This window comes from Cribrihabitans neustonicus (assembly GCF_048820895.1).
GTDB classification, from domain to species: Bacteria; Pseudomonadota; Alphaproteobacteria; order Rhodobacterales; family Rhodobacteraceae; genus Cribrihabitans_A; species Cribrihabitans_A neustonicus.
This window is the reverse complement of sequence record NZ_JBMERQ010000002.1, coordinates 56,055-110,891: the sequence shown is the minus strand read 5'-3', so window position 1 is coordinate 110,891 and position 54,837 is coordinate 56,055. Positions and strand designations below refer to the sequence as shown.

At 66.9% G+C, this 54,837-nt stretch carries 53 protein-coding genes (2 of these 53 running past the window's edge); 30 read left to right on the top strand and 23 right to left on the bottom strand.

Annotated features, from left to right (window positions below):
- Nucleotides 1-243 carry the 5' portion of an alkane 1-monooxygenase gene (locus tag ACOHWE_RS05665; RefSeq protein WP_420664840.1) on the bottom strand. Its footprint begins 891 nt before the window's first position, so only the first 243 of its 1,134 coding nucleotides appear in the window; it begins with the start codon at nucleotides 241-243; the stop codon falls past the left edge of the window.
- A 72-nt stretch (nucleotides 244-315) separates the two neighbouring features.
- Complete coding sequence (gene mutY, locus ACOHWE_RS05660; protein ID WP_420664839.1) at nucleotides 316-1,380, bottom strand: A/G-specific adenine glycosylase; 1,065 nt, start codon at nucleotides 1,378-1,380, stop codon at nucleotides 316-318.
- Between the two features lie 85 nt (nucleotides 1,381-1,465).
- On the opposite strand from mutY, the gene ACOHWE_RS05655 reads away from it, so the two are divergent.
- Nucleotides 1,466-1,993, top strand: a complete 528-nt coding sequence (locus tag ACOHWE_RS05655) for a DUF721 domain-containing protein (RefSeq protein ID WP_420664837.1) — start codon at nucleotides 1,466-1,468, stop codon at nucleotides 1,991-1,993.
- The gene (locus ACOHWE_RS05650; protein WP_420664836.1) at nucleotides 1,990-2,661 is read left to right on the top strand and encodes a DsbA family protein; all 672 of its coding nucleotides are present in this window, start codon (nucleotides 1,990-1,992) and stop codon (nucleotides 2,659-2,661) included. The genes ACOHWE_RS05655 and ACOHWE_RS05650 overlap by 4 nt, the downstream gene beginning before the upstream one ends.
- Before the next feature lie 201 nt (nucleotides 2,662-2,862).
- On the opposite strand, the gene lpxK is transcribed toward ACOHWE_RS05650, so the two are convergent.
- The 5 genes from lpxK to ACOHWE_RS05625 all read right to left on the bottom strand — a co-directional run bounded on the left by lpxK (nucleotide 2,863) and on the right by ACOHWE_RS05625 (nucleotide 9,171).
- Nucleotides 2,863-3,864 (bottom strand): tetraacyldisaccharide 4'-kinase, encoded by a 1,002-nt coding sequence (gene lpxK, locus ACOHWE_RS05645; protein WP_420664834.1) that lies wholly within the window; start codon nucleotides 3,862-3,864, stop codon nucleotides 2,863-2,865.
- Nucleotides 3,851-5,044 carry a 3-deoxy-D-manno-octulosonic acid transferase gene (locus tag ACOHWE_RS05640; protein ID WP_420664833.1) on the bottom strand — a complete coding sequence of 398 codons (1,194 nt, stop codon included), beginning with the start codon at nucleotides 5,042-5,044 and terminating at the stop codon, nucleotides 3,851-3,853. Before ACOHWE_RS05640 ends, lpxK begins: the two co-directional genes overlap by 14 nt.
- Nucleotides 5,045-5,156: 112 nt before the next feature.
- Nucleotides 5,157-5,960 (bottom strand): inositol monophosphatase family protein, encoded by an 804-nt coding sequence (locus ACOHWE_RS05635; protein ID WP_420664831.1) that lies wholly within the window; start codon nucleotides 5,958-5,960, stop codon nucleotides 5,157-5,159.
- Entirely contained in the window at nucleotides 5,947-7,293 is a 1,347-nt protein-coding gene (locus tag ACOHWE_RS05630; protein ID WP_420664829.1) for a TldD/PmbA family protein, read from the bottom strand. The genes ACOHWE_RS05635 and ACOHWE_RS05630 overlap by 14 nt, the downstream gene beginning before the upstream one ends.
- A 354-nt stretch (nucleotides 7,294-7,647) precedes the next feature.
- Nucleotides 7,648-9,171: a DUF2125 domain-containing protein gene (locus tag ACOHWE_RS05625; RefSeq protein WP_420664828.1), complete on the bottom strand. Its 1,524-nt coding sequence runs from the start codon at nucleotides 9,169-9,171 to the stop codon at nucleotides 7,648-7,650.
- A gap of 134 nt (nucleotides 9,172-9,305) precedes the next feature.
- Between ACOHWE_RS05625 and ACOHWE_RS05620 the strand changes: the two genes are divergently transcribed.
- Both ACOHWE_RS05620 and ACOHWE_RS05615 read left to right on the top strand, forming a co-directional pair.
- Nucleotides 9,306-10,055 carry an SDR family oxidoreductase gene (locus ACOHWE_RS05620; RefSeq protein WP_420664826.1) on the top strand — a complete coding sequence of 250 codons (750 nt, stop codon included), beginning with the start codon at nucleotides 9,306-9,308 and terminating at the stop codon, nucleotides 10,053-10,055.
- Complete coding sequence (locus ACOHWE_RS05615; protein ID WP_420664824.1) at nucleotides 10,052-10,663, top strand: enoyl-CoA hydratase/isomerase family protein; 612 nt, start codon at nucleotides 10,052-10,054, stop codon at nucleotides 10,661-10,663. The genes ACOHWE_RS05620 and ACOHWE_RS05615 overlap by 4 nt, the downstream gene beginning before the upstream one ends.
- Nucleotides 10,664-10,768: 105 nt before the next feature.
- On the opposite strand, the gene ACOHWE_RS05610 is transcribed toward ACOHWE_RS05615, so the two are convergent.
- Nucleotides 10,769-11,095: an HNH endonuclease family protein gene (locus ACOHWE_RS05610; protein WP_420664822.1), complete on the bottom strand. Its 327-nt coding sequence runs from the start codon at nucleotides 11,093-11,095 to the stop codon at nucleotides 10,769-10,771.
- A gap of 68 nt (nucleotides 11,096-11,163) precedes the next feature.
- On the opposite strand from ACOHWE_RS05610, the gene ACOHWE_RS05605 reads away from it, so the two are divergent.
- Nucleotides 11,164-12,378 (top strand): TIGR03862 family flavoprotein, encoded by a 1,215-nt coding sequence (locus ACOHWE_RS05605; protein WP_420664821.1) that lies wholly within the window; start codon nucleotides 11,164-11,166, stop codon nucleotides 12,376-12,378.
- On the opposite strand, the gene ACOHWE_RS05600 is transcribed toward ACOHWE_RS05605, so the two are convergent.
- The 5 genes from ACOHWE_RS05600 to ACOHWE_RS05580 form a co-directional block, all read right to left on the bottom strand.
- Complete coding sequence (locus ACOHWE_RS05600; protein WP_420664820.1) at nucleotides 12,348-12,938, bottom strand: glutathione S-transferase family protein; 591 nt, start codon at nucleotides 12,936-12,938, stop codon at nucleotides 12,348-12,350. The genes ACOHWE_RS05605 and ACOHWE_RS05600 overlap by 31 nt on opposite strands.
- 58 nt (nucleotides 12,939-12,996) lie before the next feature.
- Nucleotides 12,997-14,025 carry a DNA polymerase III subunit delta gene (holA, locus tag ACOHWE_RS05595; RefSeq protein ID WP_420664818.1) on the bottom strand — a complete coding sequence of 343 codons (1,029 nt, stop codon included), beginning with the start codon at nucleotides 14,023-14,025 and terminating at the stop codon, nucleotides 12,997-12,999.
- Nucleotides 14,022-14,549, bottom strand: a complete 528-nt coding sequence (gene lptE, locus ACOHWE_RS05590; protein ID WP_420664816.1) for an LPS assembly lipoprotein LptE — start codon at nucleotides 14,547-14,549, stop codon at nucleotides 14,022-14,024. Before lptE ends, holA begins: the two co-directional genes overlap by 4 nt.
- Nucleotides 14,536-17,100 (bottom strand): leucine--tRNA ligase, encoded by a 2,565-nt coding sequence (gene leuS / locus ACOHWE_RS05585; protein WP_420664814.1) that lies wholly within the window; start codon nucleotides 17,098-17,100, stop codon nucleotides 14,536-14,538. Before leuS ends, lptE begins: the two co-directional genes overlap by 14 nt.
- Before the next feature lie 91 nt (nucleotides 17,101-17,191).
- Nucleotides 17,192-17,650 (bottom strand): DUF3576 domain-containing protein, encoded by a 459-nt coding sequence (locus ACOHWE_RS05580; RefSeq protein WP_420664812.1) that lies wholly within the window; start codon nucleotides 17,648-17,650, stop codon nucleotides 17,192-17,194.
- 384 nt (nucleotides 17,651-18,034) lie between these two features.
- Between ACOHWE_RS05580 and ACOHWE_RS05575 the strand changes: the two genes are divergently transcribed.
- Together ACOHWE_RS05575 and ACOHWE_RS05570 are read left to right on the top strand one after the other, a co-directional pair.
- Nucleotides 18,035-19,105, top strand: coding sequence for a porin (locus tag ACOHWE_RS05575; RefSeq protein WP_420664810.1), 1,071 nt, complete (start codon nucleotides 18,035-18,037; stop codon nucleotides 19,103-19,105).
- Nucleotides 19,106-19,211: 106 nt separating this feature from the next.
- Nucleotides 19,212-19,862: a YggS family pyridoxal phosphate-dependent enzyme gene (locus ACOHWE_RS05570; protein WP_420664808.1), complete on the top strand. Its 651-nt coding sequence runs from the start codon at nucleotides 19,212-19,214 to the stop codon at nucleotides 19,860-19,862.
- A 251-nt stretch (nucleotides 19,863-20,113) separates the two neighbouring features.
- Here ACOHWE_RS05570 and ACOHWE_RS05565 read toward each other — a convergent pair whose 3' ends face one another.
- Complete coding sequence (locus tag ACOHWE_RS05565) at nucleotides 20,114-20,632, bottom strand: L,D-transpeptidase family protein (protein ID WP_420664807.1); 519 nt, start codon at nucleotides 20,630-20,632, stop codon at nucleotides 20,114-20,116.
- Nucleotides 20,629-21,720: a GTP cyclohydrolase II gene (ribA, locus tag ACOHWE_RS05560; protein WP_420664805.1), complete on the bottom strand. Its 1,092-nt coding sequence runs from the start codon at nucleotides 21,718-21,720 to the stop codon at nucleotides 20,629-20,631. Before ribA ends, ACOHWE_RS05565 begins: the two co-directional genes overlap by 4 nt.
- A gap of 170 nt (nucleotides 21,721-21,890) precedes the next feature.
- On the opposite strand from ribA, the gene ACOHWE_RS05555 reads away from it, so the two are divergent.
- From ACOHWE_RS05555 to ACOHWE_RS05535, 5 genes are all read left to right on the top strand, one after another.
- A complete protein-coding gene (locus ACOHWE_RS05555) occupies nucleotides 21,891-22,577 on the top strand; it encodes a response regulator transcription factor (RefSeq protein WP_420664803.1) in 687 nt (228 codons plus the stop codon).
- Between the two features lie 244 nt (nucleotides 22,578-22,821).
- On the top strand, nucleotides 22,822-23,610 hold the full coding sequence (locus ACOHWE_RS05550) for an exodeoxyribonuclease III (protein WP_420664801.1): 789 nt from the start codon (nucleotides 22,822-22,824) through the stop codon (nucleotides 23,608-23,610).
- A gap of 89 nt (nucleotides 23,611-23,699) precedes the next feature.
- Complete coding sequence (locus tag ACOHWE_RS05545) at nucleotides 23,700-24,635, top strand: tetratricopeptide repeat protein (RefSeq protein WP_420664800.1); 936 nt, start codon at nucleotides 23,700-23,702, stop codon at nucleotides 24,633-24,635.
- 26 nt (nucleotides 24,636-24,661) lie between these two features.
- A complete protein-coding gene (locus ACOHWE_RS05540) occupies nucleotides 24,662-25,306 on the top strand; it encodes an LON peptidase substrate-binding domain-containing protein (protein WP_420664798.1) in 645 nt (214 codons plus the stop codon).
- Nucleotides 25,303-25,524, top strand: a complete 222-nt coding sequence (locus tag ACOHWE_RS05535) for a Trm112 family protein (protein ID WP_420664797.1) — start codon at nucleotides 25,303-25,305, stop codon at nucleotides 25,522-25,524. Before ACOHWE_RS05540 ends, ACOHWE_RS05535 begins: the two co-directional genes overlap by 4 nt.
- A gap of 96 nt (nucleotides 25,525-25,620) precedes the next feature.
- On the opposite strand, the gene ACOHWE_RS05530 is transcribed toward ACOHWE_RS05535, so the two are convergent.
- Nucleotides 25,621-26,847 carry an FAD-dependent monooxygenase gene (locus ACOHWE_RS05530; protein WP_420664795.1) on the bottom strand — a complete coding sequence of 409 codons (1,227 nt, stop codon included), beginning with the start codon at nucleotides 26,845-26,847 and terminating at the stop codon, nucleotides 25,621-25,623.
- 109 nt (nucleotides 26,848-26,956) lie between these two features.
- On the opposite strand from ACOHWE_RS05530, the gene ACOHWE_RS05525 reads away from it, so the two are divergent.
- The 4 genes from ACOHWE_RS05525 (at nucleotide 26,957) to ACOHWE_RS05510 (ending at nucleotide 33,433) form a co-directional block, all read left to right on the top strand.
- Nucleotides 26,957-28,288, top strand: a complete 1,332-nt coding sequence (locus tag ACOHWE_RS05525) for an amidase (protein ID WP_420664794.1) — start codon at nucleotides 26,957-26,959, stop codon at nucleotides 28,286-28,288.
- A 112-nt stretch (nucleotides 28,289-28,400) separates the two neighbouring features.
- Nucleotides 28,401-29,579, top strand: a complete 1,179-nt coding sequence (locus ACOHWE_RS05520; protein ID WP_420664793.1) for an aminotransferase class I/II-fold pyridoxal phosphate-dependent enzyme — start codon at nucleotides 28,401-28,403, stop codon at nucleotides 29,577-29,579.
- Between the two features lie 122 nt (nucleotides 29,580-29,701).
- Nucleotides 29,702-32,761 (top strand): DNA translocase FtsK, encoded by a 3,060-nt coding sequence (locus tag ACOHWE_RS05515; RefSeq protein WP_420664792.1) that lies wholly within the window; start codon nucleotides 29,702-29,704, stop codon nucleotides 32,759-32,761.
- Nucleotides 32,762-32,854: 93 nt separating this feature from the next.
- Entirely contained in the window at nucleotides 32,855-33,433 is a 579-nt protein-coding gene (locus ACOHWE_RS05510; RefSeq protein WP_420664790.1) for a LolA family protein, read from the top strand.
- A gap of 220 nt (nucleotides 33,434-33,653) precedes the next feature.
- Here ACOHWE_RS05510 and ACOHWE_RS05505 read toward each other — a convergent pair whose 3' ends face one another.
- Nucleotides 33,654-34,241 carry a transglycosylase SLT domain-containing protein gene (locus tag ACOHWE_RS05505; RefSeq protein WP_420664788.1) on the bottom strand — a complete coding sequence of 196 codons (588 nt, stop codon included), beginning with the start codon at nucleotides 34,239-34,241 and terminating at the stop codon, nucleotides 33,654-33,656.
- A 266-nt stretch (nucleotides 34,242-34,507) separates the two neighbouring features.
- Here ACOHWE_RS05505 and hspQ point away from each other — a divergent pair, with 266 nt between their 5' ends.
- Nucleotides 34,508-34,834, top strand: coding sequence for a heat shock protein HspQ (gene hspQ / locus ACOHWE_RS05500; protein ID WP_420664786.1), 327 nt, complete (start codon nucleotides 34,508-34,510; stop codon nucleotides 34,832-34,834).
- Between the two features lie 65 nt (nucleotides 34,835-34,899).
- Here hspQ and ACOHWE_RS05495 read toward each other — a convergent pair whose 3' ends face one another.
- The 3 genes from ACOHWE_RS05495 to ACOHWE_RS05485 all read right to left on the bottom strand — a co-directional run bounded on the left by ACOHWE_RS05495 (nucleotide 34,900) and on the right by ACOHWE_RS05485 (nucleotide 37,728).
- Nucleotides 34,900-36,477, bottom strand: a complete 1,578-nt coding sequence (locus ACOHWE_RS05495) for a gamma-glutamyltransferase family protein (protein WP_420664784.1) — start codon at nucleotides 36,475-36,477, stop codon at nucleotides 34,900-34,902.
- 415 nt (nucleotides 36,478-36,892) lie between these two features.
- Complete coding sequence (locus ACOHWE_RS05490) at nucleotides 36,893-37,348, bottom strand: ATP-binding protein (protein WP_420664783.1); 456 nt, start codon at nucleotides 37,346-37,348, stop codon at nucleotides 36,893-36,895.
- 35 nt (nucleotides 37,349-37,383) lie between these two features.
- Complete coding sequence (locus ACOHWE_RS05485) at nucleotides 37,384-37,728, bottom strand: STAS domain-containing protein (protein ID WP_420664781.1); 345 nt, start codon at nucleotides 37,726-37,728, stop codon at nucleotides 37,384-37,386.
- 95 nt (nucleotides 37,729-37,823) lie between these two features.
- Between ACOHWE_RS05485 and ACOHWE_RS05480 the strand changes: the two genes are divergently transcribed.
- The 7 genes from ACOHWE_RS05480 (at nucleotide 37,824) to ACOHWE_RS05450 (ending at nucleotide 46,884) form a co-directional block, all read left to right on the top strand.
- Nucleotides 37,824-38,996, top strand: coding sequence for a thiolase family protein (locus ACOHWE_RS05480; RefSeq protein WP_420664779.1), 1,173 nt, complete (start codon nucleotides 37,824-37,826; stop codon nucleotides 38,994-38,996).
- 183 nt (nucleotides 38,997-39,179) lie between these two features.
- Nucleotides 39,180-39,452, top strand: coding sequence for a hypothetical protein (locus ACOHWE_RS05475; protein WP_420664777.1), 273 nt, complete (start codon nucleotides 39,180-39,182; stop codon nucleotides 39,450-39,452).
- Between the two features lie 39 nt (nucleotides 39,453-39,491).
- Nucleotides 39,492-39,947, top strand: coding sequence for a GAF domain-containing protein (locus ACOHWE_RS05470; RefSeq protein ID WP_420664775.1), 456 nt, complete (start codon nucleotides 39,492-39,494; stop codon nucleotides 39,945-39,947).
- Between the two features lie 200 nt (nucleotides 39,948-40,147).
- Nucleotides 40,148-40,717: a helix-turn-helix domain-containing protein gene (locus ACOHWE_RS05465; protein WP_420664774.1), complete on the top strand. Its 570-nt coding sequence runs from the start codon at nucleotides 40,148-40,150 to the stop codon at nucleotides 40,715-40,717.
- Between the two features lie 64 nt (nucleotides 40,718-40,781).
- A complete protein-coding gene (locus ACOHWE_RS05460) occupies nucleotides 40,782-43,232 on the top strand; it encodes a GcvT family protein (RefSeq protein WP_420664772.1) in 2,451 nt (816 codons plus the stop codon).
- A gap of 96 nt (nucleotides 43,233-43,328) precedes the next feature.
- The gene (locus ACOHWE_RS05455; protein ID WP_420664771.1) at nucleotides 43,329-44,351 is read left to right on the top strand and encodes a GlxA family transcriptional regulator; all 1,023 of its coding nucleotides are present in this window, start codon (nucleotides 43,329-43,331) and stop codon (nucleotides 44,349-44,351) included.
- 82 nt (nucleotides 44,352-44,433) lie between these two features.
- Nucleotides 44,434-46,884 carry a GcvT family protein gene (locus tag ACOHWE_RS05450; RefSeq protein ID WP_420664770.1) on the top strand — a complete coding sequence of 817 codons (2,451 nt, stop codon included), beginning with the start codon at nucleotides 44,434-44,436 and terminating at the stop codon, nucleotides 46,882-46,884.
- A 50-nt stretch (nucleotides 46,885-46,934) separates the two neighbouring features.
- On the opposite strand, the gene ACOHWE_RS05445 is transcribed toward ACOHWE_RS05450, so the two are convergent.
- Complete coding sequence (locus tag ACOHWE_RS05445; RefSeq protein WP_420664769.1) at nucleotides 46,935-47,690, bottom strand: phosphodiester glycosidase family protein; 756 nt, start codon at nucleotides 47,688-47,690, stop codon at nucleotides 46,935-46,937.
- Nucleotides 47,687-48,082, bottom strand: a complete 396-nt coding sequence (rbfA, locus tag ACOHWE_RS05440) for a 30S ribosome-binding factor RbfA (RefSeq protein WP_420664767.1) — start codon at nucleotides 48,080-48,082, stop codon at nucleotides 47,687-47,689. The genes ACOHWE_RS05445 and rbfA overlap by 4 nt, the downstream gene beginning before the upstream one ends.
- Nucleotides 48,083-48,169: 87 nt before the next feature.
- Between rbfA and dapB the strand changes: the two genes are divergently transcribed.
- A complete protein-coding gene (gene dapB / locus ACOHWE_RS05435) occupies nucleotides 48,170-48,979 on the top strand; it encodes a 4-hydroxy-tetrahydrodipicolinate reductase (RefSeq protein ID WP_420664765.1) in 810 nt (269 codons plus the stop codon).
- A 152-nt stretch (nucleotides 48,980-49,131) separates the two neighbouring features.
- Here dapB and ACOHWE_RS05430 read toward each other — a convergent pair whose 3' ends face one another.
- Entirely contained in the window at nucleotides 49,132-49,323 is a 192-nt protein-coding gene (locus ACOHWE_RS05430; protein ID WP_420664764.1) for a DUF1674 domain-containing protein, read from the bottom strand.
- A gap of 89 nt (nucleotides 49,324-49,412) precedes the next feature.
- On the opposite strand from ACOHWE_RS05430, the gene ACOHWE_RS05425 reads away from it, so the two are divergent.
- From ACOHWE_RS05425 to ACOHWE_RS05405, 5 genes are all read left to right on the top strand, one after another.
- Nucleotides 49,413-50,669: an RsmB/NOP family class I SAM-dependent RNA methyltransferase gene (locus ACOHWE_RS05425; protein ID WP_420664763.1), complete on the top strand. Its 1,257-nt coding sequence runs from the start codon at nucleotides 49,413-49,415 to the stop codon at nucleotides 50,667-50,669.
- A gap of 112 nt (nucleotides 50,670-50,781) precedes the next feature.
- Nucleotides 50,782-52,524, top strand: coding sequence for a heparinase II/III family protein (locus tag ACOHWE_RS05420; RefSeq protein ID WP_420664761.1), 1,743 nt, complete (start codon nucleotides 50,782-50,784; stop codon nucleotides 52,522-52,524).
- 22 nt (nucleotides 52,525-52,546) lie between these two features.
- Entirely contained in the window at nucleotides 52,547-54,136 is a 1,590-nt protein-coding gene (gene purH, locus ACOHWE_RS05415; RefSeq protein WP_420664760.1) for a bifunctional phosphoribosylaminoimidazolecarboxamide formyltransferase/IMP cyclohydrolase, read from the top strand.
- A 16-nt stretch (nucleotides 54,137-54,152) separates the two neighbouring features.
- Nucleotides 54,153-54,635, top strand: a complete 483-nt coding sequence (lspA, locus tag ACOHWE_RS05410) for a signal peptidase II (RefSeq protein WP_420664759.1) — start codon at nucleotides 54,153-54,155, stop codon at nucleotides 54,633-54,635.
- A gap of 82 nt (nucleotides 54,636-54,717) precedes the next feature.
- A protein-coding gene (locus tag ACOHWE_RS05405) for a DUF3035 domain-containing protein (RefSeq protein WP_420664758.1) crosses the window boundary here: on the top strand, nucleotides 54,718-54,837 show its beginning. The gene runs 402 nt beyond the window's last position; 120 of the gene's 522 nt are visible here — the first part of the coding sequence; the start codon lies at nucleotides 54,718-54,720; its stop codon lies beyond the right edge, outside the window.

The window sequence follows — 54,837 nt, the reverse complement described above, 5'->3', positions numbered from 1 at the left end:
CCAGGCCGCGGTCAGCCGCTTGTACCACCTCAGGTCCTGCTCGGGCGTCTCGGGATCAGCGTTGTCGAGGTTCAGCCCCAGCACCTTGTCGAGCATGGCAAACAGCTGCCAGGTGAACAGAGGCGGCAGCAGCAGCGCCCAGCCGCCCTCCGCTGCGGCATACCAGACCAAAGGCGGCAGCAGAAAGGACATCCAGAACGGCAGCACGTTTTGCCAGCGGGCCAGGGCGGTGGAGGCAGTCATGCCAAGGTCTCCCGAATTTCTGCGCGCGTTCGGGCCGAGCCTAGGCAAGGCCTGCGAAAAACCCAAGAGGCTTCAGCGCCCGCGCCACAGATCGAAGCCCTTGCGCATCACCGTCGGCAGGTCCGAGGGCTTGAAGGCATGGCGCGCGATCACCTCCTGCCCCGGGGCTGGGGTGTAATCCGCGGGCAGCTCGGCGGTCATCACAGTCAGGATCAGGTGGAAATGGGTGAAGGTGTGGCGCACCTCGGCACCCAGATCCTGCCAATCGGCTGCAAACGGCGGGTTCGGCGCCGGTGCCTCGCCCCAGTCCGAGCCGGGCCAGCCCAGCATGCCGCCCAGCAGCCCCTTCTCCGGCCGCCGCTCCATCAGCCAGGCGCCCTCGGCCGAACGCGCAAGGTAGATGATTCCGGTGCGCGTAGGTTTCGGCTTCTTCGGCGTCTTTTTCGGCAGCTCCGCCGCAGTTCCTGCCCCCCGCGCCGCGCAGGGCTCACGCCAGGGGCAGATGCCGCAGGCCGGATTCCGTGGCGTGCAGATCGTCGCGCCCAGGTCCATCACCGCCTGCGCGTAGTCGCCCGGCCGCACCGAAGGAGTGAGCGCCGCGGCTCGCGACTTCAGCTCGGGCTTCACCCCGGGCAGCGGCGCGTGAATGTCATAAAGCCGCGTCATCACCCGCTCCACGTTGCCGTCAAGCACGCATTCCGGCCGGTCAAAGGCGATCGAGGCGATGGCGGCTGCGGTGTATGGCCCGATGCCGGGCAGCTCCAGCAGGCCGTCGTAGGTATCGGGGAAGACACCCTCCAGTTCGTTTGCCACAACCCGCGCGCATTTCAAGAGGTTGCGGGCGCGGGCGTAATAGCCGAGCCCCGCCCATTCGCCCATCACCTCGGCGTCCTCGGCGGCGGCAAGATCTGCCACGGTGGGCCAGCGTGCGGTGAAGCGCTGGAAGTACTCGCGCACCGCCGCCACCGTGGTCTGCTGGAGCATCACCTCGCTCAGCCAGATGCGGTAGGGATCGGGGCGCACGCCCGCCGCGCGCGCGGCCGGCCCCACCCGCCAGGGCATTTCGCGGGCGTGGGCATCGTACCAGCTGAGCAGGTCTCCGCTCAGCCCGGTCCGGCCGTCGTTCAGGTCACGCATTCTTTATCCTTCCGGCTGGCGGTTGGGCTGGCAGCTGCATTGAGGCTCTTTACAATAGGTACGCCACTCTAGCAAAACCAGGTTCATGGCATTCAGGCGCAGCACAACACGCGGGTTCGCACGGACCTCCCAGCTCCTCAACGAGCAGATCCGCAAGGCCGGGGAAAGCCGCGGTTTTGCGGTTTCCCGCCTGCTCACCCACTGGGAAGAGATCGTCGGCCCCGACATTGCCGCCATGGCGCGGCCGGTCAAGGTCGGCTACGGGCGCAGCACGCTGGGCGCCACGCTCACCGTGCTCACCACCGGCGCCAATGCCCCGATGCTGGAAATGCAGAAGGAACGCCTGCGCGAGCGGGTGAACGCGGTTTACGGCTTCAACGCGATCTCCAAGGTGCTGATCACCCAGACCGCACCGACGGGATTCGCCGAGGGCCGCGTGGAATTCCAATACGCCCCCAAGGTGCAGTCGCCGCTGCAGCCGGATCCGCAGGATGCGGCCGAGGCCAGCCAGGCCGCCGCCGGGGTGGCCAACGACGATTTGCGCGCCGCCCTGGAAAGGCTGGGGCGCAATGTGCTGACAAAACAGAAATCACAACGAAAGGGGTTCAAATGACCCGTCTCATGTCCGGCGTCTTTGCCGCGGTTGCACTGGTGGCCGGCGGCTATGCCATCTCGGGGTTCAATGGCCAGGGCAGCCTGCCGCACAACCCGCTGGTCGGCGCCGCCCACGCGCAAGAGGCCGAAGTCGATACCTCCACCATCACCGAAATGGTCATGGGGGAAGAGGACGCCCCGGTCACGATGATCGAATATGCATCCTACACCTGTCCGCACTGCGCGAACTTCCACAACGAGACCTTCAAGAAGCTGAAGGCGGATTACATCGACACCGGCAAGGTCAAATTCGTCTACCGCGAGGTCTACTTCGACCGCTACGGGCTGTGGGCGTCGATGATCGCGCGCTGCAGCGGGCCGGAGAAGTTCTTTGGCATCACCGATCTCATCTACGAGGGCCAGTCCGACTGGGCGCGCGCCGGCGGCGCCAATGAGATCGTCGAGGAGCTGCGCAAGATCGGCCGTCTCGCCGGGCTGGAGAACAACGAGCTGGAGGCCTGCCTGCAAGACGCTGCCAAGGCGCAGACTCTGGTGACCTGGTACCAGGAAAACGCCACTGAGGACGGCATCGAGTCGACGCCGACCTTCATCATCAACGGCGAGAAAGTGACGAACCAGCCGTACGAGGACCTGAAGAAGCTGATCGACGCCGAGCTGGAAAGCTGAGCGGCGCAGAGCTGACGGAACTGATGGCCCGGGGTGATCGCCCCGGGCCTTTTTTGGTGGTGATGACTGCCGTCATTACTGATCTGCAAAGTGAAAAACAGCCGTTATCTCCAGGTGCCAAGCTGCGCATCTCCGCCCCGTGGGGCGCGCCGGAGATGCGCGGCGGCCTGCGCTTGGGCGGAATTGCTTGCGCCGTTCCCGTCAGGGCGCGGGGGCGGCCTGCTGCAGCAGTTCCTTCAGCCGCTCTTCCCCGGCAATCTGCAGCCGCACCGGCAGGGTGATCACCTTGGGGCGGAAACTGTCAGGAAGCCGCACCGCGTCCTTCTCGGTGGTGACGAGCTGTGCGTTCAGCGCCTTGGCCTCGGCCTCGAGGCGGTTCAGGAGCTGCGGGCTGAGCGGCTGGTGGTCATCCAGCGCCTCGCCGCGGGCGATCTCGGCGCCCAAGTCCCGCAGGGTCGCAAAGAACTTCTCCGGATGGCCAATGCCCGCAAACGCCAGCACCCGTGTTCCCCGCCAGGGCATCCCTGTCTGAAGCGGCTCCAGCCGGCCCTGGAAATGCGGCAGCCCGGCCAGCGCGCCGCCCCAGGCCGCGGCAAAGCTCCTTTGCGCGGGTTCCGGCCCCAGCGTCAGCACCGCGCTGGCGCGTTTCAGCCCGGCTGCCACCGGCTCCCGCAGGGGGCCTGCGGGCAGGCAGCGGCCGTTGCCGAAGCCCATTTGCGCATCGGCCACCACCAGCGACAGATCCTTGGCGACCGAGGGGTTCTGGAATCCGTCGTCGAGCACCACTACCGTTGCGCCCGCGTGCTCTGCCGCCCGTACCCCGGCGGCGCGGTCGCGGGCGGCCCAGACCTCGCCGAAGGCGGCAAGCAGCAGCGGTTCGTCGCCGGTTTCGGCGGCTGAGTGGCGGCCCGGGTTCACCTGCACCGGCCCATCCAGCGAGCCGCCATAGCCGCGGCTCACCACGTGCGGGATGTGGCCCATACGGCTCAGCGCTTCCAGCAGCCAGATCACAGTGGGCGTCTTGCCGGTGCCGCCCGCATTCAGATTGCCGGCGCAGATCACCGGCACCGAGGCACGGTAGGGTGCGGCCCGCGCAAGCCGCGCCGCGGTGGCGCGGCCGTAGCCCCAGCCCAGCGGCGCCAGCAGGCTCGCGCGCAGATCGAAGGCGCCGGGCGGCTTGTGCCAGAAGTCAGGCGCCCGCATGGCTCTCCTCTTGCGCGTCCAGAAGGCTTTGCACCTTTTCGAGCAGAAGGTCGGTGGTGGCGGCGCTTTCGGTCACTGCCTGCCAGCCCGCCAGCGCCATCTCCGCCGCCTTGTCCGGTGCCGAGAGCTGCACCACCGCCTCGCCCAATGCGGCGGCCCCGCGCACCATCTTTGCCGCCCCGGCCGCGCCCAGGCGGGCATAGATCTCCTTGTGGGCGGACACCCCGGGACCATGCAGCAGCGCCGACCCAAGCGAGGCCGCGTCCAGCGGCGCGAGGCCAGCCGCACCGGGGCGCATGCTGTTTGCAACCAGCGTCACCGGCGCCAGCCGGTACCAGAGCCCCAGGTCCTCGCCGCCGGTCAGCAGCACCTGAGTGAATTCATCCGGCTCGCTTCCGGTTTCCCAGTCGGACCATTGCAGACCGCTCGCGCGGAGCACGTCGCGCGCCGCGGGCAGGTCGCCGTAATCCTCCAGCGAGATCACCAGAAGCAACCGGTGCAGGAGCCGGAGCGCGCCGCGGTGCGCGTCCAGGATTTCGCGCAGCTCGGCCGGGGGCACATGCGCGGCAAGCCAGACCGGGCGGCTGCCCAGCGTCCTTTGCATCGCCGCCAGGTCGTCCGCGCTGCAGCCGGGCGGAGTGGCGGAAACGCGCAGCTTGGCGGACCGCTCCACCCTTTCCGGCGGGATGCCGGCCTTCAGCAGCTGCGCACGCAGCGGTTCCGAGGGGGTGAGAATGCAGTCCGCCGCTTCCAGCAGCCGCCGCCGCTGATCCGGCAGCCAGCGGCTGGCCCGGGCAGGGAGCTCCTCTTCCAGAAGGTCAGCCAGCACCAGCCGAAATCCGCGGTCGCGCATCTGCCGCAGCAGTACCCGGCGCTGCGGGCCGCCGGTCCAGAGGCAGGCGTCGGGTTTCCAATGGGCAAGGAAGGCGCGCGCCGCTCCCGGGGTGTCTTCGCCCAGGGGGCCGGCCGCGATATCGCAGCCCTCGGCCGGGTCCAGCCGCATGCCGGGCTCCCAGCTCGCCAGGATGATGAGGTCCGGCCGCAGGTTCTGCAGACGCCGCCCGATGTCGCACAGGGCATGGTACCGCTCCGGCGTGGTCGCATGCACCCACAGCAGTTCACCCGCGGGACGGGGCTGCAGGGCAGGGGGCCGGCTGGGAGCGGTCGTGGTCTGTTGCATCGGGTCCGTTTTATAATGTTTTGCGCCAAACTATCCGCAACATGCGGCTTTGTCTGTGAAAAACTCGCGGATTTCCAGCCCCCTGTTGCGACGGAGGCAGCTTGTGCGCCTCTCAAATGGGGGTGATGCCGGGGCTGGCCGGGTCCAGCGCGTCCAGAAGCGCGCGGTGCAGCGCCGGATTGCCCGCCACCACGCCATTGAGCTGCGGATGTTTATTGTTGAACCGCAGGGGCGCGCCGAACCGGTCCGTAAGGGTCCCGCCCGCTTCCCGCAGAAGAAGATCGCCCGCGGCAATGTCCCACTCCCAGCTGCGCCGGAGTGTCAGCATCGCACCGAAGCGGCCATCGGCAACCTTAGCCAGCCGGTAGGCCAGCGAGGGCCGGTAGCAGCGTTTGAACGCGGGTGCGGTGCCGCCGGACCAGTGGCGCGCGTCCAGGTTGGGCTTGGCGGCCAGCACCTCGGCACGGGCGAGGTCGGTACCGGGCGCAACCGTGACCGGCACACCGTTGCAGACGGCACCCCCGCCGCGGGCGGCGGTGTACATAAGCTCCCGCAGCGGCAGGTAGATCACCGCTGCGGTCACCTCGCCATCCTCCGCCACCGCAAGCGAATGCGCCCAGGTGCGCGACCCCTCGGCGAAGCTGCGGGTGCCGTCGATCGGGTCGATGATGAAGACGCGGCGGCGCGAAAGCCTGTCGTGGCTGTCCTCGCTTTCTTCCGACAGCCAGCCGTAACCGGGGCGGGCCTTGCGCAGCACGTCCTCCAGCATGGCGTTCACTTCCAGGTCAGCTTCCGTCACCGGGCCCGCGCCTTCGGGCTTGTCCCAGCGCCGGGCCTTGGATCCTGTGAAGCGGCTGGCGATGTCTCCGGCCCGTTCCGCCGCTTTCACAAGCAGGGACAGGTCAGTTTCCGGCAAGCGTCATCCCTTCGATCAGAAGCGAGGGCACCACGGTGGAAAGGTGGGTGCGGGCGTCGTTTGCAGGCACAATCCGGCGCAGCATATCGCGGAGGTTGCCTGCGATGGTGCATTCGTTGACCGGATAAGCGATCTCGCCATTTTCCACCCAGAAACCCGAGGCACCGCGGGAATAATCCCCGGTATTCGGGTTGATGGTCGAGCCGATCATAGAAGTCACCAGCAACCCGGTGCCCATCTGCGTGATCAGGTCCTGACGGCTGGCCTCGCCCTGCGTCAGCGCGATGTTCCAGGTCGAGGGCGAAGGCACGCCGCCGATGCCGCGGGCGGCGTTGGCGGTGCTTTCCAGTCCCAGCTTGCGGGCCGAAGCGAGGTCAAGAATCCAGCCGTCCAGGATGCCCTCCGCGACGATGGCGCGGCGGCGGGTGGCGAGGCCCTCACCGTCGAACGGGCGGGAGCCGGCAATGCGCGGGCGGTGCGGGTCTTCGATGACCGAGAGCGCCTCGGGGAGAACCTGCTCGCCCTGGGCATCCTTCAGCCAGGAAGAGCCGCGCGCAACCGCAGCGCCGTTCACCGCCGACAGCAGGTGCCCGATCAGCGACGAGGATATGCGCTCGTCGAACAGCACCGGAAAGCTGCCGGTCTTGGGCTTGCGCGCGCCAAGCCGCGCCACCGCGCGTTCGCCCGCGGTGCGGCCGATCTCCTCAGGCTTGCGCAGGTCGGACTGGAAGGTGCGCGAGTCGCCGTCATAGTCGCGCTCCATGCCGGTGCCCGTGCCCGCGATGCCGGTGCAGGAAAGCGACCGCCCGGTGCGCTGGTAGCCGCCGGAAAAGCCGTTGGTGGCGGCCAGATGCACGTGGTGGCGGCCATAGCCGGCTGCGGCGGATTGCACTTGGGTGATGCCTTCGACCGCCTGGCAGGCAGCTTCGGCCGCCAGCGCGTCGTCCTGCAGGTCCGCAGGGGCAGGCTCACCCGCGGGGTCGGTAAGCTCCAGCGCAGCGATGTCCCAGTGCTGCGCCAGCTGCGACGGGTCGGCGAGCCCGGCATAGGGATCTTCGGGTGCCTCCCGCGCCATCGCCACCGCGCGCTCGGCCATCGCCGTCAGTGTCTCGGGCCGGGTGTCCGAGGAGGAGACCAGCGCCTGCCGTTTGCCGACGAAAACCCGCAGGCCTACGTCGGTTCCGTCCGAGCGCTCGGCGTGTTCCAGCTTGCTCTCGCGCACCTCGATGCTGAGAGAGCTGCCCTCGGCGGCCATGGCATCGGCGGCATCCGCCCCGGCTTTGCGGGCGGCTTCGATCAGGGCGTGGCAGAGCGCTTCGGGGGTCTGTGTCATGGGCACCTACGGTTTTCGGGGTCCCCTAAGAGCTAGCCAGAGCCGCCGCTTGCCGCAAGGGCGGGCTGCATAAATCGGCGATGCGCGTTTCTTGCCCGAGAGCATGGCAAGCGCGGAACAAGGCCGCAAGGCCGCCGCGCATCGCCGGCGCGCCCCCACGCGCTGGCGATTGGGTGAGGCTCGGCGGTCCATCCAGAAGGTCTGCGGACTTGGCCGGGATAAACTGCCAGTTACTCGGGTCAGGACCGCCGCCGCGCGCGCCGCCGACGCGCGGCTGCGCGAATTGATGGATGCCCGCCCGTCCGTTCGGGCGGGCATCCACGCTTGCCGCGCAGGGAACAGCCCCCGGGCCGCCTATTTCAGGCGCTGGCCGTTGGCGAGGATCTTGCCGTCTTCGGTGATCTCGATCCGCGACTTCAGGCTGTCTTCTCCCTCGCCGGGCACCGCCAGCATACCCATCATCATGCGCACACCCATGGCATCGCTGTCGGCCATCACGCCAAGCTGAATCAGCTTGTCGAGCAGCGCATTGGCCCCGGTCAGCATCAGGTTGGCCTCGCCCGAAGGTGCGGGTATTCCGCCGAAGCTCTCCAAGTCCTCATTGTCGAAGGTGAAATCACCAGTGCCGGTCAATTCGGCCCCGGCCGCGGAGAGCCGCAGCTCCTTGACCGTCAGCGCGTTTACCTCGCCCGGGGGCTGGCTGCCGCTTTCTACCGGTGCAATCGACTCGGGGTCGAATATGTCGAACAGCAGCTTGCCCTTACCCGCGATATCCAGCACCAGGGTTGCCGGGTCATGCGGCAGCACGCCGGTCGGGTCGACCATGCCCCAGAACATTTCGGGCAGCGCGAAATCGCGCAGGGTGACGCCGAGCGCGAAATCCTGCTCGGCACCGGTGCCGGTGACCGGCATCATCAGCCGCAGCCCCGCCTCGGCCATGCGCAGGGACAGCGGGAAGGGCATTTCGGTGCCGCTGATGTTTACTTCGGCATCCCGCTGGCTGAGATCATAGGTCAGGCGTTCGCCGTTCAGCGACACGTCCACCGCACCGCCGCCCGAGCGGGTCTCCATCGCGAAACTCTCACCGTCGCCGCTCCCCGCGATAGCGCCGCTGCCGCTTGTGAAGGTGAAGCGGCCGCCAAAGCCCGCACCGGCATCAAGCAGCGCGGCCATATCCGGGCTCTCCAGCCCAACGGGGATCGTGCTGCTGCCACTGAAGGCAAGCCCTTCGAGGGCGCCCTTGAAGGATCCTTTGGCTTCGTTTTCCGGGTCAACAAAAGCCAGGTGATAGGTGAGGCCCGCCGCGCTCAGCTCCTGGCCATAGGTGCGGGTGCCGTCCGCCTTCATCGTGGTCTCGGCGGCGGCCTGCTGCAGCGCCATGCTGAACTGTGCGGCCTCCGGCGGGATCACCTCGCCGTCGGCTTTCAGCTCCTTCAGGTCAAGCGTGAGTTCCGGCGCCGCATAGGTGTAGGTCATCTCCGACGCATCGCCGGTCACGGTGACGGGACTGCCGTCATGGCCGTAGATCAGCGTGCCGGACACATCTTCTTCCGGTCCAGTGAAGGCAAAGGCAACCGGCATATCTGCGGGCATCAGAACGCTGACGCTGCCGTCGCCGTTTTCCTCCAGTCGGATCTCCGGCAGGGAGATTCGGGCGCTGCCTTCTGCTGCGGCTTCACCCGCTGTCATCGTGAGGCCGGAGATGGTGAGCGTACCGCCCGACAGCGTTTCGGATGCCTCGACGGCGTAGCCTGTGCCGGTCAGATAGGACTTCCAGCCGTCCCAGACTTCCTGCGCGGTGAGACCGGCAAGCGCGCCTTGGGCAGAGAAGAAAACCAGTGCCGCAGCGGTGCCGCTGCGTGCGAGAATTGCGGACATAAGGGGACCTTTCCCGGTAAGCTTTGCGCCGCATCGTCTGCCCCGCGCGGCGGGCCGTCAAGGGGCCGCGGGCTGGACCGTTCCCCGTTTCCGCCTTACCACGGGGGGCAACGGCCAAACCGAAAGGGGGAGACATGGATTTCAACGGCAAGACTGTGGCAATCACCGGCGCCAGCGCAGGTATAGGCGCCGAGGCGGCACGGGTATTTGCGGAAGCGGGCGCTAACCTGGTGCTCTTGGCCCGCAGCGGCGGCAAGCTCGATGCGCTTGCGGCGGAGATCGGCGGCAACGTGCGCTGCTGTGCCTGCGATGTGTCGGATTACGCGGCGGTGGAAGCCGCGCTGAGCGCAGCGCAGAAAGAATTCGGCAGCCTGGACGTGCTGATCAACAACGCAGGCGTGATCGACCCGATCGCCCGGCTGGAGGAAGCCGACCCCGCGGCCTGGGCCAAGCTGATCGGTATCAACGTGACCGGCGTCTTCAACGGCATCCGCGCAGCGCTGCCGCTGATGAAGCCCGCAGGCGGCGGCACCATCATCACCGTGAGCTCGGGCGCCGCCCACAACCCCCTGGAAGGCTGGAGCGCCTATTGCACCTCCAAGGCGGGCGCGGCGATGCTGACCCGGGCGCTCGACTTGGAGGAGCGCGGCAACGGCATCCGTGCGCTCGGCCTGTCTCCGGGCACGGTGGCCACCCAGATGCAGCGCGACATCAAGGCCAGCGGCATCAACCCGGTGAGCGAGCTGGACTGGGAGGTGCATATCCCCGCCGAATGGCCCGCCCGCACGCTGCTGTGGATGTGCACGCCGGACGCGGATGAGTTCATCGGCGAGGAAATCTCCCTGCGCGAGGAGCGCATCCGCAAGCGGGTGGGTCTGATTTGATCCGGCTCGATACCGCGGAGAACGGGCTGTGGACGGTCACCATCGACCGTCCGCAGAAGGCCAATTCGCTGACCGCGGCGATGCTGGAGGAGCTGGCGGAGATCGCCGAACGCGCGCAAGACGCCCGCGGGCTGATCCTGACCGGAACAGGTTCCGTGTTCAGCGCCGGTGCCGATCTGGAGGAAGCGCGGGCGGGCCTCGCCACATCGCCCTTGTGGGAGCGGCTCTCGGGCGCGATTGCGGAGCTCCCCTGCCTGACGGTGGCGGCGCTGAACGGAACGCTGGCGGGTGGCGCCAACGGCATGGCCTTGGCCTGCGACCTGCGCATCGCGGTGCCGCCGGCGAAGGTGTTCTACCCGGTGATGAAGCTCGGATACCTGCCGCAGCCCTCGGACGCGGGACGGATGGCGGCGCTGATCGGGCCTGCGCGCACCAAACTGATCCTGGCGGCTGGCCAGAAGATCACCGCGGAGGAGGCTTATGCATACGGGCTGATCGACCGGATCGTGGAGCCGGAGGCGCTGATGGAGACCGCAGAGGCGCTCCTGGCCGATTCCCTTGCCGCCGAGCCGGAGACCGCCCGCGCGATCCTCAAAGCCTGCGGCTGAGAGGGGCGGGGCGCTCCCGCCCGTCCAAGGTGCATGGGCATGCCCCCCGGCCTGTTGGGCCGGGCGCCGCGCGTGCGCGCGGCGCGGGCTCGCGAGTGACAACACTTATTTGCGGGCGCGGCGCTTGCCGGGCACGCGGGAGCGGAACTCCGGCGGGCGTTTTTGCACCCAAGTGATGAATTTTGCCAGCCGCGGGTGGCTTTGCAGCGCCTCCGGAGTGTTGTAGTGGCGCGCCAGCTCTGCCTCGCTCAGCGCGGCGTGGATCTCGCGGTGGCAGATGTCGTGCAGGAGAACCACTGGACCGCCCTTGCCTCCCTTCAGTTTTGGGATCAGATGGTGCTGGCTTTGCGGCACACCCGCGGGAATTGGGCGGCCGCAGAGGGGGCAGAGCGGATCGGCCTGATGAGCCTCGGACTGGTGCGGGTCGGACATCTGCATCGCTTTTGCGCTGGGGTGGCCAGGATAGAAACGCGCGCGCAACCGGCTGGCAAGGGGACGGCATGACTGACACACAGGAATTGCGAGTGGAGGCGCTGGTGATCGGCGCAGGGCCTGCCGGGCTGATGGCGGCGGGTGAGCTTGCGCGCGCAGGCCACCGGGTGCTGGTGGCGGAAGCCAAGCCTTCGGTTGCGCGCAAGTTCCTGATGGCGGGCAAGTCCGGGCTGAACCTCACCAAGGACGAGCCCTTCGCTGAACTCCTTCCGCACTACGGCGCCGCGGCGGAATGGCTTGCGCCGATGGTTGCCGCATTCGACGCGGCGGCGGTTCAGGGCTGGGCGCGCGGGCTGGGAGCGGAGCTGTTCACCGGTTCCACCGGCCGGGTGTTTCCAACCGTGATGAAGGCGTCACCGCTGCTGCGGGCCTGGCTCGCGGAACTGGATGGCATGGGCGTGGAGCGGCGCACACGCTGGCGCTGGAGCGGCTGGAATGAGGGCGCTCTTGCCTTCGCCACGCCAGAGGGGCCGCGCCGGGTCACAGCCCGCGCCACCGTGCTGGCGCTGGGCGGCGCGAGCTGGGCGCGGCTGGGATCGGACGGGGCCTGGGCACCGTGGCTTGCGGATAAGGGCGTGGAGATCGCGCCCTTCCAGCCCGCCAATGCCGGGCTGCTGGTCGACTGGACCCCGCACATGCGGCCGCTGTTCGGGCAGCCGCTGAAGGGCATCGCGCTCGCCGCAGGCCCCCTGTCGTCGCGCGGCGAGGCGGTGATTTCCAAGCGCGGGCTAGAGGGCGGCGGCATCTACGCGGTTTCAGCCGCGGTGCGGCAGGGGCAGGCGCTGGCACTGGACCTGCTGCCGGACCTGTCCCAGTCCGAAGTGGCCCGCCGCCTGTCGCGGCCGCGCGGCAAGGCCAGTTTCTCCAACCACCTGAGGAAAACGCTGAAGCTGGGTCCGGCCCGCACCGCGCTGCTGCAGGAATTCGCGCGCCCGCTGCCGCAGGAGCCCGGGCCGCTGGCCAGCCTTATCAAGGCGCTGCCGGTGCGCCATCAGGGCCTGCGGCCGATGGACGAGGCGATCTCCACCGCGGGCGGCGTTGCCCGGAGCGCGCTCGACGCCGGGCTGATGCTGAAGGCGATCCCCGGCACCTTCTGCGCCGGGGAAATGCTGGATTGGGAAGCGCCGACCGGAGGCTACCTCTTGACCGGCTGCCTTGCCACCGGGCGCTGGGCAGGCCGGGCGGCGGCAGATTATTTGGTCAGATCCGCCACCCGGCGGTAGGCGTCCCGCGCGCGCAGCCGCTTGCCGTAGGCCAGAATGCCCTCGCCTTCGACCGGGAACTTTGCGGCATAGGCCCAGTTCAGGCAGTGGCCGCAGATGATGTCAGCGATGGTGAACTTCTCGCCCATCAGGAAGGGGCCCTCCAGCCGGTCCTCCAGCCGCGCGAGGTTGCGGGCGAACTCCCACTTGAGGCTCTCCTTAACCGCCGAGACGCGGTGCTCCTCGGGCAGGATGAAACTGTGCCGCGCCGCGGTCCAGAGCACCGCGTCCAGCTCATCGAGCACCAGGTGGGTGAGCGCATCCTGCCGGGCGCGCGCCAAGGTGCCGGCGGGCTCGGTCAGCTTACCGTGCTTGTCCGCCAGGTAGGTGATGATCGCGGTGGAGTCGGAGATTGCCTCGCCGCCCTCGACCAGAACCGGCACCTTGCCGGACGTGTTCAGCGCGCGCACCTCGGAGCTTTGCGGCCCGTGCTGCTTCAGCTCGTATCGCGCGCCGATCTCCTCCAGCGCCCAAAGCACGCGGAAGGCACGGGTGCGCGGCGTTCCAATGACGGTATACATGCGGTGATTCTCCCATTATTGCGCCTGCAAGCCGGGCTGCAGGCGTTCCAGCGCAGTTTCAGCGCGCCCGGCCCAGCATGGCAAGCCGGATCAGCGCGCGCTCCATCAGCGCCATCGCCGGCGCGGTCTGCCCAGCCGAACGCAGCTGCAAGTCGGTATCGGTGATCAGCGTCAGCGCGGTTTCCAGGCGAGAAGCGCCCCAGTTCTGGGCCTGCCTCAGCACCCGGTCGCGCCGCTTGCCGTAAAGCGGCGGGCGCAGGCGGCCGATGCCCTGGGCGGGGCCGCCCGGATCGGCAGCTACGCTGTAGAGTGTGCGGAAATGTCTGGTCGCGCCGATGCAAAGCGTCACCGCATTGGTGCCCTGCGCTTCCAGCCGGGCGATCAGCGGGCCGATCTCGGCGCTGCGGCCCTCGGCGGCGGCGTTCAGCACGTCATCCAGCGCGGCTTCGGTGGAGCGCGGCGCGACGGCGGCGATATCGTCGAGCGTAAGCGGGGTATCGTCGCTGTATTTGTAGAGCGCAAGCTTCTCCACCATGCGGGAGAAATCGCCCGGGCCGATGTCATTGGCGATGTCGCTCAGCGCCGACATGCTGTCCTGCGGCACGTCGCGGATCTGGGCCTCGCCCAGGATGCGCTCGATCTCGGCGCGGGACGGCGGGTCGTCGTAGATGCCAACGGCATAGGCGTTCTTGTGGCCCTCGAAGGCCTTGCGCAGCTTGGAGGTCGCCTTGAGCTGGCCCGCCGTGACCACGATCTGCGCATCGCCCGGCTGCCAGTCCTGCAAAGCAGAGAGGATCGCGGGCGTCGCCGTATCATTGGCGCCCTCGACAAAGACCGCGCGCTGGCCCGGAAAGAAACCCACCGCCTTCACCGCATCCAGCAATTGCGCGGGATCCTTGCGCAGGTCGGCGCCGGGCAGGCGGGTGAGGCGCATTTCTTCTTCAGCGGCGGGACCCAGCAGCTTTGCCAGGAGCTGCTGCCGCTTGAGCGAAACCCGCATCGCATCGGCGCCATAGATCAGAACCCCGGTTTTACCGGGATCGGGACGGGCGAAGTAGCCCTCGGCGTCGCGGGGCGAGAGTTTCATCCGGCCGCGGGTGCGGTGCCAGGCGCGCTGTCGAGGCCGGCGGCAAGCAGCCGGGCGGCGATCTGCTCGGCCAGAATCACCATCAGCCGCTCATGCGCGTCGCGTTCGCCCGCCAGAGTTTCCACCGTGGAGCCGGTAGCGGAATAGCCGGTGAAGTTCTCGGCCTTGCCGCTGGCCACCACGGCGCCGTCGGACTGGCGCACCAGCGCATAGCCGGCGGTGCCGATAACCGAATAGCGGGTGATCTCCGAATCGGCGGTGATCGCCTGGCCCTCGTCGCGGGTGGAAAGCGTGAGGTTCAGCCGGTAGGCGCCGCCGCCGCGGCCCAGCCGGTCCTCCAGGCTGCGGACCAGGAAGTAGGCGTCGCTCGCACTGGCCCCCGCGATCTCCTGCGGCGGCTGCACCTCAACCCGGCCATAAAGCGCCGCGCCGCTGCCGCCGGGAGCAAGCACCGGGGTGAAGCTGCAGGCTGCCGCCAGAAGCGGCAGCCCGGCGAGCAGGGTTCTGCGCTTAAGCGACGACATTCACAATCCGCCCCGGGACCACGATGATCTTCTTGGGCGCGCCGCCATCCAGCGCCTTCTGCACCGCTTCATGGGCGAGCGCGATCTTCTCAACCTCATCCTTGGCCAGATCCTTGGCGACCTGGATCTCGCCGCGGCGCTTGCCGTTGATCTGCACCGGCAGGGTAACGGTGTCCTCGACCAGGTACGCCTCGTCTGCGACCGGCCAGGGTGCGGTTGCGCAAAGCCCTTCGCCGCCCTGATGATGCCAGATGTCTTCCGCGAGATGCGGGGTCATCGGGGCCATCAGCTGGGCAAGCGTCATCACCGCCTCGCGCTGCACTTTGTAGCTGGCCTTGGATTTGGCGAGCGTGCTGGTGAAGGCGTAGAGCTTGGCAATCGCCGCGTTGAAGCCGAAGGAATCGACGCCGAGCGTCACGTCGCGGATGCACTTGTGCATCTCGCGCAGCAGCTCCTCGTCGCCCTCGCCGGGGGCGTCGCGGTCCATTTCCCCGATCCGGTCGCAAAGGTTCCACACCCGGTTCAGGTGCTTGTGCGCGGCCTCGGCGCCCGAGGCGGTCCATTCGACGTCCCGCTCCGGCGGCGAATCGGACAGCACGAACCAGCGCGCGGTATCGGCCCCGAAGGAGGTGATGATGTGCAGCGGGTCGACGACGTTGTTCTTCGACTTCGACATCTTGGCCGAGGGGATGATCTCTACCTCGCGGCCGTCCTTGAGGAAGCCCTTGCCGTCTTTCAGCTCCACTTCCTCGGGGTAGTGGTAGACCGGGCGGTGGTTCTCGCCGGTGGTCTTGTAGATGGCGTGGGTCACCATGCCTTGCGTGAACAGCGCGTCGAACGGCTCCTTCGACTTTTGCGGCAGGTGCCCGCAGATATGCATCGCGCGGGCAAAGAAGCGCGAATAGAGCAGGTGAAGAATCGCGTGCTCGATGCCGCCGATATACTGGTCGACGTTCATCCAGTAATCGGCCTCGGCCATGTCGGTGGGCGTCCCGGCGCGCGGCGCGGTGAAGCGTGCGAAATACCAGGACGAATCGACGAATGTATCCATCGTGTCGGTTTCGCGCTTGGCCGGATTGCCGCAAGCGGGGCAGGCGCAGTCGCGCCAGGTCGGGTGGCGGTCGAGCGGATTGCCCGGCTTGTCGAAGCTCACGTCATCGGGCAGGCGGATGGGAAGGTTTTCCTTCTTTTCCGGCACCACGCCGCAGGTTTCGCAATGCACCACCGGAATCGGACAGCCCCAGTAGCGCTGGCGCGACAGCCCCCAGTCGCGCAGGCGGTACTTGGTGACGCCCTCACCCCAGCCCTGCGCCTCGGCAAAGTCGACGGCAGCGTTCACGCCCTCTTCGCCCGATTGCAGCTCCTCGCCGGCGAACAGCTTGACGTAACGCACTTTCTCGCTCTTCGGCGGCACATAGGCTTCGCCGCCGTCCTCTGGCCTTGTGTGGCCCTCCTCGCCCGCTGCGGGCACGTAGGTGGAGATCACCGGCAGGCCGTACTTGTTGCAGAAGTCGAGGTCACGCTGGTCATGCGCCGGGCAGCCGAAGATCGCGCCTGTGCCATAGTCCATCAGGATGAAGTTGGCGATCCAGACCGGCAGCTCCCAGTCGGGGTTGAGCGGGTGCTTCACCCGGATGCCGGTGTCGAAGCCCAGCTTCTCGGCGGTCTCGATGGCTTCTTCTGTGGTCCCGCCCTTGCGGCATTCCGCCACGAAATCAGCAACTTCAGCGCTATCGGCTTCCAGCGCCTTGGCAATTGGATGGTCGGGCGAGATGCCGACGAAGGACGCACCCAGCAGCGTGTCCGGCCGGGTGGTGTAAACCTCGATCGCCTCGGCGCCGTCCACGCGCTCGAAACCGAACTGCAGGCCGCGCGACTTGCCGATCCAGTTCTCCTGCATCAGGCGCACCTTGGCGGGCCAGTTTTCAAGGCCCTCCAGCGCATCCAGCAGTTCTTCGGAATAGTCGGAGATTTTGAAGAACCACTGCGTCAGCTCGCGCCGCTCCACCAGCGCGCCGGAGCGCCAGCCGCGCCCGTTCTCGACCTGCTCGTTGGCGAGCACGGTCATGTCGATCGGGTCCCAGTTCACCACCGCGTTCTTGCGGTAGACCAGGCCCTTCTCCAGGAAGTCGAGGAACAGCGCCTGCTGCTGGCCGTAGTATTCCGGATCGCAGGTGGCGAACATCCGGCTCCAGTCGAGCGACAGGCCCAGCGGCTTCATCTGCTCCACCATCGTATCGATGTTGGAGTAGGTCCATTCCTTCGGGTGGCCCCCGCTCGCCATCGCGGCGTTCTCTGCCGGCATGCCGAAGGCGTCAAACCCCATCGGGTGCAGCACGTTATGCCCGGTCGACAGCTTGTAGCGCGCGATCACGTCGCCCATCGTGTAATTGCGCACATGCCCCATGTGCAGCTTCCCGGACGGGTAGGGGAACATCTCGAGCACGTAGTACTTCGGCTTGCCGGGCGTGCGCTTGGCCTGGAAAATCCCGGCCTCATCCCAGGCCTTCTGCCATCGTGCTTCGATTTCAGGAGCTATGTAACGCGGCATCAGAGCGGTCCTTTGCATGAAAACGCCGGGCGAGGGGCCCGGCGCTTCTGATAATGGGGTTTGGCTGGTGATTCCAGAGCGCAGGGCGGGGTCAAAGCTTCTTGTCGGCAATCCGGAGCTGCCGGGCGCGCGATAGAATCGCATCCTCCACCGCGCGGGTGGTGGCGGCGCTGACCGGGCCGTTCTGGGTCTGCAGCGACAGGTTCAGCGCGCGGGCATCCAGCGCCGGGTCCTTGATGTGGACCGTGGCGCGGTAGGCGCGGCCGCCGCCGGGCGGTGTGCCGTAGCCGGTAATAATGACGCCGGTGAAGGGATCGACCGATTGCACCGGCAGGAAGCTCAGCACGTCCAGGCTCGCGGTCCAGAGGTAGCGGTTCACCTGCAGTTCCTGGCCGGGCTTGGCGCCGAACGCGTCCCAGATGGTGGTGCCGGTCTGGTTTGCCGGGTCTCTCGGATTGCCGCCGATCACCTTCTCATTGTAATCGCGCGGGCCTGTGCCATCCTCACCGCCGCCGGTGGCGCAGCCTGCCGCTGCCAGCAGCAATGCCATCGTTCCAAACGTCTTAAGCCCAAGCATACCTGGCGCCGCCCCTTCCCTTAGATTGCTGCGCAACAGTCCTAGACAAGGCGATGGCTGGCAACAAGCCCCTTCTTCCGCGCGTGCACGCGCGCGCAGCTTTGCACCTGGCTTCCGCGCGTGCACGCGCGCGCAGCTTTGCACCTGTGCCGGAGGCTATTCCCTGTGCAGGTGCCGCGCCCGCAGCCGGGCGCGGGTGTCACTGTGGCATCGTTGCACCAGCTTTTACGGGATCGAAACACTTCCTGTCCGCCAAGCTTGCCCAGAAGACCCAAAAAGAGCGACACGGGGTGCGTACTCAGACTGGTGCCGCAGAGCGCGGTTTGAGATCAGAAAACTGGAACCCGAGGGAAAACAATGAAAAAGATTCTCTTCGCTTCGACTGCCCTGATCGCCGCCGCCGGTGCTGCGGCCGCACAAGGCGTTGAATTCAACGGTTACGGCCGTTTTGGTATCGGCTACCTGGAAGACCGCGCCGTCGCGGGCACTTCGGACGCCGATGAAACCATCATCGTCAGCCGCCTGCGTATCAACATCGACGCAGAAACCGAAACCGACGGTGGTGTGCAGTTCGGTGCCCGTATCCGTCTGCAGGCAGACGAAGCCGGCAACGGCGAAGGCAACGGTGGCGGTCTGAACGCACCGCGCTTCCACGTCGCATTCGGCGGCCTGCGCGTTGAAGTCGGCAACGTTGCTGGCGCGCTCGACAACCTGCCGGGCTACTACGGCTTCGAACCGGGCCTGGAAAACTTCGTTGGCCAGTACTCCGGTGTTAACTACTCCTTCGTCGGCTACGGCAGCGACGGTGCGGGCGACGACGGTGCAACCAGCGGCACCCAGAACGCTGTCTATGCCCGTTGGGCATTGGGTGATTTCGCAGTTGCCGCGTCCTACGACGCTGCACCTGACCTGATCACCACCACCACCACCGGCGGCACCGTCACCACCACCACCACCGGCGGCACCACCACCACCACCCAAACCGGCGGCACCACCACCACCACCGTCACTCCCGGCGCAGACCGTTGGGACATCCACTTCGCCTACAGCTTCGGCAACGTGACCGCGGCCCTGGGCTACGGTGAGACCGACAACGCGACCGACGACGACATCACCGTGCTGACGCTGCAGAGCGATTTCGGCCCGTTCAGCACCGTTCTGTTCGTGGGTGATGAATCGGTTGGCAACAATGCCGCGATCTCCGACACCTTCTACGGCGTGTCCGCATCCTACGAGCTGTCCGCAGCAACCTCGGTCAACTTCGCCTACGGCGACGGCTCCGGCTCCGGCGACACCCAGAACGTCGGTATCGGCGCGATCCACGACCTGGGCGGCGGCGTGTCCCTGCGCGGCGGTATCGGCCGCTCCAAGACCGGCAACGGCGCGTCCCAGAACCGTGCCGACTTCGGCGCACAGTTCAGCTTCTAAGCTGATCCACGCTTAGCGTGATCCGGGGCGGGTTCCATAGGGACCCGCCCTTTTCTTTTTTCTGCAAACAGTGTTTCTTGCCGCCAAACTGTGAGGGGGCCGGACCATGCCGCTGGAAGAGATCCGATCGAAGATAGCCAAGGCCGAAGCCGCCGCAGGCCGCGCGCCGGGCAGCGTGACGCTGATTGCCGTCTCCAAGAAGCAGCCCGACGCGCGGGTCGAAGCGGTGCTGGAGCAGGGCCACCGCTGTTTCGGCGAAAACCGGGTGCAGGAAGCGGCCGGCAAATGGCCCGGCTTCCGCGAACGGTTCGAGGGCATCGACCTGCATCTGATCGGCCCCCTGCAGACCAACAAGGCGCGCCAGGCGATGGAGCTCTGCGACAGCATCCATTCGCTCGACCGCCCCAAGCTGGCGCAGACCCTGGCCCGCCTCGCGCAGGAGCTGGGCCACTGCCCGGACCTGTTCATCCAAGTGAACACCGGCGAGGAAGAGCAGAAAGCGGGCGTGCTGCCAGCCGATGCGGACGGCTTCATTGCCGAATGCCGCAGGCTGGACCTGCCGGTGAGGGGCCTGATGTGCATCCCCCCGGTGGACGAGGAAGCCAGCCTGCACTTCGCGCTGCTGGCCAAGATCGCCGCGCGCAACGGGCTGGAGGGGCTATCGATGGGCATGAGCGCCGATTTCGAGAAGGCTATTGCGCTTGGCGCTACCCACGTCCGCGTTGGCTCTGCGATTTTCGGCGAACGCGCCTACTAGGGCGCGAAAGTTTTTTCTAAAAACTTTCGCCAAGGCTTTGGAAAAAGCCATGGCCCGGTCCGTAAGGGCCTTGTGCGGATAAGGCCGTGCGGCCGCCGCGCATCGCCGGCGCGGGGCCACGCGGCGGCGATTTGGCCCAGGCTTGATGGTCCCTCAGATGAATACATCTGGTTTGGCTGGAGTAAATTGGCAATCACGCCCGTTCCGATCGCCCCCGCGCGCGCCGCCAATGCGCGGCTTGCTGCCCGGAACTACGGGCGGCACCCAGCGGCTTGCGGCACGACGACCCGCGTGCCCGGCCGCACCCGCGCCGCAAGCCAGTGCAGATCGTGGCGGTCAAAGGCGATGCAGCCTTCGGTCGGGTAGCCGGGCCTGCGCCATTGGTGGATGAAGATCGCCGAGCCCGCGCCGGGCACTGCCTCCGGCCAGTTCCAGTCCGTCACCAGCACCAGATCGTAGAGCGGATCGCCCCGGCGCAGACGCTCGTGGCTGAACGGGTAGGGCGCGCGCACATGGTGGTTATAGCGGTCGTCGCGCACATCGTCCGACCACAGATCGCCGGGCCCGATCGGCTCGGCCCAATCCGCAGGCCGCGGCAGCCGGTCGGGGCGGTAGAGCATCCCTGCGATGCGGTGAATGCCCGCGGGCGTGGCACCGTCGCCCTCGCGTTTCGCGGAGGAAATCCCGCCTTTGCCGATGGCGCAGGGCAGCAGCCGGCCGTGAAACCGCACGCCGCGCGGTGACAGCACCAGATCAGCCGGGGAGCTCACAGCATGTGGCCCGATTTGCTGGCCTTAGTGGCGAGGTAGTGGCGGTTGTGCAGGTTCTCGCCGACTTTCAGCGGAACCCGTTCGGCCACCTCGATGCCGGTCTTGGCCATCATTGCAAGCTTGTTGGGGTTGTTGGTCAAAAGCCGCACCTGCGAAAAGCCCAGCTTCTTCAGGATCGCCGCGCCCAGGCGGAAGTCGCGCTCGTCATCCTCGAACCCCAGCCGGTGGTTGGCCTCCACCGTGTCGAAGCCCTGATCCTGCAGCGAATAGGCGCGCATCTTGTTGGCAAGGCCGATGCCCCGGCCCTCCTGGTTGAGGTACAAGAGCACGCCCGACCCCACGGCCCCCATCTGCATCAGCGCGCCGCGCAGCTGCGGGCCGCAATCGCATTTCAGCGAACCCAGCACGTCGCCGGTGAAACAGGCCGAGTGCAGCCGCGCAAGCACCGGCTTCTTGCGGTCGGGCTTGCCGATTTCCACTGCATAATGCTCCTCGGCACCGTCTTCGGGGCGGAAGATATGCAGCCGCCCGGCTTCGGCCGCATCCATCGGCAAGCGTGCCGCGGCGACCGGGTGCAGGGGCGAGCTTTCGCTCAAAAGCGGCTCGGCGGCCGTGCGCGGGATCAGCGTGAGCCCGTGCGCTGCTGCAAAGCCTGCCGCATCCGTGACCGGCACCAAAGCCGCCGCGGGCAAGAGGCGTGCCGATTTCACCAGCGCGATCGCCAGCCGGTGCAGCCCGGCCGACCCCTCCCGCAGGCTGGAGAGCGGTCCCTTCAGCGGCGTCCCGAGATCGCCGGCCGGATCCGCCAAGGACCGGATCCAGGCGAGATCGCCGGAGGCAGGCACCCGCACCCGGGCGATGTCGTCATCATAAACCCGCGCCTTCAGTGTATCCGCCCGCCGCGCCGTCAGCGCCAGCGACAAGCCGCCAAGCGCCCGCATATCCGCCAGCCGCACCTCATCCAGCGCCTCCACCGAGACCGCCAGCGCCGCCTCTCCGCCATCCCCCGTCAGCACCACCGGCAACCCCATGCGCAGGTCGACCCTGGCGCGGGCAAGCAGTTCGATCACGGTGGGCATCAGGCTCATGGGCGGTTCCGTCATGCAGTTCTGGGCGGGCAGATCATACCTAAGGCGGTTTCCTGCGAAAGTGAAACAATTCCCTTCCCCGGGACACGTCGGCGTGAAACTTCTGCAGCATCCCTTGCCGCGGGGCGGCTGGATGCGCATTTTCGAAAGGGCAGACAGGAGGATAGCCAATGGCGCAGCTTAAGAAAATTCTGCTGGTCGACGATGACGAAGACCTGCGTGAGGCCTTGAGCGAACAGCTTGTGATGACCGAGGACTTCGACGTCTTCGAGGCCGAGAGCGGGCAGGGCGCGATGGAGCGCGTGAAGGAAGCGCTTTACGATCTCATCATCCTCGACGTGGGGCTGCCGGATACCGACGGGCGCGAGCTGTGCCGGCTGATGCGCAAGCAGGGCGTGAAAGCCCCCATCCTGATGCTGACCGGGCATGACAGCGATGCCGACACCATTCTCGGGCTTGATGCCGGCGCCAACGACTATGTCACCAAGCCGTTCAAGTTCCCGGTCCTGCTGGCCCGGATCCGCGCGCAGCTGCGCCAGCACGAGCAATCCGAAGACGCGGTCTTTGCGCTCGGGCCTTATACCTTCAAGCCCGCGATGAAGCTGCTGGTGACCGAGGACGACCGCAAGATCCGCCTGACCGAGAAGGAAACCAACATCCTCAAGTTTCTTTACCGCTCCAGCGACGGCGTGGTGCCGCGCGATGTGCTGCTGCATGAGGTCTGGGGCTACAACGCCGGTGTCACCACCCACACGCTTGAGACGCATATCTACCGGCTGCGCCAGAAAATTGAGCCCGATCCGTCGAATGCGCGCCTTCTGGTGACGGAATCAGGCGGATACCGTCTGGTCGGCTGAGGCATACGGGGCGGGCGGCCGGCAGCCGCCGCGCGCGCCGCGAGATCCCGCGCACATCCGGGTCATGATGTGCACCTCCCTGTTGGACTGGCCGGGCCTTGCGCCCGGCCTTTTTTTGTCCCGATGGCCTCGCTGCAAGGAGCGGACGTTGCAATCGCCTCTGGAGCTTTGGGGCCTGTGCGGGCAGTATCGCGCCGCACCAGACTAGAGACGCCCCCGAAACGCCCCTGAGACGAGATACGCAATGCCCTTCACCCTTGCCACCTGGAACATCAACTCGGTCCGCCTGCGCGAGCCCATCGTTCTGAAACTCTTGCAGGAGCAGGCGCCGGATGTGCTTTGCCTCCAGGAATGCAAGAGCCCGGTGGAGAAGATCCCGATGGAAGCCTTCCGGGCGCTTGGCTACACCCACATGATCGGGCGCGGCCAGAAAGGCTACAACGGCGTTGCAATCCTCTCGCGCCTGCCGATTGAGGAGGCGGGCAGCGCCGATTACGCGAGCCTCGGCCACGCCCGCCACATCGCGGCCCGGCTGGAGAACGGAGTCACCATTCACAACTTCTATGTGCCCGCGGGCGGCGACGTGCCGGACCGCGAAGTGAACGAGAAGTTCGGCCAGAAGCTCGACTACCTGACGGAAATGCGCGACGCCTTCCGGGCCGAGGTGCCGCAGAAGTCGATCCTCGTCGGCGATCTCAACATCGCCCCCCGCGAGGATGACGTCTGGGACCACAAGAAGCTGCTGAAGGTGGTGAGCCACACGCCGGTCGAGGTCGAGCACCTGGCCGAGGTGCAGGAGGCCGGGGGCTGGGCCGACATCACCCGGCAGGACATTCCAGATGGCCGGCTCTACAGCTGGTGGAGCTACCGCGCGCGCGACTGGGACGCGGCTGACAAGGGGCGGAGGCTCGATCACATCTGGGCCAGCGCGGACATCGCCGCGGCGGGCCATTCCAGCCGTATCCTGCGGGACGCCCGCGGCTGGGACAAGCCGAGCGATCACGCCCCGGTCTTCGCCACCTTCGACCTTTGAGGGCGGGCGGGCCGGGCCGAACTCCTCTCTTGGTTTCTGCCGCGGCCGATTCCATATAGAGGGCAAGTTCCAAGCGGGAGAACAGTGACATGACGGATATTATCGGCAGCGGGGGCGGTACGGCCCCGGCAGGTGACCTGATCAAGGACGTAAGCGAAGCGTCCTTCATGCAGGATGTGGTCGACGCCTCGATGCAGGCGCCGGTGATCGTGGACTTCTGGGCACCCTGGTGCGGCCCATGCAAGACGCTGGGCCCGGCGCTGGAAGCGGCGGTGACCCGCGCCAAGGGTGCGGTCACCATGGCCAAGATCAACGTCGACGAAAACCAGCGCCTGGCCCAGGCGCTGGCGCAGCAAGGCCTGCCGCTGCAATCGATCCCCACCGTCGTGGCCTTCGTGCAGGGCCGCCCCATCGACATGTTCCAGGGCGCACTGCCGCCCAGCGAGATCGACGCCTTCCTGAAGCGGGTGATCGAAGCCGCGGGCGGCACCGCCGGAGGCGGCCTCGGCGAGGCGCTGGAAGCCGCCGAGGAGATGCTGGCAGAGGGCGCAGTCGCCGATGCGGCGCAGACCTTCGCCGCGGTTCTGGGCGAGGATGACAAGAATGCCGCCGCCTATGGCGGGCTGGCGCGCGCACATATCGCACTGGGCGACTTGGAGCAGGCCGAGGCCATTCTGAATGGCGCCCCCGCGGATATTTCCGATGCGCCCGAAATTGAGGCCGCACGGGCCCAGATCGAACTCGCCCGTCAGGCTGAGAACGCGGGGCCCGTGGGTGATCTGCGCGCTGCGGTGGAGGCCAATCCGGACGATCTTCAGGCCCGCTTCGACCTCGCTCAGGCGCTGCATGCATCGGGCGACGCCGAAGGCGCGGTAAACGAGCTGCTGGAACTGTTCCGCCGTGACCGCGAGTGGAACGGCGGCGCGGCCAAGGCGCAGCTCTTCACCATCTTTGATGCGCTGAAACCCAATGATCCGGTGGTGCTGAACGGCCGCCGCAAGCTGAGCTCGATGATATTTGCCTAAATAGGGGGCTGCACTACGTCTGAGCTATGATTCAGGCCGCTGATCTGCCCGACACGATCCCCGTGTTCCCCTTGCCCGGGGCGCTGTTGCTGCCCCGGTCCCGTCTGCCGCTTCACATCTTCGAGCCGCGCTACCTGCAAATGCTTGAAGACACGCTGAAATCTCAGCAGCGGCTGATTGGTATGGTGCAGCCCAGCCCCTCTGGCAACGGCAGCGCCGAGGGGCTGCACACGATCGGTTGCGCCGGCCGGGTCACTCAGTTTTCGGAAACCGAGGACGGGCGCTACCTGATCACTCTCTCCGGAGTGTCGCGCTTCCGCATTACCGGCGAGGCCAGCGGCTTCACCCCCTACCGGCGGTGCGACGTCAATTGGAACGGCTTCGAGCGGGACCTGGGCCGCACCGAGGCGGACGTCAGCCTTGACCGGCGTGCATTCCTCGACCTGCTGGAGCGGTTCTTCGTCGCGCGCGGGCTATCGACCGACTGGGAGTCGCTGAAGGAAGCGGACGATGAATTGCTGATCAATTCGCTGGCGATGCTGCTGGAATTCGACCCCGAGGACAAGCAGGCCTTGCTCGAGGCGCCCTGTCTTGCCACAAGGCGGGAAACACTTGTCACTTTGATCGAATACGCCCTGCGCGGCGGAACGCATGAGGAAATTCTGCAATGACCGGGACCGAGGCAAAATCCGGAACTCTTCAGGAGGCGAAGGCCGAACCCGCCTTCGACCGGCGGATGCTGGAAGCGCTGGTCTGCCCGCTGACTCAAACGGTTCTGGAATATGACGCCGAAGCGCAGGAGCTTGTCTCCCGCGCCGCCAACCTCGCCTTTCCGATCCGCAACGGCATTCCTGTGATGCTGGAAGACGAGGCCCGCACGCTGGACTGACTCCCTGCTCCTTATATTCCGGAGCTGGCGGGCCGCGATTGCTCTTTCGGGACTTCGGCAGATGCAGGAAAACGTGGTCGGCTCAGGACGCCTCCTTCAGATTGCCTGCCCCTTCAACAGACGCGGCAGGTCGCCGGTGAGCCCCGCCGCCTCGCGCACGAAACCGCGGCGCAGGCCCGGTAGAGCCTGGGCTAGTCCCATGCCGAGGTCCCGGCCCAGCCGCAGCACCGGGTTATCGTTGGAAAACAGACGGTTGAATATGTCCGTCGCCGCCGCCAGCGTGGCGGTATCGAACCGCCGCCATTGCTGGTATCGCGCAAGCACCAGTTCCGATCCGATATCCTCTCCGCGGCGGGCGGCTTCGGTCACCACCTCCGCCAGCGCGGCCACATCGCGCAGCCCCGCATTCAGCCCCTGGCCCGCGATCGGGTGCACCCCATGCGCCGCATCGCCCACCAGTGCCAGCCGGTCCGCGATGAAGCTGTTGGCGATGGTGAGGTTCAGGGGATAGGTGAAGCGTTTGCCGGCCAGCGAGATCTCCCCCAGGAAATCCCCGAACCGCGGCCGGAGCGCGGCCAGATAGCCCTGGTCATCCATGCCCTGGATCGCCTCTGCCAACTCCCGCCGCTCGCTCCACACGATGGAGGAGCGGTTCCCCGGCAGCGGCAGGATCGCCAGCGGCCCGGGCGGCATGAAGAACTGGTGTGCCACGCCATTGTGCGGCTTCTCGTGCGCGATCGCGCAGACCAGCGCGGTCTGGCCGTAGTCCCAGCCGCTCCGCTTGATGCCTGCGCGCGCGGCGGTGCCGCTCCGGCGACCGTCCGAGCCGACCAGCAGCCGCCCGTGCAGGGCGGAGCCATCCGCGAGCGTGACGCTGACGCCGCCCGGCTCCACCGCCTGCGCCACCACGCGCTGGCCATGCACCAGGGTGATGCCGGGCGTGTCCTGCATCGCCTGAAGGAAGGCGCGGCGCAGGTAGCGGTCCTCAACCATGTAGCCCATCGGGCCCTCGTCCAGCTCCTCGCCGCTGAAGTGCAGGAAGAAGGGCGAGGGGCCAAGGCCCGCATGGCCGTCGGTCACCTTGATCTCCTGCATCGGCTGGGCGTGATCGGCCACCGCGGGCCAGACGCCGATCTGCGCCAGCAGCTTCTGCGAGGCCAGCGCCAGCGCATAGCCGCGCCCGTCGAAGCTGTCATCCTCCAGCTGCGCCGGGCTCAGCGCGTCGATCACGGTGACGCTGTGGCCGGTCTGGGCGAGCGCCAGAGCCAGGGCGGGGCCGTTGAGCCCGCCGCCCACGATCAGGATATCGGAGCTGTTTTTCATGCCCCGCAATATGCCCCTGCCAGCGCGATTGTCCATCCGCCAAGCGCGGGATTGTGCCTGCGCTGCGCTGCCGCTACCGTTTGCCGCAAACGCATGGGGAGACGAGCCGATGAACGAGTGGCTGACTATGACCGCCGCCAGCCTGGGGCGGGGAATCGCGGCGGGGGAGATCAGCCCGCTGGCGCTGACCCGCAGCTACCTGGAGGCGATCGATGCCCACCAGGAGGCCACCCGGATCTACACCCAAGTGACCCAAGACCGCGCTTTGGCGGAGGCCGCCGCGGCAGAGGCGCGCGCCAAGGCCGGCCTGCGCCGCTCACCGCTCGACGGGGTGCCGCTGAGCTGGAAGGACCTCTTCGACAGCGCAGGGATTGCCACCGAATCCGGCTCGGCGCTCCTCAAAGGCCGGGTGCCGGAACGCGACGCGCCGGTGCTGCGCAATGCTACCGCGATGGGGGCCATCTGCCTCGGCAAGACGCATATGAGCGAGCTGGCGTTCTCCGGCCTCGGCTTCAACCCGGTGACCGCGACGCCCCCCAACGTGAACGATGCGGGGGCTGCGCCCGGCGGGTCCTCCTCCGGCGCCGCGGCCTCGGTTGCGCATGGGCTGGCGGCGGGAGCCATCGGCTCGGACACCGGCGGCTCGGTGCGCATCCCGGCGGCCTGGAACGATCTCGTGGGGCTGAAGACCACCTCGGGCCGCATCCCGCTCGACGGCGCGGTTCCGCTCTGCCTGAAGTTCGACACCATCGGCCCGCTCGCCCGCTCGGTGGAGGACGCAGGCCTGCTGCTTGGCCTGCTTGAGGGCACTACCGGGCCGGACCTGCGCAGTCCTCCGCCGCTCAAGAGCCGCCGCTTTGCCGATCTGCAGACCGTGGTGCTATCGGACATCGACCCGCGGGTTGCCGCCGCCCATGCCTCCGCTCTGGACCGGCTGCGCGATGCCGGAGCCGAGATCGTGCCGTTGGAGGTGCCGGAACTGGCCGAGGCGATGGACCTCAGCCCGATCCTCTATACCACCGAAGCCTATGGCCTCTGGAAGGACGTGATCGAGGCGGCTCCGCATCTGATGTATGGTGAGATCCTCGAACGCTTCCGCACCGGCGCGCAGTTCTCCGGCCCCGATTACGTCGCCGCCTGGCAGACGCTGGAGCGGTACCGCGCGGCCTGGCACCGCGCCGTCGCGGGCTTTGACGCGGTGCTGAGCCCGACGGCGCCGAACCTGCCGCCCAACGTGGCGCGGCTGCAAAGCGACCGGGAGTACTACGTGAAGGCCAACCTCCTTGCACTCCGCAACACCCGCGTCGGCAACCTGATGGGGCTGAGCGGCCTGTCGCTGCCCACCGGCACCCCAAGCTGCGGTCTGCAACTCCTGGGCAAGCCCCACGGCGAAGAGGCACTGCTGCGCATTGGCGCCGCGGTGGAGGCCGCTCTTGTCTGAATGCCACATTCGCCCCGCGCCGGGCGATCACCGGGTGGACGCATCCGCCCCCTCCCTGTAACCTGAGGCGCAAACGGGGCGCCCATGATCCCGTGACCGAGGCTTGAAAATCATGACTTTCCCAGAGCGGTTCGCGAACCTGCCTGCCTATGCCTTTCCGCGCCTGCGGGCGCTTCTGGACCACCACGCCCCGGGCGGGGACGTGGTGCATATGACCATTGGCGAGCCGAAACACGCGTTCCCGCAGTGGGTGAGCGAGGTGATTGCCGAGAACGCCGCGGCCTTCAACCAGTACCCGGCCAACGACGGCACGCCCGAGCTGCGCGGCGCGATCACGGACTGGATCAGCCGCCGCTATGGCGTGAGCCTCGATCCCGAGACCAATGTGATGGCGCTCAACGGCACCCGCGAGGGGCTCTACAACGCGGCGATGGCGCTGTGCCCGGAGCAGAAGAACGGCCAGCGCCCCGCGGTGCTGATCCCGAACCCGTTCTACCAGGTCTACATGGTGGCGACGATCTCGGTCGGGGCGGAGCCGGTGTTCGTGCCCGCAACCGCTGAAACCGGCCATCTGCCCGACTACGAGAGCCTTCCGCCCGAGGTGCTGGACCGCACTGCAGTGGCCTACATCTGCTCCCCCGCGAACCCGCAGGGCGCGGTGGCCTCGCGGGACTACTGGGAGCGGCTGATCCGGCTGGCGGAGAAACACGACTTCCGCATCTTCGCCGATGAATGCTACTCCGAGATCTACCGCGACACGCCGCCTGTGGGCGCGCTCACCGTCGCGCAGGAGCTGGGCGCGGACCCGGAGCGGGTGGTGCTGTTCAACTCGCTCTCCAAACGCTCAAACCTGCCGGGGCTGCGCTCCGGGCTGGTCGCGGGCGGGCCGGAAAGCCTCAAGCGGATCAAGCAGCTGCGCGCCTATTCCGGCGCACCGCTGCCCGGGCCCCTGCAGGCCGCCGCCGCCCGCGTTTGGGCGGACGAGGCGCATGTGCAGGAAAACCGCGCGCTCTATCAGGAGAAATACGCCATCGCCGATGAGGTCTTCGCGGGCCTTGACGGATACATGGCGCCGGAGGCGGGCTTCTTCCTCTGGCTGCCGGTCGAGGATGGCGAGCGCGCGGCGCTGAAACTCTGGCAGGAAACCGGCGTGCGGGTGCTGCCCGGCGCCTACCTGGCACAGGGGAAACCGGGCCGGAACCCGGGCGAGACATACATCCGGGTGGCGCTGGTCGCCCCCGCCGAACAGACCCGCACCGCGCTCACCACCCTGCGCGCGTGCCTGTACTGACATCTGCCCGGCGGCCCGCATTGGGGCAGGCCGCCGCGCCAAGAGCAAGAAACGCACCGGTCCCATGAACCCCGCGGCCAACAGCGGGGCAGGGCCGGCAAGGAAACGGAACCGAGGTAGGCATGGCATTTCAATCCCGCAGCCGCGATCCGCTGCTTGACAGCAACATGCAGGCAGCCATCGAAAAGCGCGGCAAGGAGCTGATCGGGGTCGTCCTGATCGGGCTCGGCCTCGCCCTGGCGGCGATGATCGGCAGCTACACGCCGGACGATCCGAACTGGATGGTCTCCACCGATGCGCCGGTGCAGAACTGGATGGGCCGCCCCGGCGCCTCGATCTCCTTCATCCTCATCACGCTGTTCGGGCTGGCAAGCTGGGCGCTGCCGCTGTTCCTCTCGGTCTGGGGCGCGCGTTTCGTGCTGCACAAGGGCGAGGACCGCGTGATCTGGCCGCTCTTGCTCTCGGTGCCGTGGCTGCTGGTGGTGGCGCTGCACATGGAGACGCTGAATGCGACGCCCGCCTGGCAGGCGGCGCATCACTCGGGTCTGGGCGGCATGGTCGGCTATACCTTCCTTGGCGCGCTGCTGTCGCTGTTGCCCGTCAGCCTGCAGTTCATGGTGAAGCTGATGTCGCTCCTCACCGCGGCGGGCATGCTGGCGCTGGGAAGCACGGTGCTGGGCTTCACCTGGCCCGAGGTGAAAGCGGGTCTGCGCCGGGTGCTCCTGGGCCTGATCCTAGCCTATGACGCCGCCGCCGGTCTGCTGGGCCGCGGCGCCTCCAGCGGTCTGCAGGCGGCAATGACCTACCGCCGCAACAAGGCCGAACGGGCGGCGGGCTTCGACGCGGAAGACGAGGCCCGCGCCTACGCCGACCCGGACGCCGACGTCTTCGAGGACTACCCCGAGGACAATTACGCCCCCGCCGTCGCGGCGCCGGTGGCAGCCCCAGCACCCGCCCCCGCGGCACCCGCTAAACCGGGCCTGCTGGCCCGCATGCCCGGCCTGATCCGCCGCACCCCGGCGGAGCCGGAACCGGCCGGCTGGGAGGATGATGCCTGTGGCGCGGAAGCTTACAACGGCCAGCCCGGCGAGACCCGCATCTCCGAGAAGATCGCCAATGCCGTCCGCATCCGCCGCGCTGCCGAACAGCCGCCGGAGCCCGACCCGAACCTGCCGTTGACCAAGGGCCGCGGCCAACGCCCGGCACCGCTGATCTTCAACCCGAACCCCGCTCCGGCCGGCCTGCCGCCGGAACCGCCGCTGACCGGTGCGCCGGTGCCGCGGCTCACCGCCGCGGTCGCTCCCGACTGGGAGCCCCAAGTGGAGGAGATCCCCTCCGAAGTTGCCTATGACGTGGCGGAAGACGAAGCCGGGATGGACTGGCCTGAGGTAGTGCCGGACCACATGCCCTCCGAGGCCCTGCCCAGCAGCCTGCCTACCGCATCTGACGCCGGGCGCGAACTGCGCCGCGCGCCCTCTGCCCCGGCCTCCGGTGAAACACCAGCTGGTGCCCCGGCCGCAGCCCCCGGCCCGCGCCTCACCGTCGACCTGCCCAAGGCTGAGCCGCGCAAGGCGGTGGTCAGCAAGCCTGCACCGAAACCCGCCCAGCCCTCCGCCCGCGCCAAGGCCGAAGCGCAGCCCAACCTCGCCTTCACCGAGGCAGAGAGCGATTTCGAACTGCCGCCGCTCAGCCTGCTCACCAACCCGCAGAATATTGAGCGCCACCACCTCAGCGACGAAGCGCTGGAGGAGAACGCGCGCATGCTGGAATCGGTGCTCGACGATTATGGCGTGAAGGGCGAGATCGTCTCAGTCCGCCCCGGCCCCGTCGTCACCATGTACGAGCTGGAGCCGGCTCCGGGCCTTAAGGCGTCCCGCGTTATCGGCCTGGCCGACGATATCGCCCGCTCCATGTCGGCGCTGTCGGCGCGGGTCTCTACCGTGCCGGGGCGCACCGTGATCGGCATCGAACTTCCGAACGAAAACCGCGAAAAGGTGGTGCTGCGGGAAATCCTTGCCAGCCGCGACTTCGGCGACGGCAACCACGCGCTGCCACTGGCGCTCGGCAAGGACATCGGCGGCGACAGCATGGTCGCAAACCTCGCCAAGATGCCCCACCTGCTGATCGCGGGCACCACCGGCTCCGGCAAGTCGGTCGCGATCAACACCATGATCCTGTCGCTCCTCTACAAGCTAACGCCGGAGGAATGCCGCCTGATCATGATCGACCCCAAGATGCTGGAACTGTCGGTCTATGACGGCATCCCGCACCTGCTGAGCCCGGTGGTCACCGACCCCAAGAAGGCTGTCGTCGCGCTCAAGTGGGTGGTCGGCGAGATGGAGGACCGCTACCGCAAGATGTCCAAGATGGGCGTGCGCAACATCGCGGGTTACAACGGCCGGGTGAAGGAGGCTCTGGCGAAGGGCGAGATGTTCTCGCGCACCGTGCAGACCGGGTTCGACGATGACACCGGAGAGCCGGTGTTCGAGACCGAGGAATTCCAGCCCGTCGCGCTGCCCTACATCGTCGTTATCGTCGACGAGATGGCCGACCTGATGATGGTTGCGGGCAAGGAAATCGAGGCGTGCATCCAGCGCCTGGCGCAGATGGCGCGGGCCTCGGGCATCCACCTGATCATGGCCACCCAGCGTCCCTCGGTCGATGTGATCACCGGCACCATCAAAGCGAACTTCCCGACCCGGATCTCCTTCCAGGTGACCTCCAAAGTCGACAGCCGGACGATCCTTGGCGAAATGGGCGCCGAGCAGCTCCTCGGCATGGGCGATATGCTCTACATGGCGGGCGGCGCCAAGATCACCCGCTGCCACGGGCCGTTCGTGTCGGATGAGGAAGTCGAGGAGGTGGTCAACCACCTCAAGCAGTTCGGCCCGCCGGATTACGTTGGAAGTGTGCTGGATGGCCCCGACGAGGAAAAGGCCGACAACATCGACGCGGTGCTGGGGCTCTCCACCGGCGGCAACACCGATACCGAGGATGCGCTCTACGACACCGCGGTGGCGATCGTGGTCAAGGACCGCAAGTGCTCCACCTCCTACATCCAGCGCAAGCTGGCGATCGGCTACAACAAGGCCGCGCGCCTGGTCGAGCAGATGGAGGAGGAGGGCGTGGTCTCGGCCGCGAACCACGTGGGCAAGCGCGAGATTCTGGTGCCGGAACAGTAACCTGAGCGGAAACCTGCACGATTATCTGCCGATGCCGGCCCCGCCCGCGGGCCGGCATCTTCACATTTGCAGGCCCGCGCCTATGTTGGTCTCATGAAACGGATTTTACTCACCCTTGCGCTGATCGTCGCGGCCCCCGGAGCCTGGGCCGCCGAGAAACTCAGCCTGAACGAGATCTCGCGCTATCTGAACGGGATCTCGACCGCGTCTTCGCCGTTCACCCAGATCAACGGCGATGGCAGCCTGTCCACCGGCAAGCTCTACATGCACCGCCCGGGCCGGATGCGCTTTGAGTACGACAACAAGGGCGGCACCGTGATCGCCGGCGGCGGCGCCGTGGTGATCGAGGACCCGAAATCGAACCAGCCGGCGGAGACTTACCCGCTCAGCCGCACGCCGCTGTCGATCATCCTGGCACGCAACGTCGACCTGGGCCGCGCCAATATGGTGGTGGGCCACAGCTTCGATGGCACCTCCACCGTGGTACGGGCGCAGGATCCGAAACACCCGGAGCATGGCAGCATTGAGATGATGTTCACCGGCAATCCGGTCGAACTGCGCAAATGGGTGGTTCATGACAGCGCAGGCGAAAGCACCACCGTCGTGCTCGGCGCGCTGGAGACCGGTGTCAGCCTGCCTGGTTCACTGTTCCGCCCCGGCCGCAGCCGCTAAGCCGTGCGGCCGGCAAAAAACGCCCCGTTTGCCGGCCTCAAACATATTTTGGAGAAGAGCGCCCGCAGCGCGCGCACGCGCGCTGCCCGGCCCAAGGGGCGGTTTGCGAGTTTGCCAGAAAGCGCCTGACACCGGGCGGGAGCGTCCTGGGCGAAGGTGTTGCGGGTGCGCACTGCTGCACCCCTGGCCAGGCCGTGGGGTGCAGCAGAAAATGCCGTCTTTAGCGGTAGTGGCGGCAGGTGGCCAGCTGGGCTTGGTAGGTGCGCGCCCGCGCCTCCACCTGCGAGGCCACCTGCATCAGCCAGGCCTTGTGCCGGTAGCTGCCGCGGGCATAGCCGGAGTGGCCTTCGTGATAGGCCAGATACTGGTTGCGCGCGTCATAAAGCGGGATGCCGTTCTTGGTCCGGCTCTTCGCCATGTACCACCCCATGAAGTCAGCCGCGTCTTTGATCCGGTCCCGCTTGGCCCGCCGCCGCCCGGTGTCGCGGCGGTAGTCGTCCCAAGTGCCGTCCAGCGCCTGGCTGTAGCCGTAGGCGCTCGATTGCCGCCCGACCGGGATCACGCCCAGGAGGTACTGGTGCGGCGTGCGGGCATCGCCGCGGAACCGGCTCTCGTGGTAGATAGTCGCCATTTGCACATGCACCGGCACCCCCCAGCGGCGCTGGGTGGCGCGGAAGGCCTTCAGGTATTCCGGACGCTGCTTGATGATGCTGCACGCATTGTCCAGATTGCGCGGCGGCTCGTTGTACCCGCCCCCGCAGGACGCCAGCCCCAGCAGGAGAACCAGGGCGCTGATGATTCTGCTCATTGCCTCTGCCACTTTTTTGTTTTGCCGCGAGTCTACCGGATCGCCGCCCGGGTGAAAATCAAATTTCAGGTTGTGAGGGGGGCTGAGGGCCATGCTGCAAAACGGAAGCCCGGATGCGGCAACCCTGCCGCTAGTACCGTCTCTGCAGCGGAAAACCGCCACTGTAACGGATGAGCTCACAGAATGTTTCCCCGGAAATCTGCGCCAACGATTGGACTTTCCCCGGCACGAAGCGCTATTTAGGAAAGTATGGGAGCTGGAAAAACATGCTGAAGTCGCGCGCAAAATACAATCTGGGGCAAGTCGTCCGGCACCGCAAACACCCGTTCCGCGGTGTGGTTTTCGATGTCGATCCCGAGTTCGCCAATTCCGAGGAATGGTATCAGGCCATCCCCGAGGACAGCCGGCCGCACAAGGCCCAGCCTTTCTATCACCTGCTGGCCGAGAACGAGCAGTCCTACTACGTGGCTTACGTCTCGGAGCAGAACCTGGTGGCCGACTACTCGGGCGAGCCGGTAGGCCACCCCGACGTCACCGAGATGTTCGGGCAGTTCGACGGCGGCGCCTATTCCCTGGATTTCCAGCTGAACTGACCGCGGCCGCCATAGCGGCGCAGGGCCGCAGCAGACCCGCCCCCCTGACCTCTAATGCCCCGTGCTCAATATCCCAGCGCGCAGCCGTCCTTGCGCGGGTCGCTGCCGCCCTCCAGCACGCCCGATGCGTGCATGAAAATCGCCTGAGCCCCGCCAAGCGGCGTCTCTGGCACTTCGATCTTGTGGCCCATCCCGGCTAGCTCCTCCAGCACCGCGGCGCTGTAGCCGCGCTCGGCCTTCAGTACGCCGCCATCGGCAAAGCAGCGCGGCGCGTCAATCGCGGCCTGCAGCTCCATGCCGAAATTCGCCACGTTGGTCAGCAGCCGGGCGTGGCCGGTGGGCTGGTAGGCACCGCCCATCACCCCGAAGGGCATCACCACGCGGCCCTCCTGGCGCAGCATCGCGGGGATGATCGTGTGCATCGGCCGCTTTCCGCCCGCCATCTCGTTCGGATGGCCTTCCTGGAGCGTGAAGCCTGCACCGCGGTTCTGCATCAGGATACCGAACTTCTCCGAGGCGATCCCCGATCCGAAACTGTGAAAGATCGAATAGATCAGCGAGACCGCCATGCCGTCCTTGTCCACGACGGTGATGTAGACCGTGTCCTTGTGGACCGACTCGGTAAGCGGCGCGGCCGCGGCCATAGCCCGGTGCGGGTCGATCAGCGCGGCGAGCTTTTCGGCGGTCTCCGGTGCCAGCATGTGCTGAAGCCGCGCGGTGTGGTCCGGGTCGGCGAGGAAGCGGTTGCGTGCATCATAAGCGAGCTTGCTGGCCTCAGCCTCGATATGGGCGCGCTCGGCCCCGAAGGGATCCATGCCCGCGATGTCGGAATGTTTGAGAATGTTGAGCAGAAGAATCGCCGTTGCGCCCTGACCGTTGGGCGGATGCTCGGCCAGTTCCATACCTTTGTAGGTGCCAAAGACCGGCTCCGTGACGTCCGCCCGGACCGCGGCAAAATCCTCCGCGGTCTGTACCCCGCCAAGCGCGGTGAGCGCGGCCACCATGTCCGCGGCGACCTCGCCGGTGTAAAAGGCATCGCGCCCGTCCCGGGCGATGCGGCGCAGCACCTCGGCCTGCCCTGGTGCGCGGAACAGCGCGCCCGCGGCAGGCGCCTTGCCGTCCTGCAGATAGGCGTTGCGCGCCGCGCCCTGCAGCCTGTCCGCACTGTTCTGCCAGTCAAAGGCGGTGCGCGGCGCCACCGGAACGCCTTCCTCGGCATAGCGGATAGCGGGCTCCAGGAGCACTGCCAGCCCGAGCTTGCCTTCGCTTTCGGCGAGCCGGCAGAAGGCATCGATCGCGCCCGGCAGGGTCACCGCATGCGCGCTGCCCAGCGGCACCGCGTTCAGGCCCTGGCTCCGCAGATCCGCCGCGCTCGCCGCTGCCGCCGCCCGGCCGGAGCCGTTCAGCGCATGGATTTCGGGGGAGCCGGGCCGCGAGTAGAGCACGAAGCAGTCGCCGCCGATGCCAGTCATCTGCGGTTCGCAAATCCCCAGCAGCACCGCCCCCGCGATCGCCGCATCCATCGCATTGCCGCCGCGCTTGAGGATGTCGACCGCTGTGGCCGCTGCCAGCGGATGCGAGGTGGCGCACATGCCGTTAGAGGCAAAGACCGCCGACCGTCCGTTCCGATGAAAATCCCGCATGGCTCACCTCCTCTTGCTGCCGGACATGACCCTAAGGAAAGGGCCGCCATTGGCAATCCTTATAGCGGCCTGACGCAGCGGCGCGGAACCGGGGCGGTGCGGGACAGGAGCGGCCGGGGGAGGAAGGACCCCCGGCACCGCCCGATGGTGGGGGCAATCTGCGCGGCGCCGGGGCAGAGCTTTCTTGAGCTACGGATCAATCTTTTGCAGATATTTCGGGCAGGGCTTGGCCCGGATTGGGGCGCCATTGCGGCGGGTCGTCAAATCCTCGCAACAAGAAGCCTCTCCGCCTTCCGGGCCGGGCGATGGTTGCTGCCTCAAGGGTGGGGCAGATCCTGCGCGCGCTGGGCGGCCGCGTTCCCGCCTCTGTTCGGGCTCCGGAGCCCGCTGCGGCGGAAGGGCTCGCCGCCGGGCATTAATTGCGGGGGCTATCGGGGCGGCCGGTCAGCTTGATTTCGAAGCACAGCGACAAGTTGTTGCCGCTGCCGGTACGCTCATACTTGATCTGGCTGGTCAACTCGCGGATCAGGAACCAGCCGAAGCCGCCCTCGGGCAGATCGGTATGCGGGACGCTGACGTCCGCGGGCTTACCGTCGGGCAACTGGCCGCCGGGGTAGGGGCCGCCGGCATCACGGATGTTCACCCAGAGCTGTTCGGCATGCAGTTGGCAGCCGATTGTCACATCGCCCGGCGCAGTGCCGGCATAGGCATGTTCGACCACATTGTTGACCGCCTCGGTCAGCGCGATCTGCACCTCGTCAGCACGCTCCCCCGGCACTCCGAGCGTGCGCAGCCGGGAAACGATATCGGCGATGCCCGCGCGGGCATCCATGTCAGTGGCCGTGAACGAGCAGGCGAAGGTTCTTACCATCAAATTCTCGCTTTGCGCCGCCAGCGCGCTTAATGTCACGTGTTTGCCCGTGCCGGGGACGTCGCCTCGCTGATCGACCCGTAGAGATTGAAGACGGTATCCATCCGGGTCAGGCGGAAGACCTTCTCGACCATCGGCGTTAGTCCGGCCAGGTCCAGCCGGCGGCTGCCGTCCAGCTGCTTCATGGCCGCCACGATTGCGCCGAGGCCGCTGGAATCGATGAACTGAACCTGCGACAAGTCCAGTATCACCCGCTCCGGCCCGCTTTCGGTCTCGCTCCGCATGTCTTCCTTGAACTGGATGGCCATGGCGGCATCAATGCGGTCCGCGTTGACTTTGACGATCTGGGCATCGTCCGTCATGGTCGTTGTCAGGCTCATGTCTCTCCCCCGGAGTGATAGGTGATCTCGCTGCACTCTAGACCTCAAAGCTTACCATTCTGTATGTGTAATTTTGATGATTGGAGGAAAAATCAATGAAAGATGTTGTCATCGCAGGCGCCGCGCGCACCCCGATGGGCGGCTTCCAGGGCATGTATGATGGCGTGAGCGCCGCCGAGCTCGGCGGCGCGGCCATCAAGGCGGCGCTTGAGGGCGCCGGCGCCAGCACCGTGGACGAGGTGCTGATGGGCTGCGTGCTGCCCGCAGGCCAGGGCCAGGCCCCGGCGCGCCAGGCAGGTTTTGCCGCAGGCCTCGGCGAAGAAGTGCCCGCTACCACGCTCAACAAGATGTGCGGCTCCGGCATGAAGGCGGCGATGATCGCCTATGACCAGATCGCGCTCGGCCAGGCGGACACCATGATCGCCGGCGGCATGGAGAGCATGACCAACGCGCCCTACCTTTTGCCGAAGATGCGCGGCGGCGCCCGCATCGGCCACGGGCAGGTTATCGACCACATGTTCCTCGACGGGCTGGAGGACGCCTACGACAAAGGCCGTCTGATGGGCACCTTTGCCGAGGATTGCGCCGAAAAGTACCAGTTCAGCCGCGAAGAGCAGGATGAATACGCCCTGAAATCCCTGTCGAATGCGCTGGAGGCGCAGGAGAGCGGCGCTTTCGCGGGCGAAATCACCCCCGTTACCGTTAAAACCCGCAAGGGCGAGGTGGTGACGGACACCGACGAGCAGCCGAAATCGGCACGCCCCGAGAAGATCCCGACGCTGAAACCGGCCTTCCGCAAGGACGGCACGGTGACCGCGGCCAATGCGTCTTCCATCTCGGATGGCGCGGCGGCGCTGGTGATGGCCTCGGCAGAAGCCGCAGAGGCGCAGGGTTTGACGGTGCGTGCCCGCGTGCTCGGCCATGCCAGCCACGCCCAGGCGCCGGGCTGGTTCACCACCGCGCCGGTGCCTGCGGCGCAGAAGCTGCTGGAACGGCTGGGCTGGAGCGCCGCGGACGTCGACCTCTGGGAGGTGAACGAAGCCTTCGCGGTGGTGCCGATGGCCTTCATGCGCGAAATGGGCATCCCGCGCGAGAAGGTGAACGTGAACGGCGGCGCCTGCGCGCTTGGCCATCCGATCGGCGCCTCTGGCGCGCGGATCATGGTCACCCTGCTGAACGCGCTGGAAAAACGCGGGCTGAAGCGCGGCATCGCAGCGATCTGCATCGGCGGCGGCGAAGGCACGGCGATCGCGATCGAGCGGGTCTGATCCGCGCCTTCTGCTTTCCGGCCACTTTCTGGCCGGAAATACCCTCGGGGGTGAATTGACCGGAAGGTCAAGAGGGGGCAGACAGCCCCCTCTACTCAGAATCGCCTCCGCCAGCCAATATTGAGGTGCCTTGTGCGTCAATTGTACAGTTTCTGCTTAAGGCGAATAGACGATGGCAGAGTAATGCTTAGCGCATTAATGGTTTTTGCTATTTCGATTATTTTGCTTTTTGCGTTAAATATACTTATCTCAGCATTCTTGATGGTCTTTGCAATTGAAAGTGAGTTGGTGGAGATCTTGCTCAGCTTTTTCGCTTTGCCGCTTGCTCCGTTCTTTTTGGGCTCTATGGCATTGATAGCAGAGCAGATGTGGGTTCTATGCGGTGTCTATCGAATATTCGGTGTGCATGACCTTCCCGTAAGGCGTGCGGTCCGGAAGTACGCCTTAAAAGGTTAATTCTGCTCAACAATTACCCACGGTGAAGGAGTGAAAGCCATGCGGGTCAACTACGAAACCCTGGCCAAGACCATCGCGGCCTTGTGTGAGGGCGAAAGTGACGCGGTTGCGCTGATGGCGACGGTGGCCTGCGAGGTGCACCATTCCGACGGCCGATTCGACTGGACCGGCTTTTACCGGGTGACCGCGCCGGAGCTGTTGAAGATCGGCCCCTATCAGGGCGGCCATGGCTGCCTGCAGATCCCCTTCTCCCGCGGCGTCTGCGGCGCAGCGGCGCGCAGCGGCGAGGTCCAGCTGGTGCCGGATGTAGACGCCTTCCCGGGCCACATCGCCTGCGCCTCCTCGACGCGGTCGGAATTGGTGCTGCCGGTCCGGAACGGGAGCGGGGAACTGATCGGGGTCTTCGACATCGACAGCGACCAGCCCGATGCGTTCACGGGCGAGGACGCGGAACAGCTTGAGGCGATTCTCGCGAAGGTGTTCTCGCAGGTTTGAGCGGGCTTTGAAGGGGCTTTGCCCCTCGGTCTGCGGCCTCACCCCAGGGTATTTCGGGTCAGAAAGTAGGATGAACCGGCGCGTTGGATGCGCCGGTTTTTTCAGGTCCGCGGCGTCTGGTGAAAAATCTCTTGGAAATTTCACCGACTCGCGGCATCGTGAAATTCGAGAGTTGAATTTCACGAACCCGGAGCATCCCCTTGAACGACCAGACCCTGCCCGCGGCCACGCTTGGTGCTGATATCCGCGCCCTGCGCAAAGCGCGCGGGCTGACGCTGGCGGAGACCGCGGCGCAGCTCAACCGCTCGGTGGGCTGGCTGAGCCAGGTGGAGCGCGACCTGTCGGAGCCTTCGATCTCGGACCTGCGCCAGATTGCCAAGGCCATGGGAGTGCCGATGTCGATGCTGTTTGCCCACGCAGGCGCGCCGGCCGAGGAACACGGCTACATCGTGCGTGCGGGCAGCCGGCGGCCGATGGGCTCGGGCGAGGAGGGGCTGATCGAGGAGCTGCTGTCGCCTGACCTCACCGATGATTTCGAGATGGTGCATTCCACCTTCCGGCCGCATTCGAAGATGCAGACACCCGCCGACCGGCCGACGCAGGAGGTGGGCTACATGATCTCCGGCCGGCTCGACCTGAAAATCGGCGGGCGGGCTTTCACCGTCGGCCCCGGCGACAGTTTCCGTATCCGGCACGAGCCCTACCAATGGGCCAACCCGTACGACGAACCGGCGGTGGCAGTCTGGGTGATTGCGCCGCCGGTCTACTGACGCGGACGAGGACACCAAGCAGCGGCCGCAGCGCCGCAACAGGACTGAGAAACAGGGAGCGATCATGTCCGATTTTCCAAACAAGGCCCGGGTGGTCATTATCGGCGGCGGCGTCGTGGGCTGCTCGTCACTCTATCATCTGGCCAAAAAGGGCTGGAGCGACTGCGTGCTTCTGGAGAAGAACGAGCTCACGGCCGGCTCCACCTGGCATGCGGCGGGCAATGTGCCGACCTTTTCGACCTCCTGGTCGATCATGAACATGCAGCGCTATTCGACCGAGCTTTATGCCCGCCTTGGCGACGAAGTGGATTACCCGATGAACTACCACCAGTCGGGCTCGATCCGGCTGGCGCATACAAAGGAGCGGATGCAGGAGTTCGAGCGCGCCTGTTCGATGGGCCGCTACCAGGGCATCGAGATGGAGATCTGGAGCCCCGAGGAAGCCAAGGCGCGCTACCCGTTCCTGGAGACCCATGATCTCAAAGGCGTTCTTTATGATCCCACCGACGGCGACATCGACCCGGCCCAGCTGACCCAGGCGCTGGCCAAAGGCGCCCGCGACATGGGGGCGCGGATCATCCGCTTCTGCCCCGCCACCGGCGTCACCCGGAAGGAAGACAAGAGCTGGATCGTCCACACGGAAAAGGGCGATATCGAATGCGACTACGTGGTGAACGCGGCCGGCTATTACGCGCAGCGCGTCGGCGAGTGGTTCAAGCCCTATGGCGGGCGCACGGTGCCGATGATGGTGATGAGCCACCAGTACCTGCTGACCGAGGAGATCCCCGAGGTCGAAGCCTGGTCGAAGGAGAACAGCGGCGCCAAGCTGCCGCTGCTGCGCGACGTCGATGTCTCCTACTACCTGCGGCAGGAGAAGCATGGCTTCAACCTCGGCCCATATGAGCCCAACTGCCGGGCGCATTGGGACACCGAAGCCGACCCGATGCCGGATGACTTCTCCTTCCAGCTCTGGTCCGACGATCTCGACCGGATCGAGGATATCGTCACCGACGCCATGGAGCGGGTGCCGCTGATGGCCACCTCGGGCGTTGCGCGCGTGATCAACGGGCCGATCCCCTATGCCCCCGACGGGCTGCCGCTGATCGGTCCGATGCCCGGCGTTAAAAATGCGTTCGAGGCCTGCGTTTTCACCTTCGGCATCGCCCAGGGCGGCGGTGCGGGCAAGGTGCTGGCCGAGTGGATCGTCGACGGGCAAACCGAGTGGGACATGTGGGCCGTCGATCCGCGCCGCTACACCGATTACACCGATCACGACTACTGCGTGCAGAAGGGGATGGAGGTCTACGGCAACGAATACGCCATGCATTTCCCGCATCACGAATGGCCCGCTGCGCGGGACAAGAAGGTGAGCCAGGTGCATGCCCGGGTGAAGGAACTCGGCGGCCAGATGGGCGTCTACAACGGCTGGGAGCGGGCGAACTGGTTTGCCAAGCCGGGCGATGACACCTCGGAGGCGGCGACGCACACCTGGGGCCGCTCCGGCCCCTGGCAGCAGCGCATAAAGGAAGAATGCGAGGCGGTGCGCGATCGCGTCGGCGTCTTGGACCTGCCGGGCTTCTCGCGCTTCAACCTTTCGGGCGAAGGCGCGGCGGAATGGCTGCGCGGCCTAGTGACCGGCGGCCTGCCCAAACCGGGGCGGATGAACCTGATCTATTTCGCCGACCCGCGTGGCCGCATCCTGACCGAGATGTCCTGCATCCGCCATGGCGAGGACCATTTCACCCTGATCACCGCGGGCGCCGCGCAGTGGCATGACTTCGAGGTGCTGAAGAAGGCCCTGCCCGAGGGGCTGAGCCTCACCGATCACACCACCGAATACGCCACCATGATCGTGACCGGGCCCGAATCGCGCGCGCTCTTGGCAGGGATTTCGGACGCCGATCTCAGCCTCGGCTGGCTCACCCATCAGGAGGCCACGGTGGCGGGCAAGCCCGCGTTCCTCGCGCGGGTCTCCTTCGCCGGCGAACTCGGCTGGGAGGTGCATTGCGCCAACGCCCATCAGTCTGAGATCTACGAGGCGATCCTTGCAGGCGGCGCCAAGCCTTTCGGCATGTATGCGCTGAACTCCCTGCGCATCGAGAAGGGCTACCGCACCTGGAAAGGCGATCTCTCCAGCGACTACTCGCTCTTGGAGGCCGGGCTCGGCCGGTTCGTGAAGCTGGACAAGCCGCAGGATTTCCCCGGCAAGGCGGCGATCCAGGCCGAGGCGGAGCAGGGCGTGAAGAAGCGTTTCGTCACCCTCATCGTCGAGGCAGGCGAAGCCGATGCGCCCTACATGTCCTGCCTCTGGAAAGACGGCGAGATCGTGGGCGAGACCACCAGCGGCGACTGGGGCTACAGGGTCAATGCCTCCATTGCGCTTGGCATGGTGCGGGCCGACCTGGCCGCGCCGGGCACCGAGCTGGAGGTCGATATCTACGGCGCGAAATGCCGCGCGGTGGTGCAGGAAGACGCGCCGCTCTGGGATCCGGAGAACGCCCGCCTGCGCGCCTGACGAAATCCAGCGGCCCGGGCAGATGTCCCGGGCCGTTTTTCTGACCGGCCCGCTCCGTACTGCGTGGTGCGGGCCCGCGAGTGGGAGAGGCCCGCCATGACCCTGCCGGAACCGCGCAAGACCGCCAAGGCTCAGGACCCCGCCCGGGTCTGGACCATCGACATCCTGATCTGCGAAGGCTTCGTGCTGACCGAGATCTCCGCACTCTTGGAGGTGTTCCGCATCGCCAACCGGGTGCTCGCGCAGCCGCCATTCAGCTGGACCGTGCGCTCGGCCGCGGGGGGGCGGATGAGCTGCCGGGCGGGCCTGAGCGTCGACAGTGAAGCCTATGTCCCCCGGCCGGACGCGGATTTCGCCTTTGTCCTGGGCAATTCCGACCCGGCGCACCCGGGGCTGTCCTGCGCCCGGGTAATCCAGACCTACACCAGCCGCGGTTGCAAGGTATTCCTGCTGGCCGAAGCTGCGGCGCGCTACATCAGCGAACAGGGCAGCGGCGCCGGGCGGCGCACCACCCACTGGGAGAACTCGGCCCTTCTGCGCGAGCGGCTGGGGCTGGCCGATGCGTCCCATGCGCTGGCCTGCGAGGATGGGCCGATCGTCACCTGCGCGGGCATGGGTGCGACCACCGATATTGCGCTGGCGCTGGTAGGGCAGCTCACTTCGGCTGCGGCGCAGATGACAGTGGCCAACATCCTCTTGCACGAGCAGGTGCGCGACTACGGCTCGCTGCAGCCCTTTGCCGGCGCCAAACCGACCATCACCGGCGACAGCGAGCTCGACCACTGTATCCGCATCATGCAGGCCAATATCGAAGAGCCGGTGCCGATCCGCGAAATCGTTTCGGCCTTGGGCATCTCCAACCGGTCACTGGAGCGCAAATTCAAGACGTTTCTCGCCACCACACCCAACGGGTTTTACCGGGAAATGCGGCTCTCGCGCGCCAACAATCTGCTTCTGAACACCACCATGAGCGTCCGGGAGATCGGCCTCGCCTGCGGTTTTCCCAACGGGTTTTCCAGCCTTTACAAGAGCTTTTTCGGCATCACCCCGTTTGCGCTGCGCAAGCGGCGGCGGCTGGGCGGCGCTCTTCCGCAAGAAATTCTGCAAGCCGGGGAATAGCCCCGGACGGCTGACGTTTTTGATGCATTTCCTGCCGCCTCTCCGTGGCAGGCTGACCCCATCGAGATTCTGGAGAGATGAGATGAGCGATCTTCCCGAGAAGGCCCGCGTAGTGATTGTCGGCGGCGGTGTGGTCGGCTGTTCGGTGGCCTATCACCTGACCAAACTGGGCTGGCAGGACGTGGTATTGCTGGAGCGCAAGCAGCTGACTTCGGGCACCACATGGCATGCCGCCGGGCTCATCGCGCAGCTGCGCGCCACCGCCAACATGACCAAACTGGCGAAGTACAGCCAGGAGCTCTATGGCGCGCTGGAGGAGGAAACCGGCGTTGCCACCGGCTTCAAGCGCTGCGGCTCGATCACTGTGGCCCTGACGGAGGAGCGCAAGGAAGAGATCTTCCGCCAGGCCGCCATGGCGCGGGCCTTCGGGGTCGAGGTTGAGGAAATCTCGCCTGCCGAGGTGAAACAGAAGTACGCCCACCTCAACATCGAGGACGTGACCGCCGGTGTGTGGCTGCCCAAGGACGGGCAGGGCGATCCGGCCAATATCGCGCTGGCGCTGGCCAAGGGCGCCCGCCAGCGCGGCGCGCTGGTGAAGGAACGTATCAAGGTGACCGGCATCGCGAAACAGGGCCGCCGCGTTACCGGCGTGGACTGGGTCAGCGATGACGGCCAGTCGCAGGGGCACATCAAGGCCGACATGGTGGTGAATTGCGCCGGCATGTGGGGGCATGAGGTCGGCCGCATGGCGGGCGTCAACGTGCCGCTGCACGCATGCGAGCATTTCTATATCGTGACCGAGGGCATCAAGGGCCTCACCCAGATGCCGGTTTTGCGGGTGCCGGACGAATGCGCCTACTACAAGGAGGACGCGGGCAAGATCCTCCTCGGCGCGTTTGAACCCAACGCCAAGCCCTGGGCGATGAACGGCATCCCCGACAGTTTCGAGTTCGACCAGCTGCCCGAGGACTTCGACCACTTCGAACCCATCCTTGAAGCCGCCTGCAACCGCATGCCGATGCTGGCGGAGGCGGGTATCCACACCTTCTTCAACGGCCCCGAAAGCTTCACGCCGGATGACGCTTACCACCTCGGCCTCGCGCCGGAGATGGACAATGTCTGGGTCGCGGCGGGCTTCAACTCCATCGGCATCCAGTCCGCGGGCGGTGCCGGCATGGCGCTGGCGCAGTGGATGGAGGACGGCCAGAAGCCCTTCGACCTCGGCGATGTCGACATCTCCCGCATGCAGCCGTTCCAGGGCAACAAGCACTACCTGTTCGAACGCTCCAAAGAGACCTTGGGCCTGCTTTATGCCGACCACTTCCCCTACCGCCAGAAAGCCACCGCCCGCGGTGTCCGCCGCACGCCGTTCCATCACCACCTGAAAGAGCAGGGCGCGGTGTTCGGCGAGCTGGCGGGCTGGGAGCGCGCCAACTGGTTCGCAGGCGAAGGCCAGGAGCGGGAATACCGCTACAGCTGGAAGCGCCAGAACTGGTTCGAGAACTCCGCCGCCGAACACCGTGCCGTGCGCGAAAACGTCGGCATGTACGACATGTCCTCCTTCGGCAAGATCCGCGTCGAAGGCCCCGAAGCCGAAGCCTTCCTGAACTATATCTGCGGCGCCAATCTCTCGGTGCCCGCGGGCAAGATCACTTACACCCAGTGCCTGAACCCCCGCGGCGGGATCGAGGCGGACGTGACCGTGACGCGCCTGTCGGAGACCGCCTATCTGGTGGTGACCCCCGCTGCCACGCGGCTTGCCGACCAGACCTGGATGCTGCGCCACCGCGGCGAGTTCAGCGTGGTGATCACCGATGTGACCGCCTCCGAGGGCGTGCTGGCGGTGATGGGCCCGAACGCGCGCAAGCTGCTGCAGAAGGTCTCTCCCAACGATTTCTCCAACGCGGTGAACCCCTTCGGCACCGCGCAGGAGATCGAGCTGGGCATGGGCCTCGCCCGCGTCCACCGCGTCACCTACGTGGGCGAGCTGGGCTGGGAAGTCTATGTGAGCGCCGACATGGCGGGCCACGCCTTCGAGACTCTGTGGGAGGCGGGCCAGGAGATGGGGCTGAAGCTCTGCGGCATGCACATGATGGACAGCTGCCGGATCGAGAAGGGCTTCCGCCACTTCGGCCACGACATCACCTGCGAAGATCACGTGATCGACGCGGGCCTCGGCTTTGCGGTGAAGACAGACAAGGACGACTTCATCGGCAAGGCGGCAGTGCTGGAACGCAAGGAAACCGGACCGAAAACCCGGATGCTGCAGTTTAAGCTCACCGATCCGGAGCCGCTCCTGTTCCACAACGAGCCGATCATCCGCGACGGCAAATACGTGGGCTACCTCAGCTCCGGCAACTACGGCCACACGCTGGGCGCTGCCATCGGCCTCGGCTATGTGCCGTGCGAAGGCGAAAGCGCGGCGGATGTTCTGGGCTCCACCTACGAGATCGACGTCTGCGGCGTGAAGGTGCGGGCGGAAGCTTCTCTAAAGCCGATGTACGATCCCGGATCGGAGAGGGTGAAGGCCTGAGAAGACACAGATTCCGGGCTGGCCCAACTCATGGTTCCGCCCGGAATACCTCAGCCGCCGTCAGGTGCGGCCTTTTTCACCACGGCAGCCACCGGTCCCATAGAAAACCCCGCATCGCTGCGCCCCAGCTGCGGCGCATGCAGGCGCGAGACGTTGCCGTCGAAGTACAGTGCGCTCGGCAGGTTGAGGTAGTCGCGGAACAGGCTGCCGAACTGGTGGAAGGTCACCGCATTGCGCGAGATTGCAAACACCACCCGGCGGCCATCGGCGCTGGTGCCGACGCCGTTGCGGATATAGTAGCTGTCCGAATCCGGCAGGAAGCGGGGATGCAGCTCGCCGTCGATCACCAGCATCGGGCCGGACTGGGTGGCGTATTTGCAATCTGGCGCGGCCTTCTCGAAGGCCAGCGTCTCGATGACGTCGGCGCGGTCCTCGCGGATGCAGAAGACGCCGTTGGGCAGCAGGCCGAAGTTGCCGGGGCCTGCGTTGGTGACCAGCCGCATCTCCTGCGCGCCGTCCTCGACATAAAGGCCCACAGGCGCGCGGTCGCTGTGGTACATGCCCGCATTCGTCGCAAAGGCCAGTTCCTTGCCTTCGGCCGCAAGCGCGTCCTCAAGGGTGGAGAAATGGCCGTAGACCTCGCCATCGCCATTACGTAGGAACAGCCGCAGCTCCTCCTGCGCGGCATCCACTTCACAGATCGAGTAGCGGTTGCCCTCGTAGGAGACGTCATTGCACTCCACCGCGCCGCCCGCCGCAGGCACGGCCCAGAGCGCTGCCAGAACGAGCGCCGCCCTGCGGATCATTCTTCGATATCGCGGCGCACCGCGTCCTGGCTCAGCATCCGGCGGGTGTCGTCCATCTGGTCGAAGGTCTCGTCCAGGCGGAAGCGCAGATCGGGGGTGTACTTCAGCCCCAGCTTCTTGCCCACCATCCGGCGCAGCTCGGCCTTGTTGCGGGCAAGCAGCTTCAGCACATCCTCCTGCCCCTTGCCGCCCAGGGGCAGCACAAAGGCGGTGGCGATCTTCAGGTCGGGCGAGGTGCGCACCTCGCCGACGGTGATCGACATGCGGTTGAGGTCGGGGTCATGCACATCGCCGCGCGCCAGCACCTCGGACAGGGTGCGGCGGATCAGTTCGCCGACGCGAAGCTGCCGCTGGGAGGGGCCGGGGCCATCGTGGAATTTGTTCTTTGCCATAACCCCGATCTAAGACGGATCGCGGGCTTTGCCAAGCGCCCGCCGGCAGGCTAGGACAAATCCAGCTTGCAGAAAGGATCGGGGCCAATGACGGAGAAACCAGGGATCGTGATCACCGGCGCATCGGGGCGCATGGGGCAGATGCTGATGAAGACGGTGCTGGAGAGCGGTACGGCCAGGCTCGCCGGGGCGGTGGATCGTCCGGGCCACGGCTGGATCGGCCGCGACGCAGGCGAGATGATGGGCGGTAGGCCCGTGGGTGTCACCGTAACAGATGATGCCGCCGCGGCCTTCGCCCAGGCGCAGGCGGTGATCGACTTCACCGCGCCGGAGGCGTCGCTCGCCTTCTCCAAACTCGCGGCGGAAGCCGGCGCGGTGCATGTGATCGGAACCACCGGCATGAGCGCAGAGCAGATAGCCGGGCTGAAGAACGCGTCCAAGAAGACGGTCATCGTGCGCGCGGGCAACATGAGCCTCGGCGTGAACCTGCTGGTGCAGCTGACCAAAAAGGTCGCCGCCGCGCTGGACGAGGATTTCGACATCGAGGTGATCGAGGCGCATCACCGCCACAAGGTGGACGCCCCCTCCGGCACCGCGCTGATGCTGGGCGAGGCAGCCGCCGAGGGCCGCGGCGTCACGCTGGAAGATGTACGCGATTCCGGCCGCGACGGCATCACCGGCGCCCGCAAGCGCGGCGATATCGGCTTCACCGCCATCCGCGGCGGCGACATCGTGGGGGAGCATGACGTGCTGTTTGCCGCCGAAGGCGAGCGCATCGTGCTGCGCCACCTCGCCACCGACCGCGCGATCTTTGCCCGCGGCGCGCTGAAGGCCGCGCTTTGGGGCCAGGGCAAGGCGCCGGGCGAATATGACATGGTGGACGTGCTGGGGCTCTGAAGCCTCCCGGAAAGCGGCCCATGGCCGCTGCCTCCGGCGGGAGTATTTTCAGGAAAGATGAAAGCGCCCCAACCAGCGGCTTCATCTTTCGCCCAATACTCCGGGGGTGAGCAGGCGCAGCCTGCGAGGGGGCAGCGCCCCCTCATCACCGTTCAGAAATCGACGGCGATGCCCTTTTTCTCCCAGTCGCCATAACGCGCTGGATCCGGCCCGTCGCGCCCGCCCAGTTCCTTGGGCAGGGGGGTCTCCGCCTCGGCGGCCTTGCGGCGGGCCTCGGCCTCGGCCAGGGCGCGCTGGGCGGCGGGCGGCAGGTCTTTTCGGTCGGGGGCGGTCTCGTCGCTCATCACGGGTTCCTTTATGCTCGGCCCATGATATATGCGCTTGCCCGGCGGGAACAAGCCGCCCGCGCCACCGCGTCACAAGGAGTAACCCGATGACCGACCAAGCCCGCCGCACGGCGCTTTACCTCCTCGACCAGGTGTTGGGCGAGGGGCGGCTGCTGGCGGAATGCTACGCCTCCGGCGCGCTGGAGAAGCTGGCACCGGAGGACCGGGCGCGGGCGCAGCGGCTGGCGGCGGACACGCTGCGCAGCCTCGAACGTGCCGACCGGGTCCTGAAGAAACACCTGAAAAAGACGCCGCCGCTGCCGGTCCTGAACGCGCTGCGCCTTGGCACGGTGGAGCTCTGCGGCGGCGGAGCCGCGCATGGCGTGGTGAACGAACTGGTGGCGATTGTCTCCAAACACCGCCGCCATGGGGCACTGAAGGGTCTGGTCAATGCGGTCCTGCGCAAGGTGGCCGAGGAGGGTCCCGCCGAATGGGCCAAGCTGCGCATCCCGCGCCTGCCGAACTGGCTGAGAAAGCCGCTGGTGCAGGCCTGGGGCGCGGAGGCGATGCTGGCGATGGAGGCCGCGCACTATGCTGGCGCGCCGCTGGATCTGACCGGGAAACCGGGCGCCGGCCTTTCTGCGCTGGACGGGAAGATGCTGCCCACAGGCTCCGTGCGGCTCACGGCGGCCGGGCAGGTTTCGGCGCTGCCCGGCTACGGCGCGGGCGACTGGTGGGTGCAGGACGCGGCGGCGGCGCTGCCCGCGCGGCTCGTGGATGCGCAGCCCGGTGAACAGGTGCTCGACCTCTGCGCCGCACCCGGCGGCAAGACGCTGCAGATGGCGGCCGCCGGCGCCGGTGTCACCGCGGTTGACATCTCCGGGGCGCGGCTCTCCCGGCTGGAGGAGAACCTTGCCCGCACCGGGCTCAAGGCCACGCTGGTGGCGGGCGATGCGCTGGCGCAGGAGGGCCAGTACGACGCGGTGCTGCTGGATGCGCCCTGTTCCGCCACCGGCACCATCCGACGCCACCCGGACCTGCCGCATGCCAAGGACGGCAGCGAGTTCGGCGCCCTGATCGAACTGCAAGCGCAGATGCTCGCCCATGCCTGGACGCTGGTGAAGCCGGGCGGGCGGCTGGTGTTCTGCACCTGCTCGCTCTTGCCGGACGAGGGCGAGTGCCACATCGAGGACGCGCTGGAGATGTTTCCGGACATGCAGGCCGACCGGGCCGCATTGCACCTGCCGGGCATCGAGGACGCCTGGATCACCCCCGAGGGCGGCTTGCGCCTGCGCCCGGACTACTGGGCGGAGCACGGCGGTATGGACGGCTTCTACATGGCGCTGCTGCGCAAGGCCGCCTGACGCCGCGGCGGCGCGCCGGCGGGCCTGTGCCAATCGCGGCATAACCCGGTGACTTGAGCCCCGCGCCCGGTTATGCTGCCGCCAAAACGCCCCAAGGCGTGAGGCAGCGAGCATGGCCAGACCCGACAGCAGGACGACCCGAGGCAGCCGGTTCCTGAACCGGCTCTACGCCTGGCGCGCGCGCCGCCGTCCGGCTGCCACCGGCTTTGTCTCCCAGCCGGAGCCGCGCACCATCGGCAGCTATGCCCGCGGGCGGCAGCTGGTCGCGGGCAACCTCCTGTTTGCGGGGTATCTCGTGGAATCCACCGACACGGGCCTGTGGGAAGTCGAAGCCCCAGACGCCGCTTTCGATGCCGAGCGGCACGGTTTCGCCTGGCTCGACGATCTTGCCGCGGTGGGCGATCCGGCGGCGCGGGCCAAGGCGCAGAAATGGGTCTGGGGCTGGATCCGCCAGCATGGCCGCGGCCCGGGGCCGGGCTGGCTGCCGGAGCTGACCGGGCGCCGGGTGATCCGCTGGATCAATCACGCGCCGTTCCTGCTCGGCGGTCCTGGCAAGCCGGACAGCGATGCCTTCTTCCGCTCGCTTGCGCAGCAGGCCTGGTTTCTGTCGCACCGCTGGCAGGGCACGGCCCCCGGCCTGCCGCGGTTTGAGGCGCTTGCCGGGCTGGTCTATGCGGGCCTCTCCCTGGAGGGCTGCGAGGAACTGGCCGACCCGGCGATCAAGGCGCTGGCCGCGGAATGCGAAGCCCAGATCGGCAGCCAAGGCGGCCTGCCGACCCGAAACCCGGAAGAGCTGCTGGATGTCTTCATGCTGCTCACTTGGGTCTCTGCAGCTCTCCACGAGGCAGGCGGCAGTGTGCCCCGGGCGCATTCCAAGGCCATCGCCCGCATTGCGCCCACGCTCCGCACCCTGCGCCACAGCGACGGGGGCTTGGCGCGGTTCCACGGCGGCGGCCGCGGGCTGGAGGGACGGCTGGATCACGCGCTGGCCGCGAGCCACGTGGCCGGGCGGCAGACGGATGGCCTGGCGATGGGCTATGCGCGGCTCTCGGCCCGGCGTACCTCGGTGATCGTCGATGCAGCACCGCCGCCCGCGGGCGCGGCCTCGGGCAACGGCCATGCCTCCACCCTGGCCTTTGAGCTCACCTCCGGGCGGCGGCCGCTGGTGGTGAACTGCGGCTCCGGCGCCGCCTTCGGGGTGGAATGGCGCCGCGCCGGCCGCTCCACGCCTTCGCATTCGACCCTGTGCCTTGAGGGCCACTCCAGCGCCCGGCTGGCCCCGCCTGCCCGCGGCACCGGCTTCGAGGCGCTGATCGAGGCACCGCAGAACGTGCCGCTTGAAATGAGCGGCAGCCCGGAGCGCTTCCGCCTGGAAGCCGCGCACGATGGCTACGCCGGGCAGTTCGGCCTCACCCATGCGCGTACGTTTGACCTTGCCTTCGACGGCCGCGAGCTGGCGGGAGAGGACATGCTGGTGGCGCTTGATGACGCCGCCCGCAAGCGCTTTGCCCGGGCGCGCGACGCCAGCCCCGAGGCCGGCCTCGGCTTCGACATCCGCTTTCATCTGCACCCGGAGGTGGATGCAGCCCTTGACTTGGGCGGCGCGGCAGTATCCATGGCGCTCAAGAGCGGAGAGATCTGGGTGTTCCGCCACGACGGCAGCTGCGCCCTGCGGCTGGAGCCGGGCGTCTACCTGGAGCAGACCCGCTTGAAGCCGCGTGCGGCACAGCAGATCGTTCTTTCCGGGCGCGCCATCGGTTATGCCACGCGCGTCCGCTGGACGCTCAGCAAAACGCAGGAGACTGCGGTTGCCGTGCGAGACCTGAACCGGGACGACCCCGAGACCTATGATTGAGCCTGCAAAGGACCGCCCTGACATGACCGACCTCCACCCCGTACGCCGTGCGCTGCTTTCCGTATCCGACAAGACCGGCCTGATCGAGCTGGGCAAGGCGCTGGCCGCGCGCGGTGTCGAGCTTCTGTCGACCGGCGGCTCCGCCAAGGCGCTGCGCGAGGCGGGGCTTTCAGTGAAGGACGTCTCGGAGGTGACCGGTTTCCCCGAGATGATGGATGGCCGGGTGAAAACGCTGCACCCGATGGTGCATGGCGGTCTGCTGGCGCTGCGCGATAACGACACCCACGTGGCCGCGATGCAGGAGCATGGCATCGGCGCCATCGACCTGCTGGTGGTGAACCTCTATCCGTTCGAAGCCGCTCTGGCGCGCGGGGCCGCTTATGACGAGATGATCGAGAATATCGACATCGGCGGCCCGGCGATGATCCGCGCCGCGGCCAAGAACCACGCCTTCGTCAACGTGGTGACCGACGTGCAGGACTACGAGGCGCTGCTGGGTGAGCTGGACGCAAACGACGGCCAGACCTCCTATGGCTTCCGCCAGCGGCTGGCCCAGAACGCCTATGCCCGCACCGCAGCTTACGATTCCGCGGTGTCGAACTGGATGGCCTCGGCGCTGGAGGAGAAGACCCCGCGCCGCCGCGCCTTTGCCGGCGAGCTGAAGCAGACCCTGCGCTACGGCGAGAACAGCCACCAGGAAGCCGCCTTCTACACCGATGGCACGGGCCGTCCCGGCGTCGCCACCGCGCTGCAATTGCAGGGCAAGGAGCTGAGCTACAACAACATCAACGACACCGACGCGGCCTATGAGCTGGTGGCGGAGTTCGACCCGGCCGAAAGCGCCGCGGTGGCCATCATCAAGCACGCCAACCCCTGCGGCGTCGCCAAGGGCGCGACCCTGGCCGAGGCTTATCAGAAGGCCTTCGACTGCGACCGCACCTCGGCGTTTGGCGGCATCGTGGCGCTGAACCAGCCGCTCGACGCGGAAACCGCCGGGAAGATCACTGAGATCTTCACCGAGGTGGTGATCGCCCCCGGCGCCTCGGAAGAAGCCAAGCAGATCTTCGCCGCCAAGAAGAACCTGCGCCTGCTGCTGACCGATGGCCTGCCGGACCCGCGCCAGCCCATCGTGGCGTATAAGCAAGTGGCTGGCGGCATGCTGGTGCAGGACAAGGACGTGGGCCATGTGGGCATGGACGACCTGAAGGTGGTGACCGAGAAGGCGCCTACCGACGCCCAGATGCAGGACCTGCTGTTTGCCTGGAAGGTCGCCAAGCACGTGAAGTCCAACGCCATCGTCTATGTTAAGGACAGCGCCACCGTCGGTGTCGGCGCGGGCCAGATGAGCCGCCTCGACAGCGCCAACGTGGCGGCCGCGAAGGCGGGCCGCATGGCGGAGGAACTGGGCCTGAAAGAAAGCCTCGCCAAGGGCTGCGCGGTGGCCTCGGATGCCTTCTTCCCGTTCCCGGACGGCCTTCTGGAAGCGGCGGCCGCCGGCGGCTCCTGCGTGATCCAGCCGGGCGGCTCGATGCGCGACGAGGAAGTGATCAAGGCAGCCAACGAGAAGGGCCTTGCCATGGTCTTCACCGGCATGCGCCACTTCCGCCACTGATCGGGGGCAACAGGCAATGGCAGCGCGTCTGATGGTCGGGAGCGCCCTGGCCGCCTTTGTGGCGGACCAGGCGAGCAAGTACCTGGTGATCCACGTGATGGGGCTGGACCGGCTCCACCGTATCGACGTGCTGCCGCCACTCCTTAACTTCCGCTACGGCGAGAACACGGGCATCAACTTCGGCCTGTTCGGCGGCGGCGACGAGGCGGCGCGCTGGATCCTGATCGTCCTTTCGGCGGTGATCTGCGCGGTGCTTGCCGTGTGGATCATCCGCCGCCGCAAGACCGCCCGCGGGCTGCAGATCGCCGCCGGACTGGTGATCGGCGGCGCGCTGGGCAACGTCGCGGACCGGCTGCTTTACGGCTACGTGCTGGACTTTCTCAACATGTCCTGCTGCGGCATCGTGAATCCTTTCGTCTTCAACGTCGCTGACATCGCCATCTTTGCTGGTGCGGCCGGGCTGATCCTGTTTGACGGGCGGAATAAAAAGCCGGCGTGACCTTGCCCGGCAAATACGGTAGAAGCGGTGCCGGGACAGGCCCGGGCTTCCGGCCGGGCAGCAGGCAGGAGTGATTGCGGCGATGCGGATTCGGTTTGGTGTGATTGTTCTGGCCGGCGCCTTGGCGGCTTCGGGCTGCGCGCAGAAGGGCCTGCGCGACCTGCGCAAGCCGGGCACCGGGCCGGACGAGTTCCTGATCCTG

Excerpts from the sequence above, each read along its gene's own strand:
- mutY (WP_420664839.1), bottom strand. The coding sequence starts at position 1,380 with ATGCGTGACCTGAACGACGGCCGGACCGGGCTGAGCGGAGACCTGCTC.
- ACOHWE_RS05655 (WP_420664837.1), top strand. The coding sequence starts at position 1,466 with ATGGCATTCAGGCGCAGCACAACACGCGGGTTCGCACGGACCTCCCAG.
- ACOHWE_RS05650 (WP_420664836.1), top strand. The coding sequence starts at position 1,990 with ATGACCCGTCTCATGTCCGGCGTCTTTGCCGCGGTTGCACTGGTGGCC.
- lpxK (WP_420664834.1), bottom strand. The coding sequence starts at position 3,864 with ATGCGGGCGCCTGACTTCTGGCACAAGCCGCCCGGCGCCTTCGATCTG.
- ACOHWE_RS05640 (WP_420664833.1), bottom strand. The coding sequence starts at position 5,044 with ATGCAACAGACCACGACCGCTCCCAGCCGGCCCCCTGCCCTGCAGCCC.
- ACOHWE_RS05630 (WP_420664829.1), bottom strand. The coding sequence starts at position 7,293 with ATGACACAGACCCCCGAAGCGCTCTGCCACGCCCTGATCGAAGCCGCC.
- ACOHWE_RS05625 (WP_420664828.1), bottom strand. The coding sequence starts at position 9,171 with ATGTCCGCAATTCTCGCACGCAGCGGCACCGCTGCGGCACTGGTTTTC.
- ACOHWE_RS05620 (WP_420664826.1), top strand. The coding sequence starts at position 9,306 with ATGGATTTCAACGGCAAGACTGTGGCAATCACCGGCGCCAGCGCAGGT.
- ACOHWE_RS05610 (WP_420664822.1), bottom strand. The coding sequence starts at position 11,095 with ATGTCCGACCCGCACCAGTCCGAGGCTCATCAGGCCGATCCGCTCTGC.
- ACOHWE_RS05605 (WP_420664821.1), top strand. The coding sequence starts at position 11,164 with ATGACTGACACACAGGAATTGCGAGTGGAGGCGCTGGTGATCGGCGCA.
- ACOHWE_RS05600 (WP_420664820.1), bottom strand. The coding sequence starts at position 12,938 with ATGTATACCGTCATTGGAACGCCGCGCACCCGTGCCTTCCGCGTGCTT.
- holA (WP_420664818.1), bottom strand. The coding sequence starts at position 14,025 with ATGAAACTCTCGCCCCGCGACGCCGAGGGCTACTTCGCCCGTCCCGAT.
- lptE (WP_420664816.1), bottom strand. The coding sequence starts at position 14,549 with ATGTCGTCGCTTAAGCGCAGAACCCTGCTCGCCGGGCTGCCGCTTCTG.
- leuS (WP_420664814.1), bottom strand. The coding sequence starts at position 17,100 with ATGCCGCGTTACATAGCTCCTGAAATCGAAGCACGATGGCAGAAGGCC.
- ACOHWE_RS05580 (WP_420664812.1), bottom strand. The coding sequence starts at position 17,650 with ATGGCATTGCTGCTGGCAGCGGCAGGCTGCGCCACCGGCGGCGGTGAG.
- ACOHWE_RS05575 (WP_420664810.1), top strand. The coding sequence starts at position 18,035 with ATGAAAAAGATTCTCTTCGCTTCGACTGCCCTGATCGCCGCCGCCGGT.
- ACOHWE_RS05570 (WP_420664808.1), top strand. The coding sequence starts at position 19,212 with ATGCCGCTGGAAGAGATCCGATCGAAGATAGCCAAGGCCGAAGCCGCC.
- ribA (WP_420664805.1), bottom strand. The coding sequence starts at position 21,720 with ATGAGCCTGATGCCCACCGTGATCGAACTGCTTGCCCGCGCCAGGGTC.
- ACOHWE_RS05555 (WP_420664803.1), top strand. The coding sequence starts at position 21,891 with ATGGCGCAGCTTAAGAAAATTCTGCTGGTCGACGATGACGAAGACCTG.
- ACOHWE_RS05550 (WP_420664801.1), top strand. The coding sequence starts at position 22,822 with ATGCCCTTCACCCTTGCCACCTGGAACATCAACTCGGTCCGCCTGCGC.
- ACOHWE_RS05545 (WP_420664800.1), top strand. The coding sequence starts at position 23,700 with ATGACGGATATTATCGGCAGCGGGGGCGGTACGGCCCCGGCAGGTGAC.
- ACOHWE_RS05540 (WP_420664798.1), top strand. The coding sequence starts at position 24,662 with ATGATTCAGGCCGCTGATCTGCCCGACACGATCCCCGTGTTCCCCTTG.
- ACOHWE_RS05535 (WP_420664797.1), top strand. The coding sequence starts at position 25,303 with ATGACCGGGACCGAGGCAAAATCCGGAACTCTTCAGGAGGCGAAGGCC.
- ACOHWE_RS05530 (WP_420664795.1), bottom strand. The coding sequence starts at position 26,847 with ATGAAAAACAGCTCCGATATCCTGATCGTGGGCGGCGGGCTCAACGGC.
- ACOHWE_RS05525 (WP_420664794.1), top strand. The coding sequence starts at position 26,957 with ATGAACGAGTGGCTGACTATGACCGCCGCCAGCCTGGGGCGGGGAATC.
- ACOHWE_RS05520 (WP_420664793.1), top strand. The coding sequence starts at position 28,401 with ATGACTTTCCCAGAGCGGTTCGCGAACCTGCCTGCCTATGCCTTTCCG.
- ACOHWE_RS05515 (WP_420664792.1), top strand. The coding sequence starts at position 29,702 with ATGGCATTTCAATCCCGCAGCCGCGATCCGCTGCTTGACAGCAACATG.
- ACOHWE_RS05510 (WP_420664790.1), top strand. The coding sequence starts at position 32,855 with ATGAAACGGATTTTACTCACCCTTGCGCTGATCGTCGCGGCCCCCGGA.
- ACOHWE_RS05505 (WP_420664788.1), bottom strand. The coding sequence starts at position 34,241 with ATGAGCAGAATCATCAGCGCCCTGGTTCTCCTGCTGGGGCTGGCGTCC.
- hspQ (WP_420664786.1), top strand. The coding sequence starts at position 34,508 with ATGCTGAAGTCGCGCGCAAAATACAATCTGGGGCAAGTCGTCCGGCAC.
- ACOHWE_RS05495 (WP_420664784.1), bottom strand. The coding sequence starts at position 36,477 with ATGCGGGATTTTCATCGGAACGGACGGTCGGCGGTCTTTGCCTCTAAC.
- ACOHWE_RS05490 (WP_420664783.1), bottom strand. The coding sequence starts at position 37,348 with ATGGTAAGAACCTTCGCCTGCTCGTTCACGGCCACTGACATGGATGCC.
- ACOHWE_RS05485 (WP_420664781.1), bottom strand. The coding sequence starts at position 37,728 with ATGAGCCTGACAACGACCATGACGGACGATGCCCAGATCGTCAAAGTC.
- ACOHWE_RS05480 (WP_420664779.1), top strand. The coding sequence starts at position 37,824 with ATGAAAGATGTTGTCATCGCAGGCGCCGCGCGCACCCCGATGGGCGGC.
- ACOHWE_RS05475 (WP_420664777.1), top strand. The coding sequence starts at position 39,180 with ATGCTTAGCGCATTAATGGTTTTTGCTATTTCGATTATTTTGCTTTTT.
- ACOHWE_RS05470 (WP_420664775.1), top strand. The coding sequence starts at position 39,492 with ATGCGGGTCAACTACGAAACCCTGGCCAAGACCATCGCGGCCTTGTGT.
- ACOHWE_RS05460 (WP_420664772.1), top strand. The coding sequence starts at position 40,782 with ATGTCCGATTTTCCAAACAAGGCCCGGGTGGTCATTATCGGCGGCGGC.
- ACOHWE_RS05455 (WP_420664771.1), top strand. The coding sequence starts at position 43,329 with ATGACCCTGCCGGAACCGCGCAAGACCGCCAAGGCTCAGGACCCCGCC.
- ACOHWE_RS05450 (WP_420664770.1), top strand. The coding sequence starts at position 44,434 with ATGAGCGATCTTCCCGAGAAGGCCCGCGTAGTGATTGTCGGCGGCGGT.
- ACOHWE_RS05445 (WP_420664769.1), bottom strand. The coding sequence starts at position 47,690 with ATGATCCGCAGGGCGGCGCTCGTTCTGGCAGCGCTCTGGGCCGTGCCT.
- rbfA (WP_420664767.1), bottom strand. The coding sequence starts at position 48,082 with ATGGCAAAGAACAAATTCCACGATGGCCCCGGCCCCTCCCAGCGGCAG.
- dapB (WP_420664765.1), top strand. The coding sequence starts at position 48,170 with ATGACGGAGAAACCAGGGATCGTGATCACCGGCGCATCGGGGCGCATG.
- ACOHWE_RS05430 (WP_420664764.1), bottom strand. The coding sequence starts at position 49,323 with ATGAGCGACGAGACCGCCCCCGACCGAAAAGACCTGCCGCCCGCCGCC.
- ACOHWE_RS05425 (WP_420664763.1), top strand. The coding sequence starts at position 49,413 with ATGACCGACCAAGCCCGCCGCACGGCGCTTTACCTCCTCGACCAGGTG.
- ACOHWE_RS05420 (WP_420664761.1), top strand. The coding sequence starts at position 50,782 with ATGGCCAGACCCGACAGCAGGACGACCCGAGGCAGCCGGTTCCTGAAC.
- purH (WP_420664760.1), top strand. The coding sequence starts at position 52,547 with ATGACCGACCTCCACCCCGTACGCCGTGCGCTGCTTTCCGTATCCGAC.
- lspA (WP_420664759.1), top strand. The coding sequence starts at position 54,153 with ATGGCAGCGCGTCTGATGGTCGGGAGCGCCCTGGCCGCCTTTGTGGCG.